51 protein-coding genes and 1 tRNA gene (2 of these 52 only partly in view) are annotated in these 56,113 nt (G+C 70.8%); 23 read left to right on the top strand and 29 right to left on the bottom strand.

Going from position 1 to position 56,113, the window contains the following annotated elements; genetic code table 11:
* Positions 1 to 390, top strand: partial view of a DUF4232 domain-containing protein gene (locus ACWC2B_RS12285; protein ID WP_450716398.1) — the final stretch only. 396 nt of this gene lie to the left of the window's left edge; the window shows 390 of its 786 coding nt (coding positions 397–786); its start codon lies beyond the left edge, outside the window; the stop codon is at positions 388 to 390.
* A 47-nt stretch (positions 391 to 437) separates the two neighbouring features.
* On the opposite strand, the gene ACWC2B_RS12280 is transcribed toward ACWC2B_RS12285, so the two are convergent.
* Positions 438 to 2,258: an NHL domain-containing thioredoxin family protein gene (locus ACWC2B_RS12280; RefSeq protein ID WP_450716397.1), complete on the bottom strand. Its 1,821-nt coding sequence runs from the start codon at positions 2,256 to 2,258 to the stop codon at positions 438 to 440.
* A gap of 77 nt (positions 2,259 to 2,335) precedes the next feature.
* On the opposite strand from ACWC2B_RS12280, the gene ACWC2B_RS12275 reads away from it, so the two are divergent.
* A complete protein-coding gene (locus ACWC2B_RS12275) occupies positions 2,336 to 2,833 on the top strand; it encodes an LURP-one-related/scramblase family protein (protein ID WP_450716396.1) in 498 nt (165 codons plus the stop codon).
* Between the two features lie 17 nt (positions 2,834 to 2,850).
* On the opposite strand, the gene ACWC2B_RS12270 is transcribed toward ACWC2B_RS12275, so the two are convergent.
* Positions 2,851 to 3,645: a carbon-nitrogen family hydrolase gene (locus ACWC2B_RS12270; protein WP_450716395.1), complete on the bottom strand. Its 795-nt coding sequence runs from the start codon at positions 3,643 to 3,645 to the stop codon at positions 2,851 to 2,853.
* 196 nt (positions 3,646 to 3,841) lie between these two features.
* Between ACWC2B_RS12270 and ACWC2B_RS12265 the strand changes: the two genes are divergently transcribed.
* The gene (locus ACWC2B_RS12265) at positions 3,842 to 4,666 is read left to right on the top strand and encodes a maleylpyruvate isomerase family mycothiol-dependent enzyme (protein ID WP_450716394.1); all 825 of its coding nucleotides are present in this window, start codon (positions 3,842 to 3,844) and stop codon (positions 4,664 to 4,666) included.
* Positions 4,667 to 4,726: 60 nt separating this feature from the next.
* Here ACWC2B_RS12265 and ACWC2B_RS12260 read toward each other — a convergent pair whose 3' ends face one another.
* From ACWC2B_RS12260 to pdhA (ACWC2B_RS12235), 6 genes are all read right to left on the bottom strand, one after another.
* Entirely contained in the window at positions 4,727 to 6,025 is a 1,299-nt protein-coding gene (locus ACWC2B_RS12260) for an MFS transporter (RefSeq protein WP_450716393.1), read from the bottom strand.
* A complete protein-coding gene (locus tag ACWC2B_RS12255; protein WP_450716392.1) occupies positions 6,022 to 6,684 on the bottom strand; it encodes a GntR family transcriptional regulator in 663 nt (220 codons plus the stop codon). Before ACWC2B_RS12255 ends, ACWC2B_RS12260 begins: the two co-directional genes overlap by 4 nt.
* A gap of 191 nt (positions 6,685 to 6,875) precedes the next feature.
* Positions 6,876 to 7,286, bottom strand: coding sequence for a hypothetical protein (locus ACWC2B_RS12250; protein WP_450716391.1), 411 nt, complete (start codon positions 7,284 to 7,286; stop codon positions 6,876 to 6,878).
* A gap of 207 nt (positions 7,287 to 7,493) precedes the next feature.
* A complete protein-coding gene (locus ACWC2B_RS12245; protein ID WP_450716390.1) occupies positions 7,494 to 8,894 on the bottom strand; it encodes a dihydrolipoamide acetyltransferase family protein in 1,401 nt (466 codons plus the stop codon).
* A 1-nt stretch (position 8,895) separates the two neighbouring features.
* On the bottom strand, positions 8,896 to 9,876 hold the full coding sequence (locus tag ACWC2B_RS12240) for an alpha-ketoacid dehydrogenase subunit beta (RefSeq protein ID WP_450716389.1): 981 nt from the start codon (positions 9,874 to 9,876) through the stop codon (positions 8,896 to 8,898).
* Between the two features lie 2 nt (positions 9,877 to 9,878).
* Positions 9,879 to 11,030: a pyruvate dehydrogenase (acetyl-transferring) E1 component subunit alpha gene (pdhA, locus tag ACWC2B_RS12235; RefSeq protein WP_450716388.1), complete on the bottom strand. Its 1,152-nt coding sequence runs from the start codon at positions 11,028 to 11,030 to the stop codon at positions 9,879 to 9,881.
* 386 nt (positions 11,031 to 11,416) lie between these two features.
* Between pdhA (ACWC2B_RS12235) and ACWC2B_RS12230 the strand changes: the two genes are divergently transcribed.
* The 3 genes from ACWC2B_RS12230 (at position 11,417) to ACWC2B_RS12220 (ending at position 13,672) form a co-directional block, all read left to right on the top strand.
* Positions 11,417 to 12,079 carry a response regulator gene (locus ACWC2B_RS12230; RefSeq protein ID WP_450716387.1) on the top strand — a complete coding sequence of 221 codons (663 nt, stop codon included), beginning with the start codon at positions 11,417 to 11,419 and terminating at the stop codon, positions 12,077 to 12,079.
* 147 nt (positions 12,080 to 12,226) lie between these two features.
* Positions 12,227 to 12,643, top strand: a complete 417-nt coding sequence (locus ACWC2B_RS12225; protein ID WP_450716386.1) for a pyridoxamine 5'-phosphate oxidase family protein — start codon at positions 12,227 to 12,229, stop codon at positions 12,641 to 12,643.
* Positions 12,644 to 12,658: 15 nt separating this feature from the next.
* Positions 12,659 to 13,672 carry a phosphotransferase gene (locus ACWC2B_RS12220; RefSeq protein ID WP_450716385.1) on the top strand — a complete coding sequence of 338 codons (1,014 nt, stop codon included), beginning with the start codon at positions 12,659 to 12,661 and terminating at the stop codon, positions 13,670 to 13,672.
* Between the two features lie 11 nt (positions 13,673 to 13,683).
* On the opposite strand, the gene ACWC2B_RS12215 is transcribed toward ACWC2B_RS12220, so the two are convergent.
* Positions 13,684 to 15,378, bottom strand: a complete 1,695-nt coding sequence (locus ACWC2B_RS12215; protein ID WP_450716384.1) for a protein kinase domain-containing protein — start codon at positions 15,376 to 15,378, stop codon at positions 13,684 to 13,686.
* Between the two features lie 323 nt (positions 15,379 to 15,701).
* On the opposite strand from ACWC2B_RS12215, the gene ACWC2B_RS12210 reads away from it, so the two are divergent.
* From ACWC2B_RS12210 to ACWC2B_RS12200, 3 genes are all read left to right on the top strand, one after another.
* Positions 15,702 to 17,330 carry a protein kinase domain-containing protein gene (locus ACWC2B_RS12210; RefSeq protein WP_450716383.1) on the top strand — a complete coding sequence of 543 codons (1,629 nt, stop codon included), beginning with the start codon at positions 15,702 to 15,704 and terminating at the stop codon, positions 17,328 to 17,330.
* Positions 17,331 to 17,526: 196 nt separating this feature from the next.
* On the top strand, positions 17,527 to 18,087 hold the full coding sequence (locus tag ACWC2B_RS12205) for a hypothetical protein (RefSeq protein ID WP_450716382.1): 561 nt from the start codon (positions 17,527 to 17,529) through the stop codon (positions 18,085 to 18,087).
* A 160-nt stretch (positions 18,088 to 18,247) separates the two neighbouring features.
* Positions 18,248 to 18,787: a bacterial proteasome activator family protein gene (locus ACWC2B_RS12200; protein ID WP_450716381.1), complete on the top strand. Its 540-nt coding sequence runs from the start codon at positions 18,248 to 18,250 to the stop codon at positions 18,785 to 18,787.
* A gap of 77 nt (positions 18,788 to 18,864) precedes the next feature.
* Here the strand turns inward: ACWC2B_RS12200 and ACWC2B_RS12195 are convergent, their stop codons facing one another.
* The 7 genes from ACWC2B_RS12195 to pdhA (ACWC2B_RS12165) form a co-directional block, all read right to left on the bottom strand.
* On the bottom strand, positions 18,865 to 19,842 hold the full coding sequence (locus ACWC2B_RS12195; RefSeq protein ID WP_450716380.1) for an NAD(P)H-quinone oxidoreductase: 978 nt from the start codon (positions 19,840 to 19,842) through the stop codon (positions 18,865 to 18,867).
* A 10-nt stretch (positions 19,843 to 19,852) separates the two neighbouring features.
* Positions 19,853 to 20,932, bottom strand: a complete 1,080-nt coding sequence (locus ACWC2B_RS12190; protein ID WP_450716379.1) for a potassium channel family protein — start codon at positions 20,930 to 20,932, stop codon at positions 19,853 to 19,855.
* 138 nt (positions 20,933 to 21,070) lie between these two features.
* Complete coding sequence (locus ACWC2B_RS12185; RefSeq protein WP_450716378.1) at positions 21,071 to 22,426, bottom strand: molybdopterin molybdotransferase MoeA; 1,356 nt, start codon at positions 22,424 to 22,426, stop codon at positions 21,071 to 21,073.
* Positions 22,423 to 23,331 carry an NTP transferase domain-containing protein gene (locus ACWC2B_RS12180; protein ID WP_450716377.1) on the bottom strand — a complete coding sequence of 303 codons (909 nt, stop codon included), beginning with the start codon at positions 23,329 to 23,331 and terminating at the stop codon, positions 22,423 to 22,425. The genes ACWC2B_RS12185 and ACWC2B_RS12180 overlap by 4 nt, the downstream gene beginning before the upstream one ends.
* 72 nt (positions 23,332 to 23,403) lie before the next feature.
* Complete coding sequence (locus ACWC2B_RS12175) at positions 23,404 to 24,717, bottom strand: dihydrolipoamide acetyltransferase family protein (RefSeq protein WP_450716376.1); 1,314 nt, start codon at positions 24,715 to 24,717, stop codon at positions 23,404 to 23,406.
* Entirely contained in the window at positions 24,717 to 25,724 is a 1,008-nt protein-coding gene (locus ACWC2B_RS12170; protein ID WP_450716375.1) for an alpha-ketoacid dehydrogenase subunit beta, read from the bottom strand. The genes ACWC2B_RS12175 and ACWC2B_RS12170 overlap by 1 nt, the downstream gene beginning before the upstream one ends.
* A complete protein-coding gene (gene pdhA, locus ACWC2B_RS12165; RefSeq protein WP_450716374.1) occupies positions 25,724 to 26,848 on the bottom strand; it encodes a pyruvate dehydrogenase (acetyl-transferring) E1 component subunit alpha in 1,125 nt (374 codons plus the stop codon). Before pdhA (ACWC2B_RS12165) ends, ACWC2B_RS12170 begins: the two co-directional genes overlap by 1 nt.
* 180 nt (positions 26,849 to 27,028) lie before the next feature.
* Here pdhA (ACWC2B_RS12165) and ACWC2B_RS12160 point away from each other — a divergent pair, with 180 nt between their 5' ends.
* Complete coding sequence (locus ACWC2B_RS12160) at positions 27,029 to 27,517, top strand: Lrp/AsnC family transcriptional regulator (RefSeq protein WP_399484392.1); 489 nt, start codon at positions 27,029 to 27,031, stop codon at positions 27,515 to 27,517.
* Positions 27,518 to 27,546: 29 nt separating this feature from the next.
* Here the strand turns inward: ACWC2B_RS12160 and ACWC2B_RS12155 are convergent, their stop codons facing one another.
* From ACWC2B_RS12155 to ACWC2B_RS12145, 3 genes are read right to left on the bottom strand one after another with little or no spacing between them, the layout of a single operon-like run.
* Positions 27,547 to 28,356: an alpha/beta hydrolase family protein gene (locus tag ACWC2B_RS12155; RefSeq protein ID WP_450716373.1), complete on the bottom strand. Its 810-nt coding sequence runs from the start codon at positions 28,354 to 28,356 to the stop codon at positions 27,547 to 27,549.
* A gap of 49 nt (positions 28,357 to 28,405) precedes the next feature.
* Positions 28,406 to 28,999: a TetR/AcrR family transcriptional regulator gene (locus ACWC2B_RS12150; RefSeq protein ID WP_450716372.1), complete on the bottom strand. Its 594-nt coding sequence runs from the start codon at positions 28,997 to 28,999 to the stop codon at positions 28,406 to 28,408.
* Positions 28,996 to 30,540, bottom strand: coding sequence for a 3-hydroxyacyl-CoA dehydrogenase (locus ACWC2B_RS12145; protein ID WP_450716371.1), 1,545 nt, complete (start codon positions 30,538 to 30,540; stop codon positions 28,996 to 28,998). The genes ACWC2B_RS12150 and ACWC2B_RS12145 overlap by 4 nt, the downstream gene beginning before the upstream one ends.
* Before the next feature lie 200 nt (positions 30,541 to 30,740).
* On the opposite strand from ACWC2B_RS12145, the gene paaN reads away from it, so the two are divergent.
* Positions 30,741 to 32,405, top strand: coding sequence for a phenylacetic acid degradation protein PaaN (gene paaN, locus ACWC2B_RS12140; RefSeq protein WP_450716370.1), 1,665 nt, complete (start codon positions 30,741 to 30,743; stop codon positions 32,403 to 32,405).
* Positions 32,406 to 32,432: 27 nt separating this feature from the next.
* On the opposite strand, the gene ACWC2B_RS12135 is transcribed toward paaN, so the two are convergent.
* From ACWC2B_RS12135 to ACWC2B_RS12125, 3 genes are all read right to left on the bottom strand, one after another.
* Entirely contained in the window at positions 32,433 to 33,119 is a 687-nt protein-coding gene (locus tag ACWC2B_RS12135; protein WP_450716369.1) for a TrmH family RNA methyltransferase, read from the bottom strand.
* On the bottom strand, positions 33,116 to 34,330 hold the full coding sequence (locus ACWC2B_RS12130; RefSeq protein ID WP_450716368.1) for an HTTM domain-containing protein: 1,215 nt from the start codon (positions 34,328 to 34,330) through the stop codon (positions 33,116 to 33,118). Before ACWC2B_RS12130 ends, ACWC2B_RS12135 begins: the two co-directional genes overlap by 4 nt.
* A 176-nt stretch (positions 34,331 to 34,506) precedes the next feature.
* Complete coding sequence (locus ACWC2B_RS12125; protein ID WP_450716367.1) at positions 34,507 to 35,130, bottom strand: DUF5819 family protein; 624 nt, start codon at positions 35,128 to 35,130, stop codon at positions 34,507 to 34,509.
* A 570-nt stretch (positions 35,131 to 35,700) separates the two neighbouring features.
* On the opposite strand from ACWC2B_RS12125, the gene paaA reads away from it, so the two are divergent.
* The 6 genes from paaA to ACWC2B_RS12095 all read left to right on the top strand — a co-directional run bounded on the left by paaA (position 35,701) and on the right by ACWC2B_RS12095 (position 40,806).
* Positions 35,701 to 36,729, top strand: a complete 1,029-nt coding sequence (gene paaA / locus ACWC2B_RS12120) for a 1,2-phenylacetyl-CoA epoxidase subunit PaaA (protein WP_450716366.1) — start codon at positions 35,701 to 35,703, stop codon at positions 36,727 to 36,729.
* Positions 36,726 to 37,013, top strand: coding sequence for a 1,2-phenylacetyl-CoA epoxidase subunit PaaB (gene paaB / locus ACWC2B_RS12115; protein WP_053729227.1), 288 nt, complete (start codon positions 36,726 to 36,728; stop codon positions 37,011 to 37,013). The genes paaA and paaB overlap by 4 nt, the downstream gene beginning before the upstream one ends.
* A complete protein-coding gene (gene paaC / locus ACWC2B_RS12110) occupies positions 37,010 to 37,729 on the top strand; it encodes a 1,2-phenylacetyl-CoA epoxidase subunit PaaC (protein WP_450716365.1) in 720 nt (239 codons plus the stop codon). Before paaB ends, paaC begins: the two co-directional genes overlap by 4 nt.
* Positions 37,723 to 38,226 (top strand): 1,2-phenylacetyl-CoA epoxidase subunit PaaD, encoded by a 504-nt coding sequence (gene paaD, locus ACWC2B_RS12105; RefSeq protein ID WP_450716364.1) that lies wholly within the window; start codon positions 37,723 to 37,725, stop codon positions 38,224 to 38,226. Before paaC ends, paaD begins: the two co-directional genes overlap by 7 nt.
* A complete protein-coding gene (locus ACWC2B_RS12100) occupies positions 38,227 to 39,279 on the top strand; it encodes a 2Fe-2S iron-sulfur cluster-binding protein (RefSeq protein WP_450716363.1) in 1,053 nt (350 codons plus the stop codon).
* A gap of 384 nt (positions 39,280 to 39,663) precedes the next feature.
* Positions 39,664 to 40,806: an acyl-CoA dehydrogenase family protein gene (locus ACWC2B_RS12095; RefSeq protein ID WP_450716494.1), complete on the top strand. Its 1,143-nt coding sequence runs from the start codon at positions 39,664 to 39,666 to the stop codon at positions 40,804 to 40,806.
* 19 nt (positions 40,807 to 40,825) lie between these two features.
* On the opposite strand, the gene ACWC2B_RS12090 is transcribed toward ACWC2B_RS12095, so the two are convergent.
* From ACWC2B_RS12090 to ACWC2B_RS12065, 6 genes are all read right to left on the bottom strand, one after another.
* Positions 40,826 to 41,170: a rhodanese-like domain-containing protein gene (locus ACWC2B_RS12090; RefSeq protein WP_450716362.1), complete on the bottom strand. Its 345-nt coding sequence runs from the start codon at positions 41,168 to 41,170 to the stop codon at positions 40,826 to 40,828.
* 44 nt (positions 41,171 to 41,214) lie between these two features.
* Complete coding sequence (locus ACWC2B_RS12085) at positions 41,215 to 42,126, bottom strand: J domain-containing protein (RefSeq protein WP_450716361.1); 912 nt, start codon at positions 42,124 to 42,126, stop codon at positions 41,215 to 41,217.
* A gap of 232 nt (positions 42,127 to 42,358) precedes the next feature.
* Entirely contained in the window at positions 42,359 to 43,825 is a 1,467-nt protein-coding gene (locus ACWC2B_RS12080) for a DUF2252 domain-containing protein (RefSeq protein ID WP_450716360.1), read from the bottom strand.
* Between the two features lie 306 nt (positions 43,826 to 44,131).
* Positions 44,132 to 44,791, bottom strand: coding sequence for a response regulator transcription factor (locus tag ACWC2B_RS12075; RefSeq protein ID WP_450716359.1), 660 nt, complete (start codon positions 44,789 to 44,791; stop codon positions 44,132 to 44,134).
* Positions 44,792 to 44,869: 78 nt separating this feature from the next.
* Complete coding sequence (locus ACWC2B_RS12070; RefSeq protein ID WP_450716358.1) at positions 44,870 to 46,564, bottom strand: sensor histidine kinase; 1,695 nt, start codon at positions 46,562 to 46,564, stop codon at positions 44,870 to 44,872.
* 301 nt (positions 46,565 to 46,865) lie between these two features.
* A tRNA-Leu gene (locus ACWC2B_RS12065) sits at positions 46,866 to 46,948 on the bottom strand.
* Positions 46,949 to 47,326: 378 nt separating this feature from the next.
* Here ACWC2B_RS12065 and ACWC2B_RS12060 point away from each other — a divergent pair.
* From ACWC2B_RS12060 to pknB, 6 genes are all read left to right on the top strand, one after another.
* Positions 47,327 to 48,196 (top strand): FhaA domain-containing protein, encoded by an 870-nt coding sequence (locus ACWC2B_RS12060; protein WP_450716357.1) that lies wholly within the window; start codon positions 47,327 to 47,329, stop codon positions 48,194 to 48,196.
* A gap of 10 nt (positions 48,197 to 48,206) precedes the next feature.
* A complete protein-coding gene (locus ACWC2B_RS12055) occupies positions 48,207 to 48,743 on the top strand; it encodes an FHA domain-containing protein FhaB/FipA (RefSeq protein WP_450716356.1) in 537 nt (178 codons plus the stop codon).
* A 129-nt stretch (positions 48,744 to 48,872) separates the two neighbouring features.
* On the top strand, positions 48,873 to 50,357 hold the full coding sequence (locus ACWC2B_RS12050; RefSeq protein WP_450716355.1) for a Stp1/IreP family PP2C-type Ser/Thr phosphatase: 1,485 nt from the start codon (positions 48,873 to 48,875) through the stop codon (positions 50,355 to 50,357).
* A 26-nt stretch (positions 50,358 to 50,383) separates the two neighbouring features.
* On the top strand, positions 50,384 to 51,799 hold the full coding sequence (locus tag ACWC2B_RS12045) for an FtsW/RodA/SpoVE family cell cycle protein (RefSeq protein ID WP_450716354.1): 1,416 nt from the start codon (positions 50,384 to 50,386) through the stop codon (positions 51,797 to 51,799).
* Positions 51,796 to 53,259 (top strand): penicillin-binding transpeptidase domain-containing protein, encoded by a 1,464-nt coding sequence (locus ACWC2B_RS12040; protein WP_450716353.1) that lies wholly within the window; start codon positions 51,796 to 51,798, stop codon positions 53,257 to 53,259. The genes ACWC2B_RS12045 and ACWC2B_RS12040 overlap by 4 nt, the downstream gene beginning before the upstream one ends.
* A gap of 188 nt (positions 53,260 to 53,447) precedes the next feature.
* Entirely contained in the window at positions 53,448 to 55,469 is a 2,022-nt protein-coding gene (gene pknB, locus ACWC2B_RS12035) for a Stk1 family PASTA domain-containing Ser/Thr kinase (RefSeq protein ID WP_450716352.1), read from the top strand.
* Between the two features lie 111 nt (positions 55,470 to 55,580).
* On the opposite strand, the gene ACWC2B_RS12030 is transcribed toward pknB, so the two are convergent.
* On the bottom strand, positions 55,581 to 56,113 hold the 3' portion of the coding sequence (locus ACWC2B_RS12030) for a class E sortase (RefSeq protein WP_450716351.1). Its footprint extends 208 nt past the window's final position; only the last 533 of its 741 coding nucleotides appear in the window; its start codon lies beyond the right edge, outside the window; its stop codon occupies positions 55,581 to 55,583.

The following is a 56,113-nucleotide window of genomic DNA, read 5'->3' as shown; positions in this document are numbered from 1 at the left end:
GGGGCCGGCTCCCGGCCCGGCGCCGACGTGCGGGCCGCCGACGACGCGGTCCTGGTGGTCCGCAACACCTCCGGCCACACCTGCGTCCTGCACGGCGCCCCGACGCTGAGCATCCTCGACGACAGCGGCCGGGCCGCCCCGCTCGTCTCGACCCCGGCCAAGCCGTTCGCGAAGCCCTTCGCCCTGCACCCCGGGGCGAACGGGATCGCGAAGGTGCACTACGCGCCGCGCCGCGGCTGCCCGGCCCGGGGCAGCACGGTGCGCGTGACGCTGCCCGGCTCCGGCACCGTGAACACCCTGCCGGTCCTGGACGCCCACGGCCGCCCGTCCGCCCTGGCCCTGTGCGGCCCGACCCCACGCACCGGCCCGTTCAGGCCGGCCTTCGGATAGGGCCGGGCGCCGGTCGGGGCCGGCTTCGGTCGAGGCCCGGGCTCCGGCTAGGACGCCCCGGCCGCGTCCATCCCGGCAAGGACCAGCGGCAGCCTGCTCACGCCGCCCTCGGCGAGCCGTACGGGGACGCCCCAGTCCTGCTGGTGGACGTGGCAGGCCGGGTACTCGTTCTCGGGGTCGTCGTCGCACGAGGCCGCCATCGCCGACACGTGCAGCACGCCCTCGGCGACCTCCGGATTCAGGCTGAGCTCACGCGCGAGGTCGGTGCCGGTCCCCTCGCCCGCGAGCAGCAGCTCGGGCGGGGTCGAGGAGACGAGCAGCCGGGTCGAGGGACCGTACCGGGTGTCCAGCTTCTGCCCGGCGGGCGCCTGGAACACGACGTCCAACCGGAGCCTGCCCGGGGCGACTTCGGTCGCCGAACGCTGGGTGCGGTGCGCCACCGCCTCGACCCGTACGGCCTCCTCGGGCAACCGCAGCCGGGTCAGCCGGTGCCGCGCCGACTCGACGACGACGATGTCGTCCCCGGCGAGCACCGCGTCACTCGGCTCCCTCAAGTCCGTTGCCAGCGTGGTCACTTCACCGCCGGCCGGGTCGTAGCGGCGCAGCGCGTGGTTGTACGTGTCCGCGACGGCGACCGAGCCGTCCGGCAGCGCGGTGACGCCAAGCGGGTGCTGGAGCAGCGCCTGCCCCGCCGCCCCGTCCCGGTGCCCGAAGTCGAAGAGCCCGGTCCCGACGGCGGTGTGCACCACACCCTCCACGTCCACGTACCGCAGCGCGGAGGTCTCCGAGTCGGCGACCCAGAGCCGGTCCTCGGTGGCCGCGAGCCCGGACGGCTGCGCGAACCAGGCCTCGTCGCCGGGCCCGTCGACGAGCCCCTCGTTGGTGGTCCCGGCCGCGACCTCCACGGTCCTGGTCTCGGGGTCGTACGTCCACAGCTGGTGCACGCCCGCCATGGCGATCCACACCTTGCCCCGCCACCAGGCGACGTCCCACGGCGAGGACAGGTCGATTTCCAGGGCGGGCCCGGAGGTCGGCCGCCCCTGCCACCACTGCGTACCGGTCCCGGCGAGCAACTCGATGTCCCCGCTGACCGGGTCGAAGACGCGCAGAGCGTGATGCACGGTATCGGCGACGACGACCTTCCCGTCCGGGAGCAGCGCGAGCCCCTGGGGCTCCTTGAACTGCCCCTCCCCGCCGATCCGCCGCACGACGCCCTCCCCGTCCGGGGCGAGCTCGACCAGCTGGTGGCGGGTGGTGTCGGACACCAGGAAGTTCCCGCTGGGCAGCACGATCGCCTTGCCGGGGAAGCGCAGGTCGGTGGCGACCGGCTCCGGCGGCACGTAGGGCCCGTCCCCGCGCCGCAGCGTCCCCTTCGCCCCGTGCTCGGCCTCCAGCTCCTCGACGAGCCGCTCGATGGCATGGGCATGGCCCTCGCCGGCGTGCTGGGCGACGATGTACCCCTCGGGGTCGATCACCACGAGCGTGGGCCAGGCGCGCACCGCGTACTGCTTCCAGGTGGCGAGCTCGGGATCGTCGAGCACCGGGTGCTCCACCCCGTACCGCTCCACGGCATCGACGACGGCCTGGTGCTCGGCCTCGTGCACGAACTTGGGCGAGTGCACGCCGACGATCACGACGGTGTCCCGGTGCTTCTCCTCCAGCTCGCGCAGCTCGTCGAGCACGTGGAGGCAGTTGATGCAGCAGAAGGTCCAGAAGTCGAGGATCACGATGCGGCCGCGGAGGCCGGCCAGGCTCAGCTCCTTCCCTCCCGTATTGAGCCAGCCACCCTTGCCGATCAGCTCGGGGGCACGGACGCGGGCACGGCGGGGGGCGGGCGCGGGGGTGGGCGCCGGGGCGGCATCGTTCATGGTTCAAGCTTGCCATCCCGGTGTGAACACCCTGTGTCGCCGTTCGGCGGGGTCCCGGCGCGGGCATGGGTGTCCCCATGAAATACCTCGTGCGGGACAAGATCTTCGCCATCGGTGACGACTACTGGATCGACACCGAGGACGGCCGGCACGCCTTCCTCGCCGACGGCAAGGCGCTGCGGCTGCGCGACACCCTGGAGCTGAAGGACCCGTCCGGGCGGGTGCTGATCACGCTGCGGGAGAAGATGTTCAGCCTGCGCGACGCGATGACCATCGAGCGGGACGACCAGATCCTCGCGAAGGTCCGCCGCAAGCGGCTCTCGCTGCTGCGCAACCACTACCGGGTCAGCCTGGCCGAGGGCACCGAGCTCGACGTGACGGGCAAGATCCTGGACCGCGAGTTCACCGTCGAGTACGACGGGGAACTGCTGGCCCACGTGTCGCGCAAGTGGTTCCGGGTCCGCGAGACGTACGCGGTGAACGTCGTACGGGAGGACGCGGACGCGGCGCTGCTGCTCGCGGTGGTGATCTGCGTGATCCGCATGGACGAGAAGGAGCGGGGCCACGAGGACTGACCCCGCCAGCAGCGCGCTTAGGGCTTGGGCGTGTCCAAACCCAGCACCCTGTCCTTGAGGGCCGGAAACGCCTCCCGGGTTTCAAAGACCTTCGCCGGATCGAGGTCCACGGTCAGGATCTCCTCCCCGGGGCCGGCCTCCGCGAGGACCTCGCCCCAGGGGTCCACCACGATGCTGTGTCCCGCCTGGGGCACCCCCGCATGGGTCCCGGCCGTGCCGCAGGCCAGCACGTACGCCTGGTTCTCGACGGCTCGGGCCCGTGCGAGCAGCGTCCAGTGGGCGCGGCGGCGCTCGGGCCAGCCGGCCGGGATCACGAAGGCGTGGGCGCCCGCGTCGACGAGGCCCCGGAACAGTTCGGGGAAGCGGAGGTCGTAGCAGGTGGCCAGGCCGAGCGTGAGGTCCGGCAGCGGGACGGTGACCAGGTCCGAGCCCGCGCCCATCAGCACCGCCTCGCCCTTGTCGAAGCCGAAGCGGTGGATCTTCCGGTAGCTGTGCGCGAGTTCGCCGTCGGGCGAGAAGACGAGGGAGGTGTTGTAGAGCGCGCCGTCCTCGCCCCGCTCCGGAACGGACCCGGCGTGCAGCCAGATCCCGGCGTCCCGGGCCGCCTCGGACATCTCCCGGGCCGTGGTCCCGTCGAGCTTCTCGGCCTCGTCGGCGAAGAGTTCGTACGCGAACGCCCCGACCGTCCACAGCTCGGGGAGCACGACGAGGTCGCTGCTTCGTTGCTCCCGGACCAGCGAACCTACGCGTCGGCGGCGGGAATTGATGGATTCAGCCGGGTTTACATCGATCTGAATGAGCGAGGCGCGCACGGTACCACCGTCCTGGCTTTCGAGCCGTCAGCACTATGGGAAACAGCCTACGATCGTCATACGAAAGCACTGCCGGGGTACTGCCCGGCAGCGTACTGTGACCTTCCGGGGGAGACCCCCGGACCCCCCAAGCCACCAAGCCTCCCACGCAGTACCGCAGTCCAGCCCGCGTACAAAAGAACCGCCGAGGGGTCCCGTGACCGTCCATCCCAGCCTTCAGACCTACGCCGATGCCTGGACCCACTCCATCGACGCGATATCGGAGCTGGTGCAGCCGCTCGTCGAGGGCGAGTGGAACCGAGCCACGCCGTGCCCCAACTGGTCGGTACGGGACATCGTGTCGCACATCATCGGCATGGAGTGCGAGCAGTTGGGCGATCCGAGGCCGATCCACACCCTGCCGCGCGACATCTTCCACGTACAGACCGAGCTCGCTCGCTATATGGAGATGCAGGTCGATGTGCGCCGGCACCATACGGCGCCGGAGATGACCTCCGAGCTGGAGTACACGATCATCCGTCGGGCGCGTCAGCTGCGCAACGAGAACCGGGACCCCGACACCAAGGTGCGCGCCCCGCTCGGCGCCGAGCAGACCCTGGAACTCGCGCTGCGGATGCGGGCGTTCGATGTGTGGGTGCACGAGCAGGACCTGCGCTGGGCCCTCAACAAGCCGGGGAACCTGGACTCTCCGGGGGCGTACGTGGCCCGCGACATCCTGCTGCACACGCTGCCCCGGGTCGTCGCGAAGGACGCGGGCGCGCCGCCCAACTCCGCCGTCGTCTTCGACATCCACGGCCCGCTGGAGTTCCTGCGCACGGTACGGGTGGATGCGGACGGGCACGGCACCATCGACGGCGCGCCCTCGCTCGGCCCGCTGGTCACCCTGGCCATGGACTGGGAGACCTTCGTACGGCTCGCCTGCGGCCGGGTCCGACCGCACGCGGTCGTCGACCGGGTGAAGGCGGAGGGCGACCGGGCGCTGGCGGACGCGATCCTGCGGGAGTTCGCGGTCACCCCGTAGTCCAGTGGTCGCGCCGTGGCGCCAACGCGACGGTCGCGCAGTGGCACCAAGGGGTTCCGGCTACACCGGGACGTGCACGGCCTCCACCCTGCTCGCGACCAGGTGGTCCCGCTCGCGGCGCTGCGCCCGCACGCGCAGCCGCAGGATCTGGGCCAGGCCCAGCGCCTCCAGGAAGAACACCGACGAGAACGCGATCCGGTAGTTGTCGCCGGTCGCGTCAAGGAGCACGCCCACCGCGAGCAGCGTCGTCATGGAGGCGATGAAGCCGCCCATGTTGGTGATGCCGGACGCGGTGCCCTGGCGCTCCGGCGGATTGGCGGGGCGCGAGAAGTCGAAGCCGATCATCGAGGCGGGCCCGCACGCACCGAGCACGACGCACAGTGTGACGAGCAGCCACATCGGCGCATGCGCCCCCGGATAGGCAAGGGTGGCGGCCCACATGAGCGCGGTCGCTCCTACGGTGCCGAGCGCCAGCGGCAGCCGGGCCGCGTGGTGGCGGGCGATGAGCTGGCCATACACCAGGCCCACGACCATGTTGGACAGCACCACAAGGGTCAGCAGTCCGCCCGCCGTGCCCCGGTCGAGGCCCTGCGCCTCGACGAGGAAGGGCATCCCCCACAGGAGCAGGAACACCATCGCGGGGAACTGCGTCGTGAAGTGCACCCACATCCCGAGCCGGGTGCCGGGCTCGCGCCACGACTCGACGATCTGGCGGCGTACGAAGGCGGCCCCTGCGCGGTGCGCGGGCGGCGGCTCGTGGCCCTCGGGGTGGTCGTGCAGGAAGAGCAGCACCAGGACGAGGACGGCGACTCCGGCGAGCGAGCTGCCCGCGAAGGTCCCCGTCCAGCCGATGCCGTGCAGCGCGCGGGCTATCACAAGGGTGGACACCAGGTTGCCGGCCATCCCGAACAGCGCGGCGACCTGCCCGATCATGGGCCCGTGCTTGGCGGGGAACCAGCGCGAGCCGAGCCGCAGCACACTGATGAAGGTCATCGCGTCACCGCAGCCGAGCAGCGCCCGGGAGCCGAGCGCGGTGGCGTACGAGGGCGACAGGGCGAAGCCGAGCTGGCCGACGGTGAACAGGACGGTCCCGAGCACCAGGACCTTCTTGGTGCCGAGCCGGTCGACCATGAGGCCGACGGGTATCTGCATCCCCGCGTACACGAGCAGCTGGAGTATGGAGAAGGTGGACAGCGCCGAGGCGTTGACATGGAAGCGGTCGGCGGCGTCCAGGCCCGCGACGCCGAGCGAGGTGCGGAAGATGACCGCGACGAAGTAGACGCCGACGCCGATGCCCCACACGAACACGGCCCGGCGCCCGCCCAGCGGCTGTGGCGCGGGTGGTGCGGCTGAATTCATCGGTCGTCCCCCCTGACCAGGACCTTGACCCAGCTGAGGTGCTGGCGCACGCAGTGCGCGGCCCGCTCGCCGTCGCCGTCCCTGATCGCGGCCAGCATTTCCTCGTGCTCGGCGATGTTCTTGGCGATGCGGTCGGGCTGGGCGTGCATGACGGCGACGCCCATCCGCAGCTGACGGTCCCGCATCTGGTCGTAGAGCCGGGCCAGGATCTCGTTGCCGGCGTTGCGCACGATCTCGGCGTGGAAGCAGCGGTCGCTGACGGCGACGGCGGCCAGGTCCCCGGCGGCGGCGTGCGCCTTCTGCTCGGCCAGGAGTTCCTGGAGGCGTACGACGAGTCGCTCGGGGGCGGGTACGGCCCGGCGCACCGCGAACTCCTCGACGAGCAGCCGGGTTTCGACCACGTCGGCGGTCTCCTGCGCGGAGACGGCGAGCACCAGGGCGCCCTTCTTCGGATAGAGCTTGATCAGCCCTTCGACTTCGAGCTTGAGCAGCGCTTCGCGCACGGGCGTCCGCGAAACCCCGACCGCCTCGGCCAGTTCACCCTCGGTGAGCAGCGTGCCGCCCTCGTAGCGGCGGTCGAGTACGGCCTGCTTGACGTGCAGGTAGACGCGGTCTGCGGCGGGGGGCTGCTTGGTGGCGGGGGCCGGGGCGGGAGACATGCGCACAGGATAGATACAACAGGGGTGCATCAGAAAGCGCCGTCCGGATCGCGGGACGGCGCACGGGAGGCACGGGCGGGCTCACGCGGGCGGGCTCACGCGGGTGGCTCACACGGGTGGCTCACACGGGTGGCTCACGCAGGCAGGCGAGCGGGCTCACACGGGTGGGTGATTTGCCACTATTTGGACGCCTACTTGGTGCCGGTCACCTTGCAGCCCTTGGGCAGCTTGGGGAAGTCCTGGACGTCGTACGGGGCGCCGCCCTCGACCTTGGTTCTGAGCTGCGGGGCGGTGCCGTACGGCTTGAGGATCTCGGCGCGGATGCCGGCCGAGGCGGGCAGCTTGGGGTGCGTGCGGTCGAGCTTGCCGAGGCTCGGGATCGGGTGGCCGGGGCCGTCCTTGAAACTGACCGTCGGGCCGCTCGTGCTCAGGGTCATCAGCGCGGAGGTGCCGGCTCCGATGTCGGCCTCCAGGGAGGCGGTGCAGGCCTTGGACGCGGGGGCCCGGTCCTCCGGGGTGGCGGCCGTCGAGGCGAGCAGCGCTCCGGTGAGGGCCGCCGCGGCGATCACGGCGCCGAGCGCGGCGCGGGCGTACGTCGGCATGAACGACTCCCCTCAGCCCCGTCTGCGCATGTCACAAGGTGGCGTCCGGGCCACGGCAGGCCGCCCGGGTCGCGGTACGGACGGCCGAAGCCGCCCTCCCCCTCACCTTCCGCCCTGCCCGCGGCCGTGTCCACCCGGACATGCCTCGGCCCCCGGCGCACGGATGCGCGCCGGGGGCCGGGCGGGGCGCATTGGGCCTGTCCGGCCCTAGCCCCAGGTGATGAGCCGCTTCGGCTGTTCCAGGACCGCCGCGACATCGGCGAGGACCTTCGAGCCGAGCTCGCCGTCGACCAGGCGGTGGTCGAAGGAGAGCGCGAGCGTGGTGACCTGGCGCGGCTTGACCTTGCCCTTGTGGACCCACGGCTGGAGCTTGATCGCACCGACCGCGAGGATCGCGGACTCGCCCGGGTTCAGGATCGGGGTGCCGGTGTCCACGCCGAACACGCCGACGTTGGTGATGGTCACCGTGCCGCCCGACATCGCCGCGGGCGACGTCTTGCCCTCGCGCGCCGTCGACACCAACTCGCCCAGCGACTCGGCCAGTTGCGGCAGGGTCTTGGCGTGGGCGTCCTTGATGTTCGGGACGATCAGACCGCGCGGAGTCGCCGCCGCGATGCCCAGGTTCACATAGTGCTTGAGGACGATCTCCTGGTTAGCCTCGTCCCACGAGGCGTTGACGTCCGGGTTGCGCTTGATCGCGACCAGAAGCGCCTTGGCGATCAGGAGCAGCGGGTTGACCCGCAGGCCCGCCATGTCCTTGTCGGACTTCAGCTGCTCGACCAGCTTCATCGTCCGCGTCACGTCGACCGTCACGAACTCCGTGACGTGCGGCGCCGTGAACGCCGATCCGATCATGGCCTGCGCGGTGGCCTTGCGTACGCCCTTGACCGGGATCCGCGTCTCGCGGGCCTCGGAGGCCTGAACGGCCGCCGCCGGAGCGGGAGTTGTTTCACGTGAAACGGGCGCGGTTTCGGCGACGGGCGCGGCCGCCGCGTGCACGTCCTGCCGGGTGACGATGCCGTCGGGGCCGGTCGGCACCACGGTGGCGAGGTCGATGCCGAGGTCCTTGGCGAGCTTGCGGACCGGCGGCTTGGCGAGCGGGCGGACCTGGGCCGGAGCCTGGCCGTTCAGCTCGGTCTGCACGGCGCGCAGAGCCTCGGCCGGGGCCTGCTCGGGAACCGAAATCCCCTTGCGCGGGCGGCGCTTGGTCGAGGCCTCGGAAACCCCGTAGCCGACCAGGACGGGCTGACGGCCCTTGGGCGCGTCGTCCTCGGCGGGCTCGGCAGGGACGGCGGGCACGGTGGCCGGCGCGGCCTCGGCGACCGGGGCGTCCCCGCTGCCGGGGGCCACGTCGACGGTGATGATGGCCGTGCCGACGTCCACCGTCACGCCCTCTTCGAAGTGCAGTTTCTGCACCACGCCGTCGTAGGGGATGGGGAGTTCGACGGCCGCCTTCGCAGTCTCGACCTCACACACCACCTGGCCGTCGGTGACGGTGTCACCGGGCTGGACGTACCACTTGAGGATCTCCGCCTCGGTGAGCCCCTCGCCGACGTCCGGCATCTTGAACTCGCGGTAGCGGGCAGCGTTCTCAGTCATTGTCGTCACCTCAGTACGCCAGCGAGCGGTCGACGGCGTCGAGCACCCGGTCGAGACCCGGCAGGTACTCCTCCTCCAGGCGCGCCGGCGGGTACGGGGCGTGGTAGCCGCCGACCCGGAGCACCGGGGCCTCCAGGTGGTAGAAGCACCGCTCGGTGATCCGCGCGGCGATCTCCGCTCCGGCGCCGTAGAAGACCGGCGCCTCGTGCACGACGACCAGTCGGCCGGTGCGCTCGACCGAGGCCTGGACGGCGTCGAAGTCGATCGGCGACATCGAGCGCAGGTCCACGACCTCGATCGACTTGCCCTCTTCCTGAGCGGCCGCCGCGGCTTCGAGGCAGACCTTCACCATCGGGCCGTACGCCACCAGCGTGAGATCCGAACCATCGCGTACGGTGCGGGCCTTGTGCAGCGGACCCGGGATGGCGTCCGTGTCGACCTCGCCCTTGTCCCAGTAACGGCGCTTCGGCTCGAAGAAGATCACCGGGTCGTCGGACTGGATGGCCTGCTGCATCATCCAGTACGCGTCCGAGGCATTCGAGGGGCTGACCACCTTCAGGCCCGCCACGTGCGCGAACAGCGCCTCGGGCGACTCGCTGTGGTGCTCGACCGCGCCGATGCCGCCGCCGTACGGGATACGCACGACGACCGGCAGCTTGATCTTGCCGAGCGCACGGGCGTGCATCTTGGCGAGCTGGGTGACGATCTGGTCGTACGCCGGGAAGACGAAGCCGTCGAACTGGATCTCCACGACCGGCCGGTAGCCGCGCAGGGCCAGGCCGATGGCGGTGCCGACGATGCCGGACTCAGCGAGCGGGGTGTCGATCACCCGGTCCTCGCCGAAGTCCTTGAACAGGCCGTCGGTGACCCGGAAGACACCGCCGAGCTTGCCGACGTCCTCGCCCATGATCAGGACCTTGGGGTCGGTCTCCATCGCCTTGCGCAGCGACTCGTTGATCGCCTTGGCGATCGGCAACTTCTGTACGGTCATGGCTAGTTGCCCTCCCCGTCCGTGAACGAGGCCTGGTAGGCCACGAACTGGGCCCGTTCCTCGTCGACCAGCGCGTGGCCGTCGGCGTAGATGTTCTCGAAGATCGCCATGGGCTCGGGGTCGGGCATGGCGCGGACCGCCTCGCGCACCCGCTTGCCCAGCGTCTCCGACTCGCTCTCCAGCTCCTCGAAGAACGCGGCGTCCGCGTGACCCGCGCTCTCCAGGTAGGCGCGAAGGCGCAGGATCGGGTCCTTGGCCTCCCATGCCTCGCGCTCCTCGTCGGCCCGGTACTTCGTCGGGTCGTCGGAGGTGGTGTGGGCGCCCATCCGGTAGGTGAACGCCTCGACCAGGGTGGGCCCTTCGCCCCGGCGGGCCCGCTCCAGGGCGGACTTCGTCACGGCCAGGCAGGCCAGCACGTCGTTGCCGTCGACCCGCACTCCGGGGAAGCCGAAGCCCTGCGCGCGCTGGTAGAGCGGCACGCGCATCTGCTTCTCGGTGGGCTCGGAGATCGCCCACTGGTTGTTCTGGCAGAAGAACACGACCGGGGCGTTGTAGACGGCGGAGAAGGTGAAGGCCTCCGCGACGTCGCCCTGGCTGGAGGCACCGTCGCCGAAGTAGGCGACCACGGCGCTGTCCGCGCCGTCCTTGGCGATGCCCATCGCGTAACCGGTCGCGTGCAGCGTCTGCGAGCCGATGACGATCGTGTACAGGTGGAAATTGTTGCTGTTGGGGTCCCAGCCGCCGTGGTTGACGCCACGGAACATGCCGAGCAGGTTCGTCGGGTCGACGCCGCGGCACCAGGCGACGCCGTGCTCGCGGTAGGTCGGGAAGACGTAGTCGTCGTCCCGCAGCGCACGCCCGGAGCCGATCTGGGCGGCCTCCTGGCCGAGCAGCGAGGCCCACAGGCCCAACTCGCCCTGGCGCTGCAGGGCGGTGGCCTCGGCATCGAAACGCCGGGTCAGCACCATGTCGCGGTAGAGACCGCGCAGTTCTTCGGGGCTCAGGTCGATGTCGTAATCAGGGTGCTCGACCCGCTCGCCCTCGGGCGTCAGCAGCTGTACGAGCTCGGGCTCGGCGGCCTTCTTCGCGCCGGCGCCGGCGGTGCGCTTGCTACTGCGTCGCGGTTTGCGCGCGGCAGTGCTCTCCACGGTCACGTGCGTGCTCCTCCGTCTGTCCGGCTCCCGGGTTCGCCGGTGAGCCTGGGGGTCCCCCCGGCTCGTCCAGAGCTTGGGGGAGGCTCGCCTGTCCGTCTCAAGTGCACGGGGGTGTGCGCGCTCGGCCGGGGATCAGGCGTGACAGGTGCCCCGGCGAGCGCCCTGCCAAAGGCACGTTACCCAGTGCTGCGCATTACTGCGAAACCCCACTTGACCTGCGATTTTGCTTGGATTTCCAAGTAAATCGAGAAAGTAGGGAACAGCCGCTGGTCACAGCCTTGCAGGCCGCCGGAACAACGGCACGTTATCCCGGTCGCGCAGGTTCGGGAAGGGGTCTCTTATGGCACTCTCCGGCGGGCTTCGGACGAATGTGTGAGACTGATTCCGTGCGCGAACCAGGCAAAATCACCGTATTCCTGCTCGATGACCACGAGGTGGTTCGTCGCGGCGTCCACGAAATGCTTTCCGTCGAGGACGACATCGAAGTGGTCGGCGAAGCCGGTACCGCCGCTGACGCCCTGGTCAGGATCCCCGCCACCCGCCCGGACGTCGCCGTGCTCGACGTCCGGCTCCCGGACGGCAGCGGAGTCGAGGTCTGCCGCGAGATCCGTTCGCAGAACGAGGACATCAAATGCCTGATGCTCACCTCGTTCGCGGACGACGAGGCCCTCTTCGACGCGATCATGGCCGGCGCCTCCGGGTACGTCCTCAAGGCGATCCGCGGAAGCGAACTCCTGACCGCCGTACGTGACGTGGCGGCCGGCAAGTCGCTGCTCGACCCGGTGGCCACCGCCCGCGTCCTGGAGCGGCTGCGCGACGGCGGCAAGAGCAAGGGCGACGACCGCCTGGCCAACCTCACCGAGCAGGAACGCAAGATCCTCGACCTGATCGGCGAGGGCCTCACCAACCGCGTCATCGGCGAGCGCCTGCACCTCGCGGAGAAGACCATCAAGAACTACGTCTCGTCGCTCCTGTCCAAGCTCGGCATGGAGCGCCGCTCCCAGGCTGCCGCGTACGTGGCCCGGATCCAGGCGGAGAAGAACCACTGACCGCCCGCCGCTGAGTTCCTTCCGTCGCATGCGCCTCGGTCAGCCACGCTCTTTCCGGCGCCGCCCCGCGCCATTCGGGACCTACGGCCCGGATGCGCGGGGCCCCGGGCTCTTTCACCGGCCGCCGCGGACCGCGAAAGTGGGGGCATGCCCTTCGAGGAAGCCCGCGCCATCGAGCTGCTCGGCCGCGTTCCGTACGGCCGCGTCGCGACCAGCATGCGAGCCCTGCCGTTCGTCGCCCCGGCGCGCCACATCGTGGTCGACGGCTGCGTCCTGCTGCGCCTGCACGCGGGCCTCGGCTACCACCACGCCTGCCTGGGCAGCGTGGTCGCCTACGGCGCGGACAACCTCGGCTCGGGGGAGGTCGACGTGTGGTCGGTGCAGTTCACCGGGACCGCCGAGCCCTTCGAGCCGACCGCCGAGGAGCTGGCACTGTTCGGCGACCAACCCCGCGAGGTCGACGGGGAGCCCTTCGACGCCGTGTACATGCGCATCGAACCCCAGTTCGTGACCGTCCATTCGCTGGACTACTCCAAAGAGCGACAACTCAAGCACGTGGCGTGATCTAACATCTGAAGAGTGCCGCGCTCATCTGCAACTCCCCCCGTGGGCGACCTCCTGCGCCGCTACGAATCCCCCGGTGAGCCGCTCTCCTGCGAACGGGTCGCCCAGGGCCTGCTGAACCGCGGCTACCGGCTCGCCACCACCCGCGGCGACTACTTCCTCAAGCACCACCTGGACGGCGACCACGAGGCCATCGCCCGCCAGCACCGCGCCACCGAACGCCTCCAGGCCCTCGGCGTGCCCGTCGCCCCGCCCGTACCGGACGCCGACGGCGACACCGTCGCGGTGATCGGCGGCCACTGCTACGCCCTGCACCCCTGGGTGCACGGCCGCCACCGTGACGGCGCCCAGCTCTGCGCCGTGGAATCCCGCCGGCTCGGGGCGCTGCTCGGGCTCGTCCACACGTGCCTCGCCCAGGTCATGGAGCCCGACGTGCCGCAGGCCGAGCACCTCAGCGCCGACCCCGCGGACACCCTCGCGCTCATCGACGACCTGGTGGCCCGGGCCCGCAGGCACCGGCCCCGCGACGCCTTCGACGAACTCGCCGAACACCGGCTCCTGGAGCGGCGGGTGCTGCTCGCCCGGCACGCCCACCGCCGCCCTGCGGCCCCCGCCACCGGCGCCTGGGTGCACGGCGACTTCCACCCGCTGAACCTGCTGTACCGGGGCGAGGGCCGCTCGGCCGAACCCGCCGCGATCGTCGACTGGGACCGCCTCGGCGTCCAGCCCCGCGCCGAGGAGGCGGTACGGGCCGCAGCGATCTTCTTCGTACGCCCCTCGGGCGAGCTGGAGCTGGCGAAGGTACGGGCCTACGCGCGCGCCTACCGGCGGGCCGCCGGGGCGGATGCCGAGGAGCTGGCGGCCGCGGTGCACCGGGTGTGGTGGGAGCGGCTCAACGACTTCTGGATCCTGCGCTGGCGCTACCAGCTGCACGACCGAAGGGCCGACCCGCAGTTTCCTGCGGCGTCGGCCCTGGCGGTCTGGTGGACCCGCGAGTACGAGGCGGTGTGCGAGGCGTTCGCCGGCTGAGGGCCCCCGGGTCAGTGCCCGGGGCTGGGCGAGGACCCGCCGGGACCGGCGGAGGTGCCGGTGTTGGTGCCCTGGGTGGTACCGGTGTTGGTGCCCGTCGAGGTGCCCGTGTTCCCGGCCGAGGTCCCCGTGTTGCCGGAGCTGCTGCCGTCGGTGGTGCCCGTGTTCCCGGACGACGTCCCCGTGTTGCCGCTGGAGGTGCCGGTGTTCCCGGAGCTGGTGCCCTCACTGGTGCCCTGATCCGTACCGGACGTCGTGCCCTCACTGGTGCCCGGGGGGCGCGAGGACTGCGACTTGCTCGGCGACGGCGAGGCGGAGCGCGAGCGATGCCGGGAGGGCGACTCACCGTTGCCGTTCGAGCTGCCGTAGGACTGGCCCTGGCTGGTGTCCGGGGTGTCCGGCGTCGACGGGGTGTCCGACTGGGAGACCGACGGTGAGGTCTTCGGGGAAGTGGAGGAGGTGCCCCCGCCGCCCCCGGAGCTTCCGCCCGAGCCCTGCGTGGCCTTCAGCGCGAAGGCGACACCCGCCGCGATCGCGACGATCGCGAGCACCACGAACAGCACCATCTTGCCGCCGCGGCCGCCGCCGCCCTGCCTGCGGCCACCGCGGTCGTAGCCGTCGTAACCGCCGTCGTCCGGGTTCATCGGCGGCAGGATCGGCCCGCCGAACTGAGAGGTCTCCCCGTGCACGGGGTGGCCCATGGCCGCCGTCGCGCCGGGGCTGCCCATCGCCGGGGTGTGGGCGCCCTCGTGCATCAGCTCGACGGGGCCGGTGTTCCAGGTGCCGGTGTGGCCGCCCTGCGCCTGGAGCATCTGCAGGCCGTACTGGACCAGGCCGCGCATCTCCTCGGCGGACTGGAAACGGTCGTCCGGGTCCTTGGCGAGAGAACGCATGACGAGGCCGTCGAGTTCCGGCGGCGCGACATGGGCCACCTGCGACGGCGGCACCGGCATGTCCTGGACGTGCTGGTAGACCACGCTCAGCGGCGTCTCGCCGATGAACGGGGGCCGCAGCGCGAGGAGTTCGTACAGCAGGCAGCCGGTCGCGTACAGGTCCGAGCGGTGGTCGACGGCCTTGCCGAGCGCCTGCTCGGGCGACAGGTACTGCGGGGTGCCCATGACCATGCCGGTCTGGGTCATCGTCGACTGTGCGCCGTGCAGCGCCCGCGCGATGCCGAAGTCCATCACCTTGACCGCACCCGTGTCCGTGATGATCACGTTGGCGGGCTTGATGTCACGGTGCACGATGCCGTGCTGGTGCGAGTACGCGAGCGCTTCGAGGACGCCGGAGACGATGATCAGCGCCTGCTCCGGCGGCGGGGCGTCCGCGTCCACCAGGAGGTCGCGGATGGTGCGGCCCTCGACGAGCTCCATCACGATGTACGGGACGGTCTGGCCGCCCACGAAGTCCTCACCGGAGTCGTACACCGCCACCACCGCATGGTGGTTGAGTCCTGCCACCGACTGTGCTTCACGCGTGAAGCGCGCCTTGGACACCGGGTCCTCGGCGAGATCGGCGCGGAGCAGCTTCACGGCGACGGTACGGCCCAGGCGCACGTCCTCGGCGGCGAACACCTCGGCCATGCCGCCGCGGCCGAGCCGGTGGGTGAGGCGGTAGCGGCCGTCGCCGACGAGTCCGCCGACCCACGACTCGTGGTCCTGCGCATCGGCCATCCCGGCGCCGTTTCCGTCGGGTTCGGGTGCCATCAGTCCTCGCCGTCGTATCTGGCCGCGTCCGCGGTCTTCCTTACGGTCTTCCGTCGTGCTCATCCGCTGGTTGTGCAGTAGTGCACGCTACAGCGTCAACGCGGGGCCCCGGTCCGGGATGGACCGGCCATCCAAACGGTTCCGCGTGTACCCATGCAAATCCCGTACGTTTTCGATGCCGGTCCTGTAACGCTTGCGAGACTCTTCCAGCGCGTACGGTCACGGAACGGGCACCCGGCTTGACGTGGGTTCCCCCTCGGGCAGACTTGGCCTGAAAAATCGAGGATCAGCACTGGCCACCGCGCCAAGGGGGATGCACAGTCATGAGCCAGGACGGCGCACACGGCCGCTATGCGGGCGGATCCATCGCGGGCGGGCGCTACCAGCTGCGCGACCTCCTCGGCGAGGGCGGCATGGCATCGGTGTACCTCGCGTACGACTCCGCGCTGGACCGCCAGGTGGCCATCAAGACGCTGCACACCGAACTCGGCCGGGAACAGTCCTTCCGCGAGCGGTTCCGCCGCGAGGCCCAGGCTGTCGCCAAGCTGCAGCACACCAACATCGTCTCCGTCTTCGACACCGGCGAGGACACGGTGATGTTCAGCGGCTCCGCCGCGGGCGGCGACGGCGTGATGCCGTACATCGTCATGGAGTACGTGGAGGGCGAGCCGCTCGGCTCGACGCTGCACCGCGACATCCAGCAGTACGGCGCGATGCCCGCCGACAAGGCCCTCAAGGTGACCGCCGACGTGCTGGCCGCCCTTGAGGTCAGCCACGAGATGGGCCTGGTCCACCGGGACATCAAGCCGGGCAACGTCATGATGACCAAGCGTGGCATCGTCAAGGTCATGGACTTCGGCATCGCCCGCGCCATGCAGTCCGGCGTCACCTCCATGACCCAGACCGGCATGGTCGTCGGCACCCCGCAGTACCTCTCGCCCGAGCAGGCCCTCGGCCGCGGCGTGGACGCCCGCTCCGACCTGTACTCGGTCGGCATCATGCTCTTCCAGCTGCTGACCGGGCGCATCCCCTTCGACGCGGACTCGCCGCTGGCCATCGCGTACGCACACGTGCAGGAGGAACCGGTCGCGCCCTCCTCGGTCAACCGGTCGATCACGCCGGCCGTGGACGCGCTGGTCGCCCGCGCCCTGAAGAAGAACCCGAACGAGCGCTTCCCGAGCGCCCAGGCCATGCACGACGAGATCCTGCGGATCGCCAACGCCGGACAGATGGGCGCGGCCCCGGTCATCACCGGTGGCGCCCCGCCCGTCAGCGGTGCGGGCGTCGGCTCCACGGTCTTCCCGCCGCTCGACTCCCAGGCCGCGCCCGGCCCGCAGGGCAGCGTGCAGACGCCGTACCAGCCGGGCCCCTACGGCCCTCCCACTCCGGCGCCGACCCCGCAGCCGTCGTACGGATATCCGCAGCAGGCGCAGCAGCCCGCCCCGATGGCGACCCAGACACCGCCGCCGTACACCATCTCCCCGCAGGCCTCTCCGGCCGCCTCCGGCGGTTCGAAGCGGAACACCCCGGTGATCGTGGGGGCGATCGCGGTGGCTCTGCTCGCGATCGGCGGCCTGGTCACGGCAGTCATGATGAACAAGGACGACTCGGGCGGCACCGGCGGCGACGCCAAGGCCAGCTCGTCGTCGGCCGCGGGCCACAAGGGCCCGGAGCGCGGACGCACGATGGACACCGAGAAGTGCACCTCGCCGCAGACCTCCACGGTGGACCCGGGCAAGGTCCAGGCGCCCGACTTCACGTACAAGGACATCCTGGCGGTGAAGTCCTGCATCCAGGCCGCGGGCTGGAAGGTCAACACCGAGACCGTCGACAACGGCCAGTGGGGCCAGGACGTCGTGATCACCCAGTTCCCCGCCGCCGGCGTGGACGTGGACAAGAAGAACGCGCAGTTCACGCTGCAGATCTCATCGGGCAACGCGCCCGCGCAGTAACCGCCCACCGCTCGTTCGGACAAGGCCCGGCACCCCTGGTGCCGGGCCTTCGCGCATGCGCAGGGCAGGTCGGACGGCGCTGCCCGGCCCATTCGGCGCACGCCCGGCACTTCCCGGGATGCCGCACAACTCGCCCCGTGTGACGCTGATTCGGTCACCCCAGGCGATCCTGCACGTCCGTACGGGAAGGGGCCCCATGGCTCCAGGGATCCGGTCGCTCGCCGCGGCCGCCTCGCTGTCGGGGGCGCTGCTCCTGACGCCCCTGTCGTACGCGGTCGCCGTCGGCACCCCGTCACCGGGCCCGTCCCCGAGCACGGTTCCCTCCGGTAGGGCGCAGGCCTCGCCCCGTACCGAACCCTCGCGGTCCGCCTCCGAGGACCAGCGCCTGGCGGGCAGCCGGGCGGGCGAGGGCCGGACCCGGCCTGGCCGGGTGGAGCCGCAGCACAACCTCCTGCCGGACGCCCCCGAGGCGGTGGATCCCGACGAGGTGGCACCGGCCCAGGACGAAGCGGACCCGCAGCCCCCCGCGCAGGTTCCGCCCCCAGAGCTCCCCCAGCCCGCGAAGCCTCCGCAGCCCCCGCCGCCTGTGCCCACCCCCACGACCGAAGGGGTGCTTCCCGCGTCCCGGCACCATCAAGGGCCGCAGGCCGTATCCACCGGCGCCGAACTGCGCGTGCACGTCCTCTCGCTGGGGGCGGGCCTGACGCTGACCGGCTTGGGGCTCGGATTCCTGGCGCTGCGGCTCCGGCGACCGTGAAAGGGCCCCGAGGAGTTGCCCGTGTTTCACGTGAAACCTCGCTCGTCCGGTCACGTGAAACCTCGTTCATCCGGCGGGAATCGTCACCCGGCGAGCGGTGGATCACCCCTTCCCGGGGGCACAACGTGATGTGAGGCACGTGTGCGAGAGAATGGGCGGCATGGAGATGCCGAGGAACGATAAGTCGCCGGACAGCCCCCACATCCTGGTCGTAGGCCAGGACGGCATGGCCATCGGCGGTGGAGACGACGAGTCCCGCGAGGTCCCGGTGACGGAGATGGTTGAACAGCCGGCCAAGGTCATGCGTATCGGCAGCATGATCAAGCAGCTCCTTGAGGAAGTCCGCGCGGCTCCTCTCGACGAGGCGAGCCGCGTGCGCCTGAAGGACATCCACGCCTCGTCCGTGAAGGAACTGGAAGACGGCCTGGCGCCGGAGCTGGTCGAGGAACTGGAGCGGCTCTCCCTGCCGTTCACCGACGAGGCGATCCCCTCCGAAGCCGAACTCCGCATCGCACAGGCCCAGTTGGTCGGCTGGCTCGAAGGTCTCTTCCACGGGATCCAGACGGCTCTGTTCGCCCAGCAGATGGCGGCCCGCGCCCAGCTGGAGCAGATGCGCCGCGCGCTGCCGCCCGGTTCGTCGCACGACGACGATGACGAGGGCAGCCCGCACGCGGGCGCCCGCTCGGGCCCGTACCTGTAACCCGGACCGTCGTATCGGGCCGTGAGCAGTGAGAGGGGGCGCCTTCCCGGCGCCCCCTCCGCACGTTCACCCAGCCGTCAGGCCGTCAGCAGCACCTTGCCCACATGGGTGGAGGCTTCGAGCACCCGATGGCCCTCGGCCGCGTCCGACAGCGGCAGCCTGCGGTCCACCACGGGCCGCACCCGGCCCCCGGCGATCAGCGGCCACACATGCTCGCGCACGGCCGCCACGATCGCCGCCTTCTCCGACGCGGGCCGGCCCCGCAGCGAGGTCGCGGTGACCGCGGCCCGCTTGGTGAGCAGCGCGCCCAGGTTCAGCTCGCCCTTGGCGCCGCCCTGGAGGCCGATCACCGCGAGCCGCCCGTTGACGGCGAGCGCCCGCACGTTCCGCTCCAGGTACTTGGCGCCCATGATGTCGAGGATGACGTCGGCTCCGACGCCGTCCGTGGCCTTCAACACCTCGTCCACAAAGTCCTGTTCGCGGTAGTCGATGAGGATGTCCGCGCCCAGTTCGGCGCAGCGCGCCAGCTTGTCGGGACCGCCCGCCGTGACCGCCACCTTGGCGCCGATCGCCTTGCCGAGCTGGATCGCCATCGTGCCGATGCCGCTGGCCCCTCCGTGCACCAGGAGCGTCTCGCCGGGCCGCAGGTGGGACACCATGAACACGTTGGACCACACGGTGCAGACGACCTCGGGCAGAGCGGCCGCCTCGGCCAGGTCCACGCCGTCGGGCACGGGCAGCAGCTGCCCGATCGGCACGGCCACCTTCTCGGCGTAACCGCCGCCGCCGAGCAGCGCGCACACCTCGTCGCCGACGCTCCACCCGGACACCCCCGGCCCGAGCGCGGCGATCCGCCCGGAGCACTCCAGGCCGGGGTACGGGGAGGCCCCGGGCGGCGGGTTGTAGAAGCCCTGGCGCTGGAGCACATCGGCACGGTTGACGGCGGCGGCGGCCACCTCGACGAGGACCTCGCCCTCGCTCGGCACGGGATCGGGGACCTCGGCCCAGACCAGCGCCTCGGGACCGCCCGGCTCAGGAATCGTGATCGCATACATGCGGCCGACGCTACTCCGGCTGACCCCCGGCCGGCGCGCCACCGGCTCGGACGATCGTGATGAGCCGGTCGGTGAGCTGAAGCGGGTTCGCCTTCGCGTCGTCGTACGCAAGCAGCCGATGGCCGCGCAGCACGCTCACCACCAGGTCATCGGTCTCCCGCACCCCGCGACCGACCTCGCTCTTCTTCACGGGCCGCTCCACCATGTCGAGCCCACTGCCCTGGTGGATCAGGTCCTCCATCACGGTGCCCGCGCTCGGGCTGAGCACGGAGAGGCCGAGCAGCCGGCCGGCCGCGCTGGCGCTGGTGATGACGGCGTCCGCGCCGGACTGGCGCAGCAGCGGCGCGTTCTCCTCCTCCCGCACCGCGGCGACGATCTTCGCTCCCCGGTTGAGCTGGCGGGCCGTCAGCGTGACCAGGACCGCGGTGTCGTCGCGCTGGGTGGCGATGACGACTTGGCGGGCCTTTTGCAGTTCGGCCCGCAGCAGCACGTCGCTGCGAGTGGCGTCCCCGATGACGCCGACGAAACCCTCCGCGTTGGCGGCCTCGATCACCTTCGCGCTCGGATCGACGACCACGACCTGGTCCTTCTTCAGACCCGTCGCACACAGGGTCTGGATCGCCGAACGGCCCTTCGTCCCGAAGCCGACGACGACGGTGTGCTCTCGCAATTGAGCCTTCCAGCGGTTGAGCCGCCACTCTTCACGGGTCCGTTCGGTGAGGACTTCGAGAGTGGTTCCGACGAGAATGATCAGAAACAGCACGCGCAGCGGCGTGACCAGCAGGATGTTGGTGAGTCGGGCGCTGTCGCTGTAGGGGACGATGTCGCCGTAGCCCGTCGTGGAGAGCGTGACAGTGGCGTAGTAGACGGAGTCGAGAAAGTCGACCTTGCCGTTGGCGTTGTCGTGATAGCCCTCGCGGTCTATCCAGACGATGAGGGTCGTCAGTATCAACACGGCGAGCGCCATGAGGAGCCGCTTGGCGACCTGGCGCAGCGGCCGATCGACGACCCGGCGGGGCAGCTGAACCCGCCGGGTGATCAGATTCTCGCCCGCCTGGCGTGCCATCGCGTCATGGCCGGGCAGTTTCACGTGAAACACCCTTCATTCAGGCGGGAGTTGAAACTGCGGGCGTGCTGTTTCACGTGAAACGCCCTTCGAGCGAACGGGAGTTGATGTCGAGGGCGGCCTTGGAGAGGGCACCCGAAGCGCGGGCGCCCGTGACGTGTTTCACGTGAAACACCCTTCGCCCGAGCCGGCTTGAGCCCACGGCAGATCGAGGATCTCCACCTCCTGGCCCGCCCGCGCCCCGCCGGGCGGCACCACCGCGAGCCCGTCGGCGGCCGCGATCCCGCGCAGCATCGCCGGTCCGTTGTAGTGCAGCGGCACGACCCGTTCCGCACGGTGCACCACCGGCACGAGCCGGGTGTCGTGCGGATGCCCCTGCACGTCGTTGCGCAGCGGCACGGTGTACGTCACCGCCCTTGCCCGGTGCGCTAGTTCACGCAGCAGCGGCTCGGCCAGGGTGAGGAGCCCGGAGACCGCGGCGAGCGGGTTGCCGGGCAGCCCCACCAGGTGCTTTCCCACCCCGATCTGCGCCAGCAGCATGGGATGGCCGGGCCGCACGGCGACCCCGTCGATCAGGAGCTCGGCACCGGCCTTGTGCAGCACGGGGTGGACGTGGTCGACGGGTCCGCCGGCCGTGCCGCCCGTTGTGACCACGAGGTCGGCCGAGGAACCGGTGACGGCGGCGAGCAGCGCCCCGGCGTCGTCCTTCAGCCGCCGGGTGCCGATCACTTCGGCGCCGAGTGCGCGCAGCCAGAACCCGAGCATCGGGCCGAGCGCGTCTCGGATCAGCCCGTCGTGGGGGAGTCCCCGCGTGAGCAGTTCGTCGCCGAGCACCAGGATCTCGACGCGGGGCCTCGGTACGGTGCCCAGCTCGTCGTATCCGGCGGCCGCGGCCAGGCCGAGCACGGCCGGGGTGACCAGCGCGGTGGCAGGCAGCAGCACATCGCCCGAGCGGCACTCCTGGCCCCGAGGGCGGATGTCCTGGCCGTGCAGGACCACGTGGTCGGCCTGGAGCTGGGTGCGGGCCTCGTCGGTGCGGGCGTGTTCGCTGCGGATCACCGCGGTGGCACCGGCGGGGATGCGGGCCCCGGTGGCGATGCGTACCGCTTCGCCGTCGGCGAGGGCGCCGGGCGCGGCGTGTCCGGCGAGGATCCCGCCGTCCTGCACCGCCCAGGGGCCGGGCCCGGCGACGGCCCAGCCGTCCATGGCGGAGGTGTCGAAGGACGGCAGGTCGGTGAGCGCGGTGAGCGGTTCGGTGAGGATCTCACCGAGGGCCTGCTCCAGCGGCACCCGGTGCGAGCGGGCCGGCGCCGCGCGGCCCGCCCGGGCGGCCACGGCCCGGGCATCGGCCCAGGCGGAGGGCCGGCGGCGGGGCGCCTGTGGGGCGCCGGATGCCTCCGCGCGGCCTGGGCCCGTCGGCCGGGTCTCCCCTGCCGGGGTCGCCGGGGTCCTGGCCTCGCGCAGCAGGGCGAGAGCCTCGTCGGACCCGTCGTCCGCCTCTGGGCTCCGGGCGGTCATCCGGCGTCGTTCTTCGGGCCGTCGGCGGCCTCGGTCTCGGCCGCCCAGCGGTTGGCGAGCGCGGCCGCCTTACGGGCCGCCTCCGCCACGTCCCTGCCCTCGCCGCCCGCCTTGGCGGCCGCGTAGCCGACCAGGAAGGTGGTGAGCGGCGCGGCGGGCCGGGCGACGCCGTGGGCGGCGTCCCTGGCGAGGTCCAGCAGGACGCCGGTGTCGACGTCCAGCTCGATGCCCAGTTCGTCCTTGACTGCGGTGATCCATTCGTCCAGCACGCCCCCATCGTCCCTGATCCGGGCCCGGGCGGCGGCGAGGTCCTCCCAGGTGTCGCAGTCGAAGGAGGCGAGCGGGTCCGCGGTGATGCGCGCGAGGTCGAGTTCGCGGGTGAGCAGTCGCAGCGGCAGACCGGCGAGCGAGCCGTGCTCGGTGGCGAGCAGCGTCAGCTCGCGGCGCAGTGGTTCGGCGCGGTAGACGGCGACCAGGGGCTGGTCGCGGCCGTCGGCGTCGGTGCAGAGCGCGCCTTCGCCGCCGGTGCGCCGCAGCTCGGCGAGGAGGGCGGCGACGGTCGGCGCTGTCAGGAACGGCAGATCGGCCGAGAGCACGAGCACGTTCGGGGCCGAGGTGCGGCGCAGCCCGGCGTCCAGGGCGGCCAGCGGTCCGCCGCCGGCCGGTTCCTCCCGTGTCCACACCACAGGCCGCGCGGTGGGCCGCCGCCCGCCCACCACCACGGTGGTCGCGGCACCCTCGCAGGCGGTGAGGACCCGGTCGAGCAGGGACCGGCCGCCCACGCTGAGCCCGGGTTTGTCGGCGCCGCCGAGCCGCCTGGCGGCGCCTCCGGCGAGCACTACGGCGTCATACGGCGCGGATGCTGCGGCCTCATACGCGGGTGCTGCGGCGTCATACGCGGTCATCCCCCGAGTATGGGCCGCCGCCGGACGATCACCGCCACCCCCGCGAACGTCCGGAGCCCACGGGGCCGTTCGTCACAGGGTGCGCAGCAGCACTGCCGGGTGTTCCACACAGTCCGCGACGTAGCGCAGGAAGCCGCCCGCCGTGCCGCCGTCGCACACCCGGTGGTCGAAGGTGAGGGACAGCTGGACCACTTGGCGCACCGCGAGCTCGCCCTCGTGCACCCAGGGCTTGGGGATGATGCGGCCCACGCCCAGCATCGCCGCCTCGGGGTGGTTGATGATCGGCGTGGAGCCGTCGACGCCGAACACCCCGTAGTTGTTGAGGGTGAAGGTGCCGCCGGTCAGCTGGGCCGGGGTCAGCGTGCCCGTGCGAGCCGCCTCGGTGAGCCGGGCGAGCTCGGCACCCAGCGAGTCGACGTTGCGGGTGTGGGCGTCACGGACGACCGGAACGACCAGGCCTCGCTCGGTCTGGGCCGCGAAGCCCAGATGTACCTCGGGCAGCCGCACGATCTCGCGGGCCGCCATGTCCACGGTCGCGTTGAGCTCGGGGAAGCGGGTCAGGGCCGCCGTGCAGATCCGGGCGAGCAGTGCGAGAACGGACACCTTGGGGCCGCCCGCGGCGTTCATGGCGGCGCGGGCCGCCATCAGCTCCGTGGCGTCGGCGTCCACCCAGCAGGTGGCGTCGGGGATTTCGGTACGGCTGCGGCTGAGCTTGTCGGCGACCGCGCCCCGGATGCCCTTCAGCGCGATCCGCTCTCCGCAGGACGGGGTCGGCGTCGGAGTCGATGGAGTGACGGTGACGGGTGCGGCGGGTGCCGGAGCCGGGGCCGGGGCCTGCATCGCCGACTCCACATCGGCGCGCAGGATGAGGCCCTGGGGCCCGGAGCCCTTCAACTCCCGCAGATCGAGGCCGTGTTCACGGGCCAGTCTGCGGACCAGCGGCGAGATGACCGGCACGGGCCCTGCCAGCTCGACCGGGGCGAGAGGCGCGGCCGGGGCAGTGGCAGGCGGAGCGGCCGGCGTGGCGGGTCGCACACGGGAGCGGCGGCGGGTGGTGGCCGCGGCCGTCCCGTAGCCGACCAGGACGTTGCCCGAGTATTCAGAGGACTCGGCCCCCTCGGCGGCCCCCTGCTCCTGCGGGGCACCGACCGCGACGGTCAACAGGGGTGCGCCGACGGGCAGTTCGGTGCCCTCCTCGCCGAACCGGGCGGTGACCACCCCTCCGTACGGGCAGGGCACCTCGACCATCGCCTTGGCCGTCTCCACCTCGACCACCGGCTGGTCCACGGCCACCACATCGCCGACCGCGACGAGCCAGCGCACGATCTCCGCCTCGGTGAGCCCCTCGCCGAGGTCGGGCAGCTTGAACTCCAACACCTTCGGCATCAGTGCTCCGCCTCCCACTGCAGCCGCGCCACGGCGTCCAGCACCCGGTCCACGCCCGGCAGATGGTGCTTCTCCAGCATCGGCGGCGGATAGGGGATGTCGAAGCCGGCGACCCGCAGCACGGGCGCCTCCAGGTGGTGGAAGCAGCGCTCGGTGATGCGCGCGGCGATCTCGCCGCCGGGGCCGCCGAATCCCGCCGACTCGTGGACGACCACGGCCCGTCCAGTGCGGCGCACCGACGCGCACACCGTTTCGTCGTCGAACGGCACCAGGGAGCGCAGGTCGACGACTTCGAGGTCCCAGCCCTCCTCGCGAGCCGCCTCGGCCGCCTCCATGCACACCGGCACGGACGGCCCGTAGGTGACGAGCGTGGCGCTGCGCCCGGTGCGCCGTACGACGGCCTTGCCTATGGGTTCCACGGCCGTGGGGGCCTCGGGCGACCAGTCGGACTTCGACCAGTACAGCCGCTTGGGCTCCAGGAAGACGACCGGGTCGTCGGAGGCGATGGCGGCCCTGAGCAGACCGTACGCGTCCTCCACGGTGGCCGGGGTGACGACCTGGAGGCCGGGCGTCGCCATGTAGTAGGCCTCGCTGGAATCACTGTGGTGCTCGACGCCGCCGATGCCGCCGCCGTAGGGCACGCGCACCACGATGGGCATCGCCATGGCGCCGCGGGTGCGGTTGCGCATCTTGGCTACGTGGCTGATGAGCTGCTCGAACGCCGGGTAGGCGAAGGCGTCGAACTGCATCTCGACGACCGGCCGCAGCCCGTACATCGCCATGCCGACGGCTGTGCCGAGGATGCCGGCCTCGGCGAGCGGGGTGTCGGTGCAGCGGTCCTCGCCGAACTCCTTGGCGAGCCCGTCGGTGACCCGGAAGACGCCGCCCAGGGTGCCGACGTCCTCTCCGAGGACGTGGACAGTGGGGTCCTCGGCCATGGCGTCGCGCATCGCGCGCTGCAGGGCCTGTGCCATGGTGGCGGGCTTCTTGTCGGTGGCGGTGGCCATCAGCGGGCCTCGGCTTCCAGCTCGGCGCGCAACTGGGCCGCCTGCTCGCGCAGTTGGCCGTTCTGCTCGGCGTAGACCTGCGCGAAGAGGTCCATGGGGTTGAGGACCGGGTCGGCGTTCATCTGGTCGCGCAGCGCCGCGGCCATGGTCTCGGCGGCCTCGGCGGCGGCGCGTATGCCGTCCTCGTCGAGGATGCCGCGGGCGGTCAGCTCGCCCTCCAGGAGCCGGATCGGGTCGTGGTCGCGCCAGGCGTCGACCTCGGCGGAGCCCCGGTAGCGCGTCGCGTCGTCGGCGTTGGTGTGCGCCTCCATGCGATACGTGACGGCCTCGATCAGGGTGGGTCCGCCACCGCGCCGGGCCCGGGCGACGGCCTCGGACAGCACCTGGTGCACGGCGGGCGCGTCGTTGCCGTCGACCAGGCGGCCCGGCATGCCGTAGCCGACGGCCTTGTGGGCGAGGGAGGGCGCGGCGGTCTGCTTGGCGAGCGGCACAGAGATCGCGAAGCCGTTGTTCTGGACCAGGAAGACCACCGGGGCCTGCCATACGGCCGCGAAGTTCAACGCCTCGTGGAAGTCGCCCTCGCTGGTGCCGCCGTCGCCGACCAGGGCGAGCGCCACCACGTCGTCGCCCTTGAGGCGGGCCGCGTGGGCCAGGCCCACCGCGTGCGGGAGCTGGGTGGCGAGGGGGGTGCACAGCGGCGCGATGCGGTGCTCGCGCGGGTCGTAGCCGGTGTGCCAGTCGCCCCGGAGCAGCGTCAGCGCCTGTACGGGGTCCAGGCCTCGGGCGACGGCGGCGAGGGTGTCGCGATAGCTCGGGAACAGCCAGTCGCGCTCCTCCAGGGCGAGGGCGGCTGCGACCTCGCAGGCCTCCTGGCCGGTCGAGGAGGGGTACACGGCGAGGCGGCCCTGCTTGGTGAGGGCGGTGGCCTGCGCGTTGAAGCGGCGGCCACGCACCAGCTCGGCGTACAGCTTCAGCATCAGCTCGCGGTCGAGCTCGGCGCCGGTCCCCAGGACCCGGTGGGGCTCGGGGTCCGGGAGGAGCGGCGCGGGGTCGGTGCGCGGCCGCCAGGCGGGCGGAGGGGTCGGCCGGTATGCGGCGGCACCGGGGAGCTCTTGGACCGTCATGCCAATGCACCTCCTTGTGGGGAGCGGACATCCAGGGCAGGGCGCGAGTGTGACGCCCCTCACCTACCGATTGTTCGGTCGTGGACGCATTTTGGCTACAGGCACCTTCAGCCTGTGGACAAACGGTTCTCCACAGCCTGGGATGGGAACAGGTCGTCCACAACAGGAAGGCGGGGGGACATGGCAGCTGAACAAATGGCCACCGGCGAGATCCGGCCGGTGCCGCCGCGCCCGCTGGACGAGATCGACCATGACATCCTGCGGATCCTGCAGACGGACGGCAGGGCCTCGATACGGTCCGTGGCCGAGCGGGTGCACGTCTCGCGGGCCAACGCCTACGCGCGGATCAACCGGCTCGTCGAGGACAACGTGATCCAGGGCTTCACCGCGCGCGTGGACCACGAGAGGGCGGGCCAGGGCGCGGCCGCGTACATCACGCTCAAGATCGTGCAGAACTCGTGGCGCACGGTCCGCGCACAGCTCAAGGAACTGCCCGGGGCCGCCCATATCGCCCTGGTGAGCGGCGACTTCGACGTTCTGCTCCTGGTGCACACGCCCGACAACAGGGCGCTGCGCGAGCTCGTCCTGACCCGCATCCAGTCCATCCCGGAGGTGCTCTCGACGCGCACCCTGCTGGTGTTCGAGGAGACGGATCTGGACCCCGCTTAGGGGGCTGGCCCGCGCGCGGTACTCGGCGCTCAGGTGCAGTACTTCTTCAGGAAGGCGAGGACCGTGTTCCAGTTGTCCGGGGCGGCGAGGAGTGCCACTCCGTGCGAGGCCGATCCCTTGACCGGGACGAGCCGGTTCTCCGGGGCCTTGGTGCTCGCCCCGCTCAGCTCCCGGGCGGCCGTGGCGAACGTGCCGTCCTGGTCGCCGGCCATGTAGAGCACCGGGACGGTGAGGGTCTTGGCGGCGGCGAGCGCGTCCATCGGGCCGTACGTCTCGGGGGCGGACAGCGCGACCACCGCGTCCGGCTTCAGCGGCATGTGGGCGGCCGCCTCCAGGGTCGCCGTGCCTCCCTTGGACGCGCCCATGAGGAGCAGCTTCCAGGCGCCCTCGGTGCGCAGCACGGCGGCCGCTCCCTCGATCTCGTCGGCCGCGTCACCGGTCGTGTTGTTGACCGCGAGTACGCGGAAGCCCGCCTTGCCGAGTTCGACGGCCTTGTCCTTCCACTGGCAGACGTTTCCGTCCACCTGGTGGGCGAGAACGATCCCGGTATTGCCACTACCGGTCAGAAAGCCGCCAGTGAGCGATCCCGTCGCGCTCTTGAAGACGATGGAGCCCGCCTTGGCCTGGTCGGGCGTGAGGCAGCCGAAGTCGTCGCCCTTGACCGGCGGCGCGGGTGCGGTGGGCTGGGCCTCGGCCTTCTTGACCGCGGCTCTCGCGTCCGGCGACTTCGCCGCATCGTTTCTGCCGCCCTCACCACTGCACCCGGACAGCGCCAGGCCCATGAGCAGCACTGTGGCGCAGACGGACACAAAGGGCGCAGGAGTTCGCAGGGCAGCCATGACCGTGGATGGTGATCCGCTTCGGTGCCTCAGTCAACGGGCCCGGAGCTCAATGGCCGGTCCGCAACCCCTCGAAGGCCATCCTGACCACGGTGTCCGCCACCTGGTCGCCGTCCGCCTCGCCCTCGCGCTGTGGCCGGTACCACTCCACCAGCGAGTTGACCATGCCGAAGAGCAGCCGGGTCGCCAGCCGAATGTCCAGGTCGGCGCGGAGGTCGCCGTCCGCGGCGGCCGCCTTCAGCAGATCGGAGACCCGCTGGTCGAACTCCCTGCGGCGCTCCATCGCCCAGCGTTCCGTCTTGGTGTTGCCGCGGACGCGCAACAGCAGGGTGACGTAGGGAAGTTCGGCCATCAGGACTTCGACCGTACGTCGAGTGACGTACTCGACCCGCTCGATGGAACGGCCGCGCAGCGCGCCCGGCTCGTCCAGGACGCCGAAGAGGCCGTCGATGGCGCGGCTCACCGCCCGGCGCAGCAGCTCCTCCTTGCCTGCGACATGGTGGTAGATCGACGACTTGGAGATCCCGGCCGCCTTGGACAGGTGCTCCATCGAAGTGCCGTCGTAGCCACGCTCGTTGAAGACCCGCACGGCGACCGTGAGCAGCGTCTCGGGTGTGTAGGTGTCGCGCTTGGCGGTCGTCATGAGCCCGTCTCCTGGTCGCCCGTGTACGCCTGCCGGTAGAGCGCGAGCGAGGGGGCGTAGCGGCCGGTGGGGCAGCGCTCGTGCAGCGCCGAGAGGAGGTCGTACGCCCAGTCCTGGCCGAGGCGCCGGTTCCATTCGACGGGCCCCAGCGGGTAGTTGACGCCGAGGCGCATGGCGGTGTCGATGTCCTCGGGCGAGGCGACGCCCTTGGCGACGGCGTCGGCGGCGAAGTCGACGAGCATCGCGACGGTACGGGCGACGATCATGCCCGGGACGTCGCCGATGACGCTGACCTCCTTGCCCAGCTTCTGGAACAGGCCGACGGCCTCGGTGACGGCGCGCTCGGAGGTGTCCTCGCTCGCGGAGAGCGCGATCCGGGTGGCGCCCCGGTAGTCGGGGGCGAGGTCGAAGTAGACGACGTCGGCGAACTCGACGGACGTCTTGCCGTCGGCAGGGACGAGCTGTCCATCCCCCGGAAGCTCGATGTAGGGACCGCCCTCGTTGACGGTCGTCACGTCGATGCCGGCCTCCGTCATCATCGCGACCAGTTCGCGGGCCGGCCCCAGGTCACCGACCACGGTGACGGCCGCCGGAGCCTTCGCGGGCGGCGCGGTGTGCGGCTCGGGACGCACGACCTCTTGTGAGGACGTGCCGGATGCCTCATAGGAGTACCAGCCGCGCCCGCTCTTGCGGCCGTGCAGTCCGGACTCGACCAGGCGGCGCTGGGCCAGGGACGGCGTGAACTTGGGGCTCTGGAAGAAGGACTCCCAGACCGAGCGCGTCACCGCCTCGTTGACGTCCTGCCCGATGAGGTCGGTCAGCTCGAACGGGCCCATCCGGAACCCTCCGCACTCGCGCAGCACCGCGTCGATGGTGGCCGCGTCCGCGCCGCGCTCCTCGTACACCGCGAAGGCCTCGGCGTAGAAGGGCCGGGCGATGCGGTTGACGATGAAGCCGGGGGTGTCGGCGCAGCGCACCGGCGTCTTGCCCCAGGCCTTCACCGTCTCGTACGCCCTGGTCGCGGCGGCGTCCTCGGTGGCGAAGCCGCTGACGACCTCGACCAGCGGGAGCAGCGGCGCCGGGTTGAAGAAGTGCAGGCCCACGAAGCGGCCGGGGTGCCTGAGCGCCCCCGCGATCGCGGTCACCGACAGCGAGGAGGTGTTGGTGGCGAGCAGGCAGTCCTCTCCGACCACGCCCTCCAGGGCGCCGAACAGCTCCTGTTTGACGGGGAGTTGTTCCACGACGGCCTCGATGACGAGCGCCGCGTCGGCGAGCTCGGCGAGTTCCCCGGCCGGGTGCAGACGGGCCAGCGCCCCGTCGCGCCCTGCGGCGTCCAGGCGGCCCTTCTCGACCAGCCGGCCCAGGCGTGCCGCCAGGGCGTCGGCGGCCTCGCGCGCGCGGCCGGGCACGGCGTCGTAGAGCCGTACGGGGTGTCCGGCGACGAGGGCCACCTGGGCGATGCCCTGGCCCATGGTTCCGGTGCCGACGACGGCGACGGTACGGCTCGGCGCGATCGCTGAGGCGCTGGCGGTTTCGGTCATGAACGCGATCCTCCCCTACGGCTTGCCCACAGGCCCGGCGGGCCCCCTCCCAGGGGTATCCGGCAGGGGCTCTGGCGGGCATGGCCGGTAGTTGTCCACAGGTTTCCCCGGACCCTCTTGTCCCGACCGATCGTTCGGTTACTCTAACGGTGTCCGGCTGTCCCTGCCCAGCTCGATGACTCGACGAGGAGTTGCTCGCCATGCAGCTGACCGAGAAGCACAGGCCCACCCTGGACGGGGCCCTGGAGGCAATCCGCACGCGTGCGTACTGGTCGCCGCACCCGGAGCACCCCAAGGCCTACGGGGAGACGGGCGCCGAGGACGGCAAAGCCGCCTTCGACGCGCTCCTGAACCGGCGCTTCGACCTCGACCAGCCGGGCACCGACGACTGGACGGGCGCCGAACTCTCGCCCTACGGCATCGAGTTGGGCGTCCAGTACCCGCACCCGGACCTTGACGTGCTGCTCCCCGCGATGCGGGCCGGCATGGGCGACTGGCGGGCCGCGGGCCCCGAGACACGGGCCCTGGTCTGCATCGAGATCCTGGCCCGGATCGGGGCGCGGACGCACGAGTTCGCGCACGCGGTCATGCACACCAGCGGCCAGGCCTTCATGATGGCGTTCCAGGCGGGCGGGCCGCACGCCCAGGACCGCGGCCTGGAGGCCGTCGCGTACGCCTACCAGGAGCAGACCCGCACCCCGTCGGGCAGCACCGCCTGGTCCAAGCCGCAGGGCAAGCGCGAGCCCCTGGAGCTCGCCAAGACGTTCACGCCGGCCGGTCGCGGCATCGCCCTGCTGATCGGCTGCAACACCTTCCCGACGTGGAACGGCTACCCGGGCCTGTTCGCCTCACTGGCCACCGGCAACCCGGTCCTGGTCAAGCCGCACCCGCGCGCGGTCCTGCCGCTCGCGATGACGGTGAAGGTGGCGCGCGAGGTGCTCGCCGAGGCCGGCTTCGACCCCAACCTGGTGGCGCTCGCGGCCGAGCGGCCCGGCGAAGGCATCGCCAAGACCCTCGCGGTGCGCCCCGAGATCAAGATCATCGACTACACGGGCTCCACGGCGTTCGGCGACTGGCTGGAGGCCAACGCCCGCCAGGCGCAGGTCTACACCGAGAAGGCCGGCGTCAACACGGTGGTCATCGACTCCACCGACAACTACAAGGGCATGCTCGCCAACCTGTCCTTCTCGCTGTCCCTGTACAGCGGCCAGATGTGCACCACCCCGCAGAACCTGCTGATCCCCCGCGACGGCATCACCACGGACGCGGGCAAGAAGTCGTACGACGAGGTCGTCGCCGACCTCGCGGGCGCGGTCGGCGGGCTCCTGGGCGACGACGCCCGGGCCAACGCACTGCTCGGTGCCCTGGTCAACCCCGACGTGAAGACCCGCCTGGACGCGGCCCCCGGCCTCGGCGAAGTCGCCCTGCCCTCAAGGGAGGTGGCCAACCCCGAGTTCCCGGACGCGGTGGTCCGCACCCCGGTGATCGTCAAGCTGGACGGCGCGAAGCCGGACGCGGAGGCCGTCTACCTGTCGGAGTGCTTCGGCCCGGTCTCCTTCGCCGTCGCCGTCGACTCCACGGCGGACGCGGTCGAGCTGCTGCGCCGCACCGTCCGCGACAAGGGTGCGATGACGGTCGGCGCGTACACCACCTCACCGGTGGTGGAGCGCGCCGTGGAGGACGTCTGCCTGGACGAGTCGGCCCAGCTGTCGCTGAACCTGACGGGCGGGGTGTACGTCAACCAGACGGCCGCGTTCTCCGACTTCCACGGCTCGGGCGGCAACCCGGCGGCCAACGCGGCCCTGTGCGACGGGGCGTTCGTGGCCAACCGGTTCCGCGTGGTGGAGGTCCGCAGGCAGGTCTGAGCGCAGCCCCATGTGAGCAGAGGTACGTCAGTCGGGGACGACGGCGTGCCTCTGCACCCAGGAGTGCATCGCGATGGCCGCCGCGGCCCCCGCGTTGATCGACCGCGTGGAGCCGAACTGCGCGATGGAGCACACCATATGGGCGTGTTTACGGGCCTCTTCGGTGAGACCAGGGCCCTCCTGGCCGAAGAGCAGCACACACCGGCGCGGCAGCTCGGTCCGCTCAAGGGGCACCGCGCCGGGCAGGTTGTCGATCCCGATGATCGGCACGCCCTCCGCCAGCGCCCACGCGGTCAGCGACTCGGTGTCCGGGTGGTGGCGGACGTGCTGGTAACGGTCGGTGACCATCGCCCCGCGCCGGTTCCAGCGGCGCCGCCCGACGATGTGGACCTCCTTGGCCAGGAACGCGTTCGCGGTCCGCACCACGGAGCCGATGTTGAAGTCGTGGCCCCAGTTCTCGACGGCCACATGGAAGTCGTGCCGCCGGGTGTCGAGGTCGGCGACGATCGCCTCGCGCGTCCAGTACCGGTAGGCGTCGACGACATTGCGCCGGTCGCCGTGCGCGAGCAGCTCCGGGTCGTACCGCTCGCCCTCGGGCCAGGGCCGCGGGTGCGGGCCCACCCCGACCTCGGCCGGGCCGAAGCCTTCGTCGTACTGGATGGGGTCGCCGGCCGGGGCATCCTCGGCCCGGGCCTGCTGTTCGGTGCTGCTCACCCCACGAGCGTACGTGGCCGCTCGGTCTCCTCGGCCCGCTCCCGGCGCTGCTCGGGAAGGCGCGCGCCCGGCCGCAGCCGACCCGCGACGCCGCCCACGCTGCGCAGGAAGGACGTCGGCAGGAACACGGCGTCGGCGGCGATCATCGCCAGCGAGAAGAACGGCAGTCCGAGCAGGACCGCGATCCCGGCGTGCTCCAGCATCATCGCCACGAGCAGCACGTTCTTGACCCGCCGATTGAACAACGTGAACGGGAACGCCACCTGCACCATGACCGTTCCATAAGTGAGCAGCATCACGATCACCCCGCTCGTGCCAAGCAGGGAGGAGAGTTCGGGCCACGGCGAGAAGTAGTCGAGCTTCAGCGGGTAGAACAGCGCGGTCCCGTCCTGCCAGCGGCTGCCCTGGATCTTGTACCAGCCCGCGGTCGCGTAGACCAGACAGACCTCCGCCATGATCACGACCATGGCCGCGTTGTGGACGAGGTTGCCGAGGACGTCGAGCAGCGCCCGCGAGTCGCCGTCGGCGAACCTGCCCACCGCCCACCACAGGCCCTGCACGGCCCACATGCCCCAGAACACGACCCACAGCCACCACTCGCCGCCGCCGAAGACGCCGGACCCGGACGTACGCCAGGTGCCGATGAGCAGCCCGAGGCCGCACACCGCCCACAGCACCGGGCCGACCCGGTCCCGGCGCACCCCGCGCGCGGCGCGCCGCGCATCCAGCGACCAGACCTGCGCGCACCGCGTGAAGACCAGATAGATCGCCATCAGGTGGATGACGTTGTCACCGCCGTCCCCCATGAAGACGGAGCGATTCTGCAGAGAGAGCACACCGATCATGAAGACGACGGACATGGTGCGGGTGCGCCAGCCGAGCATCAGGAGTGCGCTGGACACGACGGCCAGCGCGTACACGACCTCGAACCAGACCGTGCTGTCGGTCCACAGCAGCGCGGTGAACGCGTGGTTCCCGGACACCAGACGGTTGCCGAGCTCCCAGCTCCAGGGGCCGTCGGGGCCGTACAGCTCGCGGCGGTTGGGCAGTTCGCGCAGCAGGAAGAACAGCCAGGTCGCGGAGAACCCGATCCGGACGACCGCGCTCTGGTACGGGCCGAGGGCCGCGGACGAGACGAGGCGTACGGCGCGCGCGGCCCGGGTCTCGCCGGCGCCCTCGGCCGAGCGAGGCACTTCGGGGGATTCGGGCACGTCTTGGGTTACAGGCGCGTCGGGGGCTTCGGGCGCTTCGTGGGTTACAGGTGCTTCGTGGGTTACAGGTGCTTCAGGAAAGGTGTCGGCCGCTGCCCCGGGGCGTCGGCCGTTCGCCGGGCGGGTGGCGGGGCTTTCCGCCGGGCGGGCGGTCGGGCCGTCGTGGTCGTACGTGCTCACCGCTTCGCCTCCGTACGTGCGTCACCGGCGCCCTGGGGCAGGTCGGCCGGGGTCACCGTCCACCACGGCACCTCCCGGTAGGAGGGCCGGGTGTCGGTCTTCTCGTCGCTCCACGAGGGGCCCTTGACCGATGTGGTCATGGACCTGACCTGAATCCGGTCGACCGAGCCGCCGTCGCGGTGTGTGCCGAGCCGGAGCATCACGATGCGGCGCAGGTACTGCTCGGAAAGCTCGCCGCGCTGGCCGTTCGGCTTGTTGTCGTCGGTGTGCGAACCAACGAAGAAGTCCCAGCCGCGGCGCAGTTCGTTCTGCTCGGTGTGGCTGGGCAGCGGGTTGTGCCGGATCGCAGCGCCGTCCTGGGCCGAGAGGTCGATCCAGTCGGTCGTCCTGGTCGTGCCGTTGGGCAACTTGATCTCGGCACGCGCCTGGACGTCGATGTTCTGCTGCAGCGGATTCGGCGCGAAGAGCTTCCAGTTCTGCTCGAACTCGGGGTAGATCCAGTCGTCGACGGCCTTGCCGTACTGCTTGCTGACCGTGTTGGACGGTGCGACGTGCAGGAAGACCATCCCGATCTGCACGCAGGCGATCACGCCGATCACCGCGAGCGCGAGAGCGGCCACGACCTGGAACCGGAAGGGCAGCCCGGCGATCCCCCGGGAGGCGCCGTCCCCGCCGCGGGAATCCTGGGAGCCGGGTTCGTCAGCGGGATCGGGGCCACCGGCAGGGTCCGGGTCGCCCGCGGGGCCGGAGCCGCCCGCAGGGCCGGAAACGGGGCCGGGGACGGAAACGGGGTCCAGTCGCAGGGCCGAAATCCGGTCCGGGTCCGCCGCCGCCCACGTGGCGGGATCTCGGTCCGTAGCCGCCGAAGAATCGAAAACGGCGTCAGCGCCCGGGCCGGCAGCCGCACCGGTTTCCGGGGCCGGGCCCCGTCCCACCGAGGCTTCCGGACCGCTCGCGGCCAGGTCGCCGGACCCGGCCGAAGCGGCCCTGACCTGCCCAGATCCCGCCCCGTCGGCCTTGCCCCCGGCTCCGGTCCCGTGCTTGTACGAATCCATCCCGCCCCGATCGGCACCCACTGAGTTATCCACAGGGTTGACACCCTACGGGCCGTCGACTCACCATTGAAGTCATTGAACCGAACGATCGGTCGGTTGGTGGACAGCCGCACAGCAGCTCGGCAGGGGGCCGGAATGACCGGAGTGACCGCGACAGCCACGGCAGCCGCAGGGACGGACGCCTCGTACCTGGCGGTGTTCGACGCGGCCGTCGCCGCGGACGAGCGGATCGAGCCACGCGACTGGATGCCCGAGGCCTACCGCTCCTCGCTGGTACGCCAGATGGCCCAGCACGCCCATTCCGAGATCATCGGCATGCAGCCGGAGGCGAACTGGATCACCCGCGCCCCGTCCCTGCGCCGCAAGGCCATCCTGATGGCCAAGGTCCAGGACGAGGCGGGCCACGGCCTGTACCTCTACAGCGCGGCCGAAACGCTCGGCACCGGCCGCGACGAGCTCCTCGACAAACTGCACTCGGGCCGCCAGAAGTACTCGTCGATCTTCAACTACCCCACCCTGACCTGGGCCGACGTCGGCGCGATCGGCTGGCTGGTGGACGGCGCGGCGATCACCAACCAGGTCCCCCTGTGCCGCTGCTCCTATGGTCCGTACGCCCGGGCGATGGTCCGCATCTGCAAGGAGGAGTCCTTCCACCAGCGGCAGGGGTACGAGCTGCTGCTCACCCTGTCCAAGGGGACGCCCGAGCAGCACGCGATGGCGCAGGACGCGGTGAACCGCTGGTGGTGGCCCTCCCTCATGATGTTCGGCCCGCCCGACGACGAGTCGGCGCACTCCGCGCAGTCGATGACCTGGAAGATCAAGCGGCACTCCAACGACGAGCTGCGCCAGCGCTTCGTGGACATAGCGGTCGGCCAGGCCGAGGGCCTCGGTCTGACCCTGCCCGACCCCGAGCTGCGCTGGAACGAGGAGCGCGGCCACCACGACTTCGGCGCGATCGACTGGACGGAGTTCTGGGAGGTCCTCAAGGGCAACGGCCCCTGCAACGAGCAGCGGATCACCCAGCGGCGCCGCGCCCACGAAGAAGGCGCCTGGGTACGGGACGCGGCCGCCGCCTACGCCACGAAGCAGCGGACGCCACAGCAGACCCAGCCCGCCCATCAGACCCAGCCCGCGCAGCACACGGACGGAGAGGCAACGGCATGAGCACGCACGACTGGCCGCTCTGGGAGGTGTTCGTGCGCTCGCGCCGCGGACTGTCCCACACCCACGCCGGAAGCCTTCACGCACCGGACGCCGAGATGGCGCTGCGCAACGCCCGCGACCTGTACACGCGCAGGTCGGAGGGCATCTCGATCTGGGTGGTGCCGTCTGCGGCGATCAGCGCGTCCTCGCCGGACGAGAAGGACTCCTTCTTCGACCCGGCCGCCGACAAGCCCTACCGCCACCCGACGTTCTACGAGATCCCGGAAGGGGTGAAGCACCTGTGACGGCCATCGTCTCGGCGGACGCCGCCCTCGCCCTCGGTGACGACGCCCTCGTGCTCTCGCATCGGCTGGGGGAGTGGGCGGGCCACGCCCCCGTCCTCGAAGAGGAAGTCGCCCTCGCGAACATCGCCCTCGACCTGCTCGGCCAGGCCCGGGTGCTGCTCTCGCAGGTCGGCGACGAGGACGAGCTGGCCTACCTCCGCGAGGAGCGGGCCTTCCGCAACCTCCAGCTCGTCGAACAGCCCAATGGCGACTTCGCCCACACCATCGCCCGCCAGCTGTACTTCTCGACGTACCAGCACCTGCTGTACGGCGAACTGTCGGCAGGCGACGGCGAGTTCAGCCCGCTCGCGGCGAAGGCGGTCAAGGAGGTCGAGTACCACCGTGACCACGCCGAGCAGTGGACCCTGCGGCTCGGCGACGGCACCGAGGAGAGCCACCAGCGGATGCAGCGGGCCTGCGAGGCGCTGTGGCGCTTCACCGGCGAGATGTTCCACCCGGTGCCGGGCCTCGACCTCAACTGGGCCGACCTCGAAGCACGTTGGACGACGTCGGTGACCTCGGTCCTGGGCCGGGCGACCCTGACCGTCCCCGAAAGCCCCCGCACCGGCGCCTGGGCGGCGGGCGCCGGCCGGCAAGGACTACACACCGAATCCTTCGGCCGGATGCTCGCCGAAATGCAGCACCTGCACCGCAGCCACCCGGGGGCGTCATGGTGACCGACATCGCCCCCACTCCCCTGGAGACCGAGCTGCGGCGCCTCGCCGGCTCCGTCCCCGACCCCGAACTGCCCGTGCTCACCCTCGAAGAGCTCGGCGTACTGCGCGCCGTGCAGGTCGAAGCGCCGGGCAGGGTCCGCGTCGAACTCACCCCCACCTACACCGGCTGCCCCGCCGTGGAAGCCATGTCCTCGGACATCGAGCGCGTGCTCCACGACCACGGAATACCGCACGTCTCGGTCGTACGAGTGCTGTCCCCCGCCTGGTCGACCGACGACATCAGCGCGGAAGGCCGCCGCAAACTCGCCGAGTTCGGCATAGCACCGCCACGCCCGCACACCGCCGAGGGCCCGGTCGCGCTCACCCTGTCGGTGCGCTGCCCGCACTGCGGATCCACCGACACCGAGCTGCTCAGCCGCTTCTCCTCCACCGCGTGCAAGGCACTGCGCCGCTGCGTGTCGTGCCGTGAACCGTTCGACCACTTCAAGGAGTTGTAGATGTTCCATCCGCTCCGCGTCAGCGAGGTCGAGCAGCTCACGGACGACTCGGTGGCCGTCACCTTCGCCGTGCCGCCCGAGCTCCGCGAGGCCTACCGGCACCTCCCCGGCCAGCATCTCGCCCTGCGCCGCAGCGTGCGGGGCGAGGAGATCCGCCGTACGTACTCGATCTGCGCGCCCGCCGTCGAGGCGCCTCACGAGCCGGTCCTGCGGGTGGGCATCCGCCTCGTGGAGGGCGGCACCTTCTCCACGTACGCCTTCAAGGAGCTGGCCGTCGGCGACACCGTCGACGTCATGGAACCGATGGGCCGCTTCGTCCTGGAACCGCGCCCCGGGCACTTCGCGGCGATCGTCGGTGGCAGCGGCATCACCCCGGTCCTCTCGATCGCGGCGACCCTGCTCGCCCGCGAGCCCGAGGCGCGGTTCTGCCTGATACGCAGCGACCGCAGCGCCGCCTCCACGATGTTCCTCGAAGAGACAGCCGACCTGAAGGACCGCTATCCCGAACGGTTCCAGCTGGTCAACGTGCTGTCCCGCGAGGAGCAGCAGTCCGGACTGCCCTCGGGCCGGCTCGACCGCGAACGGCTCAGCGAGCTGCTGCCCGCGCTGCTCCCGGTGGCGGACATCGACGGCTGGTTCCTGTGCGGCCCCTTCGGCCTGGTCCAGGGCGCCGAGCGGGCCCTGCGCGGGCTCGGCGTCGACCGCAACCGGATCCACCAGGAGATCTTCCACGTCGACGCGGCACCGGCGTCCATGGCCACCGCCGCCGCCCCGGCGCACGCCACGCTCACCGCGACCCTGGACGGCCGCTCGGGCAACTGGCCGGTGAAGGAAGGCGAGTCCCTCCTGGAAACGGTGCTGCGCGCCCGCGCGGATGCCCCGTACGCCTGCAAGGGCGGGGTGTGCGGGACGTGCCGGGCCTTCCTGGTCAAGGGCGAGGTACGGATGGAGCGGAACTTCGCGCTGGAGCCGGAGGAGACGGACGCGGGCTACGTCCTGGCCTGCCAGTCGCACCCCGCGACGGGGGAGGTGGAGCTGGACTTCGACCGGTGAGAGCCTGAGGGAAGGACGGCGGGTCGTAGCCGAGCCGGGGCCGCAGGGCCGCGTGGAGCGGGCCGGGGGCCGGGGGCCGGGCTGAAGTGGCCCTTACGGGGCCATGCCGGCCATGCGTGCTCAGCGCTCTGAACCAGGGGCGTTCGACGCGGCCGTTCCCCACCTGCTGAGCCAGCGGCGTTCGGTTCGTCTCGTCCGTGCCCCACCTGCTGAGCCAGCGGCGTTCGGTTCGTCCATTCCCCACCTGTCGGCGCCTGCCCATTCCCATCCCATAGAACCTGTTCTATCTTGACGACCCGTCAGATCAGGTCGGTCGGCGCGCAGTTCACCCTGCGGCGCGGCTGCCCATCCGGACAGAGCCGGTGCGAGCGGGAGGACAAGGCCGTGGACTTCACCTTCACCGAGGAGCAGCAGGCAGCCGTCGAGGCGGCCAAGGCGGCCTTCTCCGGCGTAGCACCCGACGCGGTACCCAGCCCCGCACTCACCCCGGGCGCCGTGGCCGACGACTTCGACCGCCCGCTGTGGAACAGGCTCGCCGCATCGGACCTGCTGAGTCTGGTCCTCGACGCCGAGCACGGCGGAGCGGGCCTCGACCCGATCGCCCTGTGCCTGGTCCTGCGCGAATCGGCCAAGGTCCTCGCGAGGCTTCCCCTACTGGAGACCAGCGCGGTCGCCCTCGCCGTACAGCGGTACGGCCAGGCCGAGTTGAGCCGGGATCTGCTGCCCGCGATCGGGCGGGGCGAACTCGTCCTGACGGTCGCCACCAACGGCCGCACCGGTCACGACGGCGCCGAACTCGCCGTCACCGCCCGCCGGGACGGCGAGGACTGGGTGCTCGACGGCACGCAGACCGGCGTGCCCTGGGCCCAGACCTGCGACCGCGTCGCCGTGCCCGCCCACACCGCCGAAGGCCGCGCCGTACTGGCCCTGGTCCCCCGCACCCACCAGGGCGTCAGCCTCGCCGAGCAGATCTCCACCACCGGCGAACGCTTCGCCGAACTCCACCTCGAAGCCGTACGCGTCGGCACAGCGGCGGTCATCGACGCGGACGGCGCCTGGGAATGGCTGCGCAACCTGCTCGCCACCGGAACCTGCGCCCTGGCCCTCGGCCTTGGCGAAGCCGTCCTCACCATGACCAGCCAATACACCGGCAAACGCGAGCAGTTCGGGCACCCCGTCGCCACGTTCCAGGCCGTCGCCGTCCAGGCCGCCGACCGCTACATCGACCTGCGCGCCATGGAAGCGACCCTCTGGCAGGCAGCCTGGCGCATCAGCACCGGCGCCCAGAGCGCACTGCCCGTCGCCGGGGACGTCTCGGTCGCCAAGATCTGGGCCGCCGAAGGCGTACGCCGCGTCGTCCAGACAGCCCAGCACCTGCACGGCGGCTTCGGCGCCGACACCGACTACGCGCTGCACCGCTACCACGCCTGGGCCAAGCAACTGGAGCTCTCGCTCGGCCCGGCCGCCGCCCACGAGGAAGCCCTCGGCGACCTCCTCGCCGCACACCCGCTCAGCCAGAGCGCGTAGGCCCGGATCCGAATCGGGGTTAGATGACCGTGCCCGGCGCGCCCTGGTCGTCGACGACCTTGCGCCCGGAGGCCTCCCACACCTGCATGCCGCCGTCGACGTTCACCGCGTCGATCCCCTGCTGCACCAGATACTGCGTGACCTGCGCCGACCGTCCGCCGACCCGGCACATCACATACGCCCGACGCCCGCCCGCGACCGCCTCGGTCACCTCACCGAAGCGGGCCACGAACTCGCTCATCGGCACATGCAGCGCGCCCTCGGCATGCCCGGCCGCCCACTCGTCGTCCTCCCGGACATCAAGCACCAGGGCGTCGGCCGGCACCTCAGCGACATCCACCGAGGGCAGCTGGGCGAAATTCATGGGTCATGCCTTCTCTCGTACGAACCCGGCAGGTCCCCCGAACGCTACTGCACCAGCTTCGCGAGCTCAGCCTCACGACCGGCCACCTCGGCCAGCAACTGCTCGGCGATCTCGTCGAGCAGCCGGTCCGGATCGTCCGGCGCCATCCGCAGCATCGAACCGATCGCGCTGTCCTCCAGCTCCCGGGCCAGCAGCGCCAGCAACTCCTTGCGCCGGCTCAGCCACTCAAGACGCGCGTACAGCTCCTCGCTCTCGCTGGGCCGCACCTGGGCCGGCACCGGACCCGCCGCCCACTCATCGGCCAGCTCCCGCAACAGCACCTCGTCACCGCGCCCGTACGCGGCATTGACCCGGGCGATGAACTCGTCCCGCCGCGCCCGCTCCGCCTCGTCCTGCGCCAGATCCGGGTGCGCCTTGCGGGCCAGCTCGCGATACAGCCTGCGCACCTCCTCGCTCGGCCGGACCCGCTTGGGCTGCTGCACCGGCTGGCCGGTGAGCATCGAGGCAGCCTCGGGGGAGAGGCCGTCGGAGTCCATCCAGTCGTGGAACAGTTCATCGACCCCCGGCATGGGCATGACCGCCGCCCGCGCCTCCCGCGCCCTGCGCAAATCTTCGGGATCACCACTCTGTACGGCCCTGGCCTCGGCGATCTGCGCGTCCAGCTCATCGAGCCGGGCATACATCGGACCGAGCTTCTGATGGTGCAGCCGGGAGAAGTTCTCCACCTCGACCCGGAACGTCTCCACCGCGATCTCGAACTCGATCAGCGCCTGCTCCGCCGCCCGCACCGCCCGCTCAAGCCGGGCCTCTGGCCGCTCCCCCTCGGCCCCACCCGGCGGACTCATGCCGGCCCCGGCATCCTCACTCAACGGCGTGCCCGGCTCGCCGCCCGAAGGCGGGGTGGTCAGCGGGTCCTCGTTCCGGGCAGTCGTACCGCCGGCAGCTTCGTCCGTCACCGGACCAGCGTACGGGCGGGGGGAGGGGGAGGGGGCCCTCCCCTCCCCCCACCCCACCCACCCCGCCCAAGCCCACCCAGCCCTAACTCCAAACTCAGCCCATGCCCCGGCCCCGCCCCCAGCCCAGCGCAGGCTCAGCTCAGGCCTGGCGCAGGCCCAGCTCAGACCCGGCCGAGCTCACGCCAGCTCAACCGCGCTCTCCTCAAAAGCCCAGGCTGCCCCCCGACCTCGCTCAAACCCCCAGCTCTGCCGCGACCCGCCCATCCCGTACGGCCGCGGTCAGGATCGCGTGGTCGGCTTCCGTGCGGTCGGCGTAGGTCACCGCGAAGGCGGTCACCGCTTCGTCGAGCTCCTCGTTCTTTCCGCAGTACCCGGCTATCAGCCGCGGATCGACGCTGTGCGCATGGGCCCGGGCGAGCAGCGCGCCCGTCATGCGCCCGTAGTCGTCGAGCTGGTCGGCGGCAAGGGCGGCCGGGTCCACGCTGCCCTTGCGATTCCTGAACTGCCGTACCTGGAAGGGTCGTTCGTCCACGGTCGTCCAGCCGAGCAGGATGTCGCTGACCACCTGCATCCGCTTCTGCCCGAGCACCACGCGGCGCCCTTCGTGCCCGACGTCGGGCGTCTTGAACCCGGCCTTCGCCAGATGCGGCAGCAGCGCCGAAGGCCTGGCCTCCTTGACCTGGAGCACGAGCGGCTCACCCCGGTGGTCGAGCAGCAGCACCACGTACGACCGTGTTCCGACGCTTCCCGTGCCGACCACCCGGAAGGCCACGTCGTGGATCGCGTACCGGGCGAGCAGCGGCAGCCGGTCTTCGGACAGGGTGTGCAGGTACTCCTCCAGCGCGGCGGCGACCGTCCCCGCCTCGGCGTCGGTCACGCGGCGCAGCACCGGCAGCGCGTCGACGAAGTGCCGGCTGCCGTCCTTGCCCTGCTCGGTCGCCTTGGTGGCGAAGCGTGCGCTGGTGTTGTTGCGGGCTTTTTCGGAGACCCGTTCCAGGGTGCCGAGCAGGTCGTGGGCGTCGGCGTGGGAGACGAGTTCCTCGTCGGCTATCGCGTTCCAAGCATCCAGGACCGGCAGTTTCGCGAGCAGGCGCATGGTGCGGCGGTAGGCCCCGACCGCGTCGAACGCCGCTGCCCGGCAGGTGACCTCGTCGGCGCCGGCCTCCCGGCCCGCCAGTACCAGCGACGCGGCGAGCCTTTTCAGGTCCCATTCCCAGGGGCCGGTCACGGTCTCGTCGAAGTCGTTCAGGTCGATGACGAGGCTGCCGCGCGCGTCTCCGTACAGGCCGAAGTTGGCCGCGTGCGCGTCGCCGCATATCTGTGCGCCGACGCCGGTGACGGGCGTGCCAACCAGGTCGTGTGCCATCAGTCCGGCGGAGCCCCGCAGGAACGCGAAGGGGCTGGCGGCCATGCGGCCCACGCGTATCGGCGTGAGCTCGGGTACCCGGCCCGCGTTGGATTCCTCCACCGCGCGGACGGCGTCCGGCCGGTCGGCGGAGAGCAGCAGCGAATCGTGCGAGGCGCGCGGGAACCGGTCCCGCAACGCTTTCCCCTCGGCCTTCGGGGATCCCTGTGCCCGGCGGTTTCCCGTTCCCGGTGCGTGCGGGCGGCGGGCGAATCCTGGGACGTCGGGGATCCGTCCCCGCCCGTCCTCCACCCCAGACCGCTGCGCCGGTGCCAACGCGTCGACCTCACCCATGGCGTGCCGCCTCCCCCGTCTCGTGCAACGCTCTCAACGTTCTCGTACAACGTTCTTGTGCAGCGCTCTCGCCCAACATCAAGAGTTCAACTGCCCCTGACGGTACAGGCGTCGGCGAAAGGCCGTCTCCCCCTGTGGATAACTCTGCGGGCACTCTTCTCGGCAGCCGGGTTTCCCGTCGTTTCACGTGAAACAGCCAAACGATGATGAGGGCGCCAAAGGGCAGGCGGCAAAGGGAACTTGAGGACGCGGGAGGGCACAGAAGCGGGATTCGAGGCCGGGCCCCAGGAAGCCCAGCCGCAGCCCCTACAACCCCGCGTCCCGTGCCAGCAGCGCCGCCTGGACCCGGTTCTCGCAGTCCAGCTTCGCCAGGATCCGGCTGACGTATGTCTTCACGGTGGCCTCGCTCATGTGGAGCCGCTTGCCGGCATCCGCATTGGACAGTCCTTCGCCGAGCAGCGCCAGGACGTCCCGCTCGCGCTCGGAGAGCACGCCGACCCGGCGCCGGGCTTCGTCGGCGCGGGCGGCGGCGCGGCCCGTGGCGAGCTGGTCGACGACGTGGCGGGTGGCCGCGGGCGAAAGGTAGGCGTCGCCTGCGGCCGCGGCGCGTACCGCACGGATCAGTTCGGCGGGCGCGGTGTCCTTGAGGAGGAATCCGGCGCCGCCGCGTTCCAGGGCGCGCAGGACGTTCTCCCGCTCCCCGAACGTGGTGAGGATGATCACTCGCGCCGCCGGTACGGTCCGGCGCAGCTCGGCCAGTGCGCTCAGCCCGTCCATTTCGGGCATCTGGATGTCGAGCAGCACCACGTCGACGGCGTGGGAGCGGGCGAGTTCGACGGCTTCGCGGCCGTTGGTGGCCTCGGCGACGACGTCGATCGCCGTGTCCGAGGTGAGGATCATGCGGATCCCGGCCCGGATGAGGGGTTCGTCGTCGGCGATCACGACCCTGATGCGTGGTCCCGTCACACCCAAATCCTGTCCTGATCCTGTCCTGTACGCCGCTCGGCCGCGCCCAAAGTCGGCCCGAGCCGCTCCGCGCCGCGGCTAGCGCGCCACGTCGTACGACTTCTTCTCGATCAGCTTGCCGTCCTTGAAGCAGAACCGGAACACCGGCTCGGTGTTGAGGCCCTCACCGGTGTCGGAAGACATCAGGACCAGGCAGCGGGAGCCTTCCGGTTCGGCGGGGCCTTTCCCGGCGAGGCCGGAGGTCAGGACGGTGTCGCCGCTCGGCAGCTCGTTGCGGACCTCCGCCTCGGACGTGCCGACCTTGATCCTGTCGTACTCGGACGGGTCGATCATGCCCTTCTCGGCCGATCCGGCGAGGAAGAACAGTCCGACTCCGGCGGCGATCGCCAGCAGTACCACTGCCCCCACGGCGATTCCGCATCCCAGCGCGACGCCCCCGGCCCTGTTCCTGCCGCCCATGCCCAGCTCCTTCTCCGCGATGTTCCAGTCCACGACCGGACCACCGTCGCCGAGCGGGAGGGCGGGTGACTGCTGTCGGAAGTCGTCGGGGGCGTCGACGAACGTCGCGGCCTCGGCCGCCCCGTAGGGCAGTACGCCCGCCACACGGAAGCCGCCGTCGTCCGTGGGGCCGGTGTGCACCATGCCGCCGACGAGCCGGGCACGCTCGTGCAACCCGGTGAGGCCCTGGCCGCCGCTGACCACTTCGCCGGCCTGGTCGGCGGTGGCCCGGTCGACGACGCCGTTGACGACCTCGACGACGAAGGAGTCCGGTTCGTAGCGCAGTTCCACGGTGATCGGGGCGCCGGGCGCATGCTTGTACGCGTTGGTCAGGGCTTCCTGGACGATCCTGTACGCAGCGTGCTCGCCGGCGGCGGCCAGCGGCCGGGGCTCGCCGCTGCCGCGCAGTTCCACGGTGTTCCCGGCGGAGCGTGCGGCCGCCACGAGCGCCTGGATCCCGGCGGTGCCGCGGGCGGCAGGCTGGGCTCCGTCGGGGGCGGCGGGGGCTTCGATGCCGTCGCGCAGGATGCCGACGACCTCGCGCAGTTCGTGCATGGCGGCGACCGAGGCCTGGCGCAGCACGCCGACGGCTTCGCGCTGGCGACCGGTCAGTTCGGGGTCGACTTCGAGGGCGCCGGTGTGCACGGAGATGAGGGCCAACTGGTGGCCGAGGCTGTCGTGCATGTCCTGGGCGATGCGCTGGCGTTCGCGCAGCCGGGCCTGGCCCGCGACCATGGCGCGTTCGCGGAGCAGCTGGGCGTTGTGTTCCTGCATGGCGCGCAGCAGGGTGCGCCGCTGGGACCAGTACCTGTTGGTGAGGCCGGGTACGACGGCCGCCGCCAGGAAGAAAAGGGTGCTGAAGACACCCATGAGGATGGGCTGCGCGATGGGCCACAGCGTGATGATGCCGAGCGCCTGGTAGAGGACGAAGGCGGCCGTGAAGGCGGCCAGAGCCCGTCCGGCGCCGACGATGCGCCGCCCTGCGGACCAGGCCGCGACCATCAGCAGCGGGGCGGTTTCGCCCGCCGCCATGGACAGGGCGGCCGCCGCGAGCAGCACGCTCGCGGGCAGGGAGCGGCGCAGCAGGGACAGCACCGCGACGCCGAGGGCGACGGCCACGGCCCTCAGCGGTCCTCCGGCGAGCAGTCCGATCCCGCCCGCCATCAGGGCCAGTACGAGCGCGAGCGCGGCCTCGCCGGTGATCCGGCGCCGCGTCCAGGGCTCGGGCCCCTTCAGCAGGCGCCATCCGCTACGGCCCCTCGATGACACATCCACGTCCGCACCCTAGGCAGAGCGTCCCCTGGTGGACGGCTCTCTTTCGTCGCGCCTCGCCGCGACAAAAGTCGATCTGTTCGCGCCGCCCGGAGCTCCGTCATGGGTTTGCGCGCGTCCGTCATGGGTTTGCGCGCGCTGGAACGCGACATATGACACAGGAGAATCAGAAGAAGGGCCGGAGCGCGTGAGACGGAGCGGTGAGACAGAACATGGGGAGACATGGGCAGTGGGTATCCGCACAAAGCCTGGTACATACGAAGGAAGCCCCGCAGATCCGGGGATCTACGGGGCTTCCGACTTGTGCGCGAGGGGGGATTTGAACCCCCACGTCCCGAAGGACACTGGCACCTGAAGCCAGCGCGTCTGCCGTTCCGCCACTCGCGCAAGAGTGGTGTGCTGGGCTCTCTCACTTTTCGGTGCGATTGCCTGGCGACGTCGAGAAGATTAGCACGCTGGGCAGGGTGGATTCACATCCGTTGTTTGCGGCGACCCTGGTGGGGAGGAGCAGATCAGGAGAGAGGCAACCCGCGGCATCGTTACCCGCTCCTCCTGAGTGCACCCCGGGTGCGGGACACTGTCGGGAAGCCACCTCTACGATCCGTACGAGAGGTGCGTGTGAGAGGTGACACTCGTCCACAGGGCACAGAAGGGGAACCAGCCGATTTCCCGACGCGTGGATACGATCAGTAAGCAGTACCAAGAGCGTGACCCAGAGCAGAACCGGCAGCAACACCAGGACGGCAACGACGGAGGAGGTGCCCCATGGGAGTCCTGAAGCGTTTCGAGCAGCGTCTCGAAGGCCTGGTCAACGGCACCTTCGCGAAGGTCTTCAAGTCCGAGGTCCAGCCCGTCGAGATCGCCGGCGCGCTCCAGCGCGAGTGCGACAACAACGCGTCGATCTGGAACCGGGACCGCACGGTCGTCCCCAACGACTTCATCGTCGAGTTGAGCGCTCCGGACTTCGAGCGGCTCAGCCCGTACTCGGGCCAGCTCGGCGACGAGTTGTCCGGCCTGGTGCGTGACTACGCGAAGCAGCAGCGCTACACCTTCATGGGCCCGATCAAGGTGCACTTGGAGAAGGCCGAGGACCTCGACACCGGTTTGTACCGGGTGCGCAGCCGTACGCTCGCGTCCAGCACCGACCAGCAGGGCCCGCAGGGTCCCCAGGGCCCCGGCCCGGGTACCCCGCAGCGTCCCGCGCCCGTGGCCCCTCAGGGCGGCCGTGGCGGCTACGGCTACCCGCCGGCCGCGGCACCGCCCATGCCCGCGGCGCCGCCTCCGGGCCGCCCGGGTGGTTCGCCCGCCGACCGCCGTCCGGCGGCTCCGGGGCCGATGCCGGGCGGGCACGGCCAGGTGCGACGCTGGATCGAGATCAATGGCACCCGCCACCAGATCTCCCGCCCGACTCTGGTCCTTGGCCGCAGCACCGATGCGGATGTGAGGATCGACGATCCCGGCGTCTCGCGCCGGCACTGTGAGATCCGGACCGGAACGCCCCCGACGATCCAGGATCTCGGGTCCACCAACGGCATCGTGGTGGACGGGCAGCACACCACCCGCGCTACGCTCCGCGACGGCTCGCGGATCGTCGTGGGCAGCACCACCATCGTTTACCGGCAAGCCGAAGGGTGAAGCGGGGGCAATGTCAGAGCTGACCCTCACGGTCATGCGGTTGGGTTTCCTCGCCGTACTGTGGCTGTTCGTCATCGTGGCCGTACAGGTCATTCGCAGCGACCTGTTCGGTACGCGCGTCACCCAGCGCGGTTCGCGCCGGGGCAATGACGCGAACCGGCAGCCGCAGACCGGCAGGCAGGCCGCCGCGGCCGCCGCGCCACCGCCCCAGCGCGGCCAGCAGCAGGGTGGCGGCGGGCGGCAGCGCCGTGGCGCCCCCACCAAGCTGGTCGTGTCCGAGGGCACTCTCACCGGCACCACGGTCGCGTTGCAGGGCCAGACTATTTCGCTGGGCCGGGCGCACGATTCGACGATCGTCCTGGACGACGACTACGCGTCGAGCCGCCATGCCAGGATCTACCCGGACCGGGACGGCAATTGGATCGTCGAGGATCTCGGGTCCACCAACGGCACCTATCTGGACCGGACCCGGCTCACCACCCCGACCCCGATTCCGCTGGGCGCGCCGATCCGCATCGGCAAGACCGTCATCGAGCTGCGGAAGTAGTACGACAATGAGCGAGCGGAGCGAGCGAGCCGCGGCGGTCCCCAGGGACCGGGACGGGCTCCCGACCGGAGGGTGGGCAGTGTGGCTCGACATGACCGGCTGTACCCCGAGCCGACAGGCGAGGTGCGCATGAGTCTCTCCCTGCGTTTCGCCGCCGGATCGCACAAGGGCATGATCCGCGAGGGGAACGAGGACTCCGGTTACGCCGGTCCCCGTCTCCTCGCCATCGCCGACGGCATGGGCGGTCAGGCCGCCGGTGAGGTCGCCTCGTCCGAGGTGATCTCCACGCTGGTCACGCTCGACGACGACGTTCCCGGTTCGGACATCCTCACCTCGCTGGGCACCGCCGTGCAGCGGGCCAACGACCAGCTGCGCATGATGGTCGAGGAGGACCCCCAGCTGGAGGGGATGGGCACCACGCTCACCGCTCTGCTGTGGACGGGTCAGCGCCTGGGCCTGGTGCATGTGGGCGACTCGCGCGCCTATCTGCTGCGCGACGGCGTCCTCACGCAGATCACCCAGGACCACACCTGGGTGCAGCGGCTGGTCGACGAGGGTCGCATCACCGAGGAAGAGGCCACCACCCACCCGCAGCGCTCGCTCCTGATGCGCGCGCTGGGCAGCGGCGACCATGTCGAGCCCGATCTGTCGATCCGTGAAGTGCGGGCCGGCGACCGGTACTTGATCTGTTCTGACGGCCTGTCGGGGGTGGTCTCCCACCAGACGATGGAGGAGACCCTCGCCAGCTACCAGGGCCCGCAGGAGACCGTGCAGGAGCTGATCCAGCTCGCGCTGCGCGGCGGCGGTCCCGACAACATCACGGTGATCATCGCCGATGTGCTGGACGTCGACTCCGGGGACACCCTGGCGGGGCAGCTCAACGACACGCCGGTCATCGTGGGCGCGGTCGCCGAGAACCAGCTGCAGTCGAACGACGGCGGCGCCATGCAGACCCCGGCCGGCCGCGCCTCCGGGCTCGGCCGCCCCGCGCCGTCGCCCCCGGGTGGCGGCTTCGGCCCGCCCGGAAGTGGCGACGACAGCGGCTACGGCAATCCGCCCGAGGGCGCGTTCGGCTCGTACACCGACGAGGACTTCGTCAAGCCGCGCCGGCGCGGCGGCAAAGGCCGGTGGATCCGCAGATCGCTGTACATCGTGCTGGCCCTCGCGGTCGTCGGCGGCGGTCTGTACGGCGGGTACCGCTGGACGCAGACGCAGTACTTCATCGGCACCAACAGCGACGGCACGCCGCACGTGGCGTTGTACCGGGGCATCAGCCAGGACCTGGCGTGGGTGAAGCTCTCCAAGGTGGAGACCGATCACCCCGAGATCGAACTCAAGTACCTCCCGCAGTACCAGCGCAACCAGATCGACTCGACGATCGCCGCGAGCAGCCTCGACAAGGCGCAGGCCAAGATCCAGGAGTTCGCGACGCAGGCGTCCGCCTGCAAGAAGGAGGAGGAGCGCCGCGCCGCGGAGGGCAACAACTCCGCGAAGCCCGGCACGGGCGCCACCGGCGCCCCGTCCAGCAAGACCACCACCACCGCATCTCCCACACCCGGCCCCAGCCTCTCGGAGGACGAGCAGAAGCTGGTCTCGCAGTGCGGTAAGCAGTAGGCAGCCGTAGGGGGCCTTTCCACACCATGAGCGTTGTCACCAACACGACCACCATTGGCGCGATCGAAGCACCGAGCCGCCGCAACACCGAGCTGGCCCTGCTGATCTTCGCCGTGGCCATCCCGGTGTTCGCGTACGCCAACGTGGGGCTTGCCATGACCGGCAAGCTTCCCTCCGGCATGCTCGGATACGGTCTGGGCCTGGGCCTGATGGCGGGTGTGGCGCACTTGGTGGTGCGCAAGTTCGCCAAGTACGCCGATCCACTGCTGCTGCCGCTCGCGACGCTGCTCAACGGGCTCGGCCTGGTGCTGATCTGGCGGCTCGACCAGTCGCCCCGGCTGATCCAGCGCGCGAAGAACGCCTGGGGCAAGTTCTCCCCCGACGCTCCCCACCAGCTCCTGTTCACCGCGGTCGGTGTCGCCCTGTTCATCGGCGTGCTGCTGTTGCTGAAGGATCACCGCATCCTGCAGCGCTACACGTACATCTCGATGGCGGTGGCGCTGTTCCTGCTGGTCCTGCCGATGTTCTTCCCGGCCGTCAACGGCGCGAAGATCTGGATCTCGATTCCCGGCCTCGGCACCATCCAGCCCGGCGAGTTCGCGAAGATCATCATCGCGATCTTCTTCTCCGGCTACCTGATGGTGAAGCGGGACGCGCTGGCGCTGGCCAGCCGCCGCTTCATGGGTCTGTACCTGCCGCGCGGCCGTGACCTCGGGCCGATCCTGGTCATCTGGGCGATGTCGATCCTGATCCTCGTCTTCGAGACCGACCTCGGCACCTCGCTGCTGTTCTTCGGCCTGTTCGTCGTCATGCTGTACGTGGCCACCGAGCGCACCAGCTGGATCGTGTTCGGTCTGCTGATGTCGGCGGTCGGCGCGGTGGGCGTGGCCACCTTCGAGTCGCATGTGCAGCAGCGTGTGAAGGCCTGGATGGACCCCTTCGCCTGCTACAAGACGGACGGCGCCTGCCAGCAGATCGGCGACGCGATCATGTCGTTCGGATCCGGCGGCACGCTCGGCACCGGCCTCGGCCAGGGCAACTCCGACCTCATCGGCTTCGCCGCCAACGCCGACTTCATCCTCTCCACCGTCGGCGAGGAACTGGGCCTGGCCGGAATGATGGCGCTGCTGCTGATCTACGGCCTGATCGTGGAGCGCGGCGTGCGCACCGCGCTCGCCGCCCGCGACCCGTTCGGCAAGCTCCTCGCGATCGGCCTCTCCGGCGCCTTCGCGCTCCAGGTGTTCGTCGTGGCCGGCGGTGTGATGGGCCTCATCCCGCTGACCGGTATGACGATGCCGTTCCTCGCGCAGGGCGGTTCGTCCGTCATCGCCAACTGGGCCCTGATCGGCATCCTGATCCGGATCAGCGACACCGCTCGCCGCCCCGCGCCGGCCCCCGCCCCGTCCCCCGACGCCGAGATGACCCAGGTGGTCCGACCGTGAACAAGCCCCTGCGCCGGATCGCGATCTTCTGCGGGCTGCTCGTCCTCTCGCTGATGATCCGCGACAACTGGCTCCAGTACGTCCGGGCCGACGAGCTGAACGCGAGCAAGTACAACCGCCGCGTCCAGATCGAGCGGTTCGCCCACGAGCGCGGCAACATCATCACGGCCGACGGCCAGACGATCACCGGCTCCACGGAGACCTCGGGCACCGACTTCAAGTACAAGCGGGTCTGGAAGGACGGCACCATGTGGTCGCCGGTCACCGGATACGCCTCGCAGATCTTCGACGCGTCCCAGCTGGAGAAGATCGAGGACAGCATCCTGTCCGGCACCGACAACCGCCTCTTCTTCGACCGCACCCTTTCGATGTTCACCGGCGAGAAGAAGCAGGGCGGCAACGTCGTCACCACCCTGAACAGCGCCGCCCAGAAGGCCGCCTTCCAGGGCCTCGGCGACAAGAAGGGCGCGGTCGCGGCGATCAACCCGCAGACCGGCGCCATCCTCGCGCTGGCCTCGACACCGTCGTACGACCCGTCCGTGTTCGCGGGCAGCACCAACAAGGACAGCAGCAACTACAAGGCGCTGCTGGACGACAAGAACCAGCCCATGCTGAACCGGGCGCTGCGCCAGACCTACCCTCCGGGCTCCACCTTCAAGGTGGTCACCGCCGCCGCGGCCCTGGAGAACGGGCTGTACTCCGGCATCGACGACCCGACGCGGTCGCCAGTGCCGTACATCCTGCCGGACACCGCCCACCAGCCGCTGAACAACGAGGGCAACATCCCCTGTGAGAACGCCACGCTGAAGGTGGCTCTCCAGTGGTCCTGCAATACCGTCTTCGGCAAGATCAGCGCCGACCTGGGCAACGAGAAGATGAAGGCCGAGGCCGAGAAGTTCGGCTTCAACAAGCAGATCTTCAACCCGGTCCGCACCGACGCCAGCATCTACCCGAAGGACAACCGCCCGCAGAACGCCATGGCGGGCATCGGGCAGGCCTCCAACCGTGCGACCCCGCTCCAGATGGCCATGGTCGCCGCCGCCGTCGCCAACGACGGCAAGCTGATGAAGCCGTACATGGTCGACCAGCTCCAGGCGCCGAACGTGGACGTGCTCTCCAAGACCCAGCCGGAGCAGATGAGCCAGCCGATGTCGGCCGCCAATGCCCAGAAGCTGCAGAAGATGATGGAGTTCGTGGTCACCGACGGCACCGGCAAGAACGGCCAGATCGCGGGCGTGACCGTCGGCGGCAAGACCGGTACCGCCCAGCACGGTGTCGACAACAACGGCAACCCCTACGCCTGGTTCATCTCCTACGCGAAGACCGGGGACGGCTCCCCGGTCGCGGTCGCCGTGGTGATCGAAGGCTCCGACACGACCCGTGACGACATCGCGGGTGGCGCGCTTGCGGCCCCCATCGCCAGGAACGTGATGAAGGCGGTGCTCGACAGCAAGAAGTGACCCGGGCTGTTTCACGTGAAACGGTCGCTCGTTTCACGTGAAACATCACACGTGCCCTGTACCGGTCCGGTATCAGGTGGCGGTCGCGAGCTGATCGGCTTGCGGTGCCCGGTAGCGTATGCGCGAACAGCACACCGCCGGACCACCCATGGGTACGGTCGGGACAGACGGAGAGGGCTGGATTAGCTATGGAAGAGCCGCGTCGCCTCGGCGGCCGGTACGAGCTGGGCCAGGTGCTCGGCCGTGGTGGCATGGCGGAGGTCTACCTCGCGCACGACACCCGGCTCGGCCGCACCGTCGCCGTGAAGACGCTGCGGGCCGACCTCGCCCGCGATCCGTCTTTCCAGGCCCGGTTCCGCCGTGAGGCCCAGTCGGCCGCCTCGCTCAACCACCCGGCGATCGTCGCTGTCTACGACACCGGCGAGGACTACGTCGACAACGTCTCCATCCCGTACATCGTGATGGAGTACGTCGACGGTTCGACCCTGCGCGAACTGCTGCACTCCGGGCGCAAGTTGCTGCCCGAGCGCACCCTGGAAATGACCATCGGCATCCTCCAGGCGCTGGAGTACTCGCACCGCAACGGGATCGTCCACCGTGACATCAAGCCGGCGAACGTCATGCTGACGCGCACCGGCCAGGTCAAGGTCATGGACTTCGGCATCGCCCGCGCCATGGGCGACTCCGGCATGACGATGACGCAGACCGCCGCCGTGATCGGCACCGCCCAGTACCTCTCCCCGGAGCAGGCCAAGGGCGAGCAGGTCGACGCGCGAAGCGACCTGTACTCGACGGGCTGCCTGCTGTACGAGCTGCTCACCGTCCGGCCCCCCTTCGTCGGGGACTCGCCGGTCGCGGTGGCCTACCAGCACGTACGCGAGGAGCCGCAGCCTCCCTCGAACTTCGACACCGAGATCACGCCCGAGATGGACGCCATCGTCCTCAAGGCGCTGGTCAAGGACCCCGACTACCGCTACCAGTCGGCGGACGAGATGCGCGCCGACATCGAGGCCTACCTCGACGGTCAGCCGGTCGCCGCGACCGCCGCCCTGGGCGCGGTCGGCTACGGCAACGGGTACGACGGCTACAACAACGGCTACGGCAACGACCAGCCGACGACCGCGCTGCGCCCGACCGACTCGGGTGCGGGTCAGACCTCGATGCTGCCGCCGGTCAATCCGGACGACGGCGGCTACGGCTATGACGACCGCCCCGCCCGGCGCCGCCAGAAGAAGTCCCACACCTCGACGATCCTGCTGATCCTGGCGGGCGTCCTGGTGCTGGTCGGCGCGATCCTGATCGGCAAGTCCGTCTTCAGCGGCAACGCCGACAGCGGCACGGTGAGCGTGCCCAACCTCGTCGGCAGCAGCCAGGGCGACGCGGAGAAGCTGGCGACCAACGCCGGGGTCAAGATGTCCGTGACCAAGAACGAGCCGTGCGCGGACCAGCCCAAGGGCAACATCTGCAGCCAGAACCCGGCGAACGGCAACATGAAGAAGGGCGAGACCGTCTTGGTCACCGTCTCCACGGGCGCGCCCAAGATCGAGGTTCCGGACGTCACGCAGAAGGACAAGGACAGCGCGACGCAGCTGCTCCAGAGCAAGGGCTTCCAGGTGAAGACCAAGGAGGTCGAGTCCAGCTCGACGCCGGGCACGGTCGTCACCCAGGACCCGACGGGCGGTTCGCAGGCGGAGAAGAACTCGACGGTCACGCTTGAGATCGCCAAGAAGCAGACCACGAAGATGCCCGATGTGACGGGTTCGGATTACAACGTCGCGGTCCAGCAGCTCAATGCTCTCGGCTTCACGAACGTGTCCCGCCAGGACGTGGACTCCGCGGACAAGCCGCTCAACCAGGTCGTCTCGATGACCCCGACCGGCAACACCAACCAGGCCAAGGACGTGCAGATCGTCCTGAAGGTCTCCAAGGGCCCGCAGAGCCAGACTCCTCCGCCCGGCGGCCAGGTGGCCATTCCGCAGGGTCTGGTCGGGCAGACGGTGAAGAAGGCCGAGCAGGCGCTGAACGACGCGGGCTTCAGCAACATCCAGTTCGCGCCGGGCAGTTCGGACGACGAGAAGGCGCGCGTCACGATCGTCACGCCCGGCTCGGGCACCATGGCCGACCCGAACCAGCCGGTCACGCTGACCACGTTCGGCGGCGGCGGGGGCGGCTTCCCGTTCGGCGGACCGTCCGGCGGACCGCTGACCTAGTCCGCGCAGCGCTCAGCACTGAGCCCCGGCACCCTGTGAGGGTGCCGGGGCTCAGTGGCGTACTGGCTCGGTCTCAGTGCCGTACGAGCGGCGCCGTAGCAACTCGGCGTATTACTTGCGCAGTTCGGCCGGCGGGGTGCGCCTGGCGTCGACCTTCTCGGTGCGCACCAGCTCGCCCCACACGATGTAGCGGTACTTCGAGGTGTAGACCGGGGTACAGGTCGTCAGGGTGATGTACTGGCCGGGCTTCTTGGCGCCCGACTCCTTCGGGACCGGCTGCAGCACGTCGACGTTGTACTTCGACGTCTCGCTCAGCTCCGCGAACACCTTGTAGACGTACCAGGTGTCCTTGGTCTCGAAGACGACCGGATCGCCGGTCTTCAGCTTGTCGATGTTGTGGAACTTGGCGCCGTGGCCGTCCCGGTGGGCGGCGAGGGTGAAGTTGCCGCTCTTGGCCGCGCCGGGAAGCGTCGACTTGACCGGGTCCGTGTAGTAGCCGGCCACACCGCCGTTGAGGACGTCGGTGTCGGTGCCCTTCTTGACGAGCACCTCGCCGTTCTTCATCGCCGGCACGTGCAGGAAGCCGATGCCGCCCTTGGTGTCGAGCGCCCCGGGGCCCGTGGAGGCCGCCCAGTCGCGGCGCA

It is taken from the genome of Streptomyces sp. NPDC001415, assembly GCF_053597395.1.
The sequence above is the reverse complement of the archived record's forward strand: the minus strand, read 5'-3'. Positions and strand labels throughout refer to the sequence as shown.

What these genes read in the sequence shown, in the direction of transcription:
- ACWC2B_RS12280 (WP_450716397.1), bottom strand. Translation starts at nt 2,258, where the DNA reads ATGAACGATGCCGCCCCGGCGCCCACCCCCGCGCCCGCCCCCCGCCGT.
- ACWC2B_RS12275 (WP_450716396.1), top strand. Translation starts at nt 2,336, where the DNA reads ATGAAATACCTCGTGCGGGACAAGATCTTCGCCATCGGTGACGACTAC.
- ACWC2B_RS12260 (WP_450716393.1), bottom strand. Translation starts at nt 6,025, where the DNA reads ATGAATTCAGCCGCACCACCCGCGCCACAGCCGCTGGGCGGGCGCCGG.
- ACWC2B_RS12255 (WP_450716392.1), bottom strand. Translation starts at nt 6,684, where the DNA reads ATGTCTCCCGCCCCGGCCCCCGCCACCAAGCAGCCCCCCGCCGCAGAC.
- ACWC2B_RS12250 (WP_450716391.1), bottom strand. Translation starts at nt 7,286, where the DNA reads ATGCCGACGTACGCCCGCGCCGCGCTCGGCGCCGTGATCGCCGCGGCG.
- ACWC2B_RS12240 (WP_450716389.1), bottom strand. Translation starts at nt 9,876, where the DNA reads ATGACCGTACAGAAGTTGCCGATCGCCAAGGCGATCAACGAGTCGCTG.
- ACWC2B_RS12225 (WP_450716386.1), top strand. Translation starts at nt 12,227, where the DNA reads ATGCCCTTCGAGGAAGCCCGCGCCATCGAGCTGCTCGGCCGCGTTCCG.
- ACWC2B_RS12215 (WP_450716384.1), bottom strand. Translation starts at nt 15,378, where the DNA reads ATGGCACCCGAACCCGACGGAAACGGCGCCGGGATGGCCGATGCGCAG.
- ACWC2B_RS12210 (WP_450716383.1), top strand. Translation starts at nt 15,702, where the DNA reads ATGAGCCAGGACGGCGCACACGGCCGCTATGCGGGCGGATCCATCGCG.
- ACWC2B_RS12205 (WP_450716382.1), top strand. Translation starts at nt 17,527, where the DNA reads ATGGCTCCAGGGATCCGGTCGCTCGCCGCGGCCGCCTCGCTGTCGGGG.
- ACWC2B_RS12200 (WP_450716381.1), top strand. Translation starts at nt 18,248, where the DNA reads ATGGAGATGCCGAGGAACGATAAGTCGCCGGACAGCCCCCACATCCTG.
- ACWC2B_RS12195 (WP_450716380.1), bottom strand. Translation starts at nt 19,842, where the DNA reads ATGTATGCGATCACGATTCCTGAGCCGGGCGGTCCCGAGGCGCTGGTC.
- ACWC2B_RS12185 (WP_450716378.1), bottom strand. Translation starts at nt 22,426, where the DNA reads ATGACCGCCCGGAGCCCAGAGGCGGACGACGGGTCCGACGAGGCTCTC.
- ACWC2B_RS12180 (WP_450716377.1), bottom strand. Translation starts at nt 23,331, where the DNA reads ATGACCGCGTATGACGCCGCAGCACCCGCGTATGAGGCCGCAGCATCC.
- ACWC2B_RS12175 (WP_450716376.1), bottom strand. Translation starts at nt 24,717, where the DNA reads ATGCCGAAGGTGTTGGAGTTCAAGCTGCCCGACCTCGGCGAGGGGCTC.
- ACWC2B_RS12170 (WP_450716375.1), bottom strand. Translation starts at nt 25,724, where the DNA reads ATGGCCACCGCCACCGACAAGAAGCCCGCCACCATGGCACAGGCCCTG.
- pdhA (WP_450716374.1), bottom strand. Translation starts at nt 26,848, where the DNA reads ATGACGGTCCAAGAGCTCCCCGGTGCCGCCGCATACCGGCCGACCCCT.
- ACWC2B_RS12160 (WP_399484392.1), top strand. Translation starts at nt 27,029, where the DNA reads ATGGCAGCTGAACAAATGGCCACCGGCGAGATCCGGCCGGTGCCGCCG.
- ACWC2B_RS12155 (WP_450716373.1), bottom strand. Translation starts at nt 28,356, where the DNA reads ATGGCTGCCCTGCGAACTCCTGCGCCCTTTGTGTCCGTCTGCGCCACA.
- ACWC2B_RS12150 (WP_450716372.1), bottom strand. Translation starts at nt 28,999, where the DNA reads ATGACGACCGCCAAGCGCGACACCTACACACCCGAGACGCTGCTCACG.
- ACWC2B_RS12145 (WP_450716371.1), bottom strand. Translation starts at nt 30,540, where the DNA reads ATGACCGAAACCGCCAGCGCCTCAGCGATCGCGCCGAGCCGTACCGTC.
- paaN (WP_450716370.1), top strand. Translation starts at nt 30,741, where the DNA reads ATGCAGCTGACCGAGAAGCACAGGCCCACCCTGGACGGGGCCCTGGAG.
- paaA (WP_450716366.1), top strand. Translation starts at nt 35,701, where the DNA reads ATGACCGGAGTGACCGCGACAGCCACGGCAGCCGCAGGGACGGACGCC.
- paaB (WP_053729227.1), top strand. Translation starts at nt 36,726, where the DNA reads ATGAGCACGCACGACTGGCCGCTCTGGGAGGTGTTCGTGCGCTCGCGC.
- paaD (WP_450716364.1), top strand. Translation starts at nt 37,723, where the DNA reads ATGGTGACCGACATCGCCCCCACTCCCCTGGAGACCGAGCTGCGGCGC.
- ACWC2B_RS12100 (WP_450716363.1), top strand. Translation starts at nt 38,227, where the DNA reads ATGTTCCATCCGCTCCGCGTCAGCGAGGTCGAGCAGCTCACGGACGAC.
- ACWC2B_RS12090 (WP_450716362.1), bottom strand. Translation starts at nt 41,170, where the DNA reads ATGAATTTCGCCCAGCTGCCCTCGGTGGATGTCGCTGAGGTGCCGGCC.
- ACWC2B_RS12080 (WP_450716360.1), bottom strand. Translation starts at nt 43,825, where the DNA reads ATGGGTGAGGTCGACGCGTTGGCACCGGCGCAGCGGTCTGGGGTGGAG.
- ACWC2B_RS12060 (WP_450716357.1), top strand. Translation starts at nt 47,327, where the DNA reads ATGGGAGTCCTGAAGCGTTTCGAGCAGCGTCTCGAAGGCCTGGTCAAC.
- ACWC2B_RS12055 (WP_450716356.1), top strand. Translation starts at nt 48,207, where the DNA reads ATGTCAGAGCTGACCCTCACGGTCATGCGGTTGGGTTTCCTCGCCGTA.
- ACWC2B_RS12050 (WP_450716355.1), top strand. Translation starts at nt 48,873, where the DNA reads ATGAGTCTCTCCCTGCGTTTCGCCGCCGGATCGCACAAGGGCATGATC.
- ACWC2B_RS12045 (WP_450716354.1), top strand. Translation starts at nt 50,384, where the DNA reads ATGAGCGTTGTCACCAACACGACCACCATTGGCGCGATCGAAGCACCG.
- pknB (WP_450716352.1), top strand. Translation starts at nt 53,448, where the DNA reads ATGGAAGAGCCGCGTCGCCTCGGCGGCCGGTACGAGCTGGGCCAGGTG.